The sequence below is a fragment of the Streptomyces sp. NPDC049597 genome, assembly GCF_040675505.1.
Classification (GTDB): Bacteria; Actinomycetota; Actinomycetes; order Streptomycetales; family Streptomycetaceae; genus Streptomyces.
In genome coordinates this window covers 56,023-111,670 of record NZ_JBFAOY010000014.1, presented here as the reverse complement: position 1 = coordinate 111,670, position 55,648 = coordinate 56,023, and the positions used below count along the sequence as shown (strand labels likewise).

Below are 55,648 nucleotides of genomic sequence, written 5' to 3'. Positions count from 1 at the left end.
GACGTCGTACGAGAGGTCTCGACGACGCTCCCGCCGCGCAGCAGCGCGCTGAACCCGGTGTCGTGCTCGTCGACGAAGGCCAGGTAGCGGTCCAGGACCCGGCCCAGCCGGGCGGTCGGCGGCCCGGCGGCCGGCTCGGCGAAGCAGTCCTCCAGCCGGTCGGCGGCCGAGCGCAGCGCCGCCTCGTACAGCTGTTGCTTGCCGCCCGGGAAGTAGCGGTAGACGAGGGGCCGGGAGACACCCGCGGCCTCCGCCACGTCGTCGAGCGAGATCTCGTCCGGCGGCTGGTGCGCGAAGAGGGAGAGGGCCGCCGCGAGCAGCTGCGCGCGGCGCTCCTCGACGCTGAGCCGTCGGTATGCGCGGGCCGCGGGAGCAGGACTGGTCATGCTTCGCAGCGTAACCGCAGCCCCTGTCGCGTTACGCGAGAAGGCCGGAGCTCCTCCACAGCCTGCGGCCCGCTCCGCGCAGCACGCCGATGTCGTCCAGGAAGTCGGTGAGCCGCCGGGCCCCCGACTGCATCACCTCGCGCCGGTGACCGCTCGCCCGGACCTGGGCGACGGCCTCGCGCCGGTCGAGCCCCACGTTCTCGTACACCTTCGGGTTGATGAAGCAGACGCTGAAGACGCGGGCGGCCTCGCCGCAGCTGAGGCGTGTGAGCTCCTGCTCCCAGCGCGGCGCCGTCACCATCTGACGGCGCAACTCCTCGCGGGCGTAGCGGACATGGCGGGCCTCCTCCACCACGTGGATACGGGTCACTCCGCGCACGAGGGTCTGCACCCGCTCGTCGGGGAAGGTGAGGCGCTGCATCCAGTCGAGGATCTCCTCGCCGAGCAGCGTCGCCGCGAAGGACCCGGGCGTGGTCGAGACGGTCTTCAGCACGCGCGCCAGGTTGTGGTAGATCCGCGGCACCGGATAGGCGGGCGCCCCGCCCTTGTCGATCATCCTGGCGAACATCATCGAGTGCCGGCACTCGTCCGCGATCTCCGTGAGGGCGTAGCGGACGTGGTTGCTGGTCAGGGGCTTGTCGTAGATGTGGCGGACGAGCAGCTGCATCAGGATGATCTCGAACCAGATCCCGAGCGAGGCGAGCGACGCCGCCTCGTGCCGGGCCAGGTCCATCCGCTGCTCCTCGGACATCCGGCGCCACAGCGGGGTGTCGTAGAGCGACACCAGCTCGGGCGGCCAGAACCACTTGCCGTCCTCGATCGGCGCCTCCCAGTCGAGCTCCTTGTCGGGGTCGAAGGAGTGCTTGGCGGAGGACTCGAGCAGGCGGGCGGCGACCTGCTCCCGGTCCCGCAGGGGACCGAGGGCGTCGCGGAGCACCTGCACCTCGCGTTCGCTCACGGTTGTCATGGCTGAGGACACCTCGCGCGTGGGTTACCGGTCGTCACCCGCTATGAGACTGCCCGTCAGCAAGCTCGTCAATCCCTCGCGCACGACTTGTTGACTGTCCGTCTACCACCGTGTGAGCCTGCCAACTGCCCTTGCACATCGGTGAGTACGAAACGGGATACGAGGCGAAGGAGCCGCCAGTGTCGACGTACGAGCACTACACGCACGCCCCCGAGAACCCGCTCTGGCAGGTCCCCGCCTCCGGCTCGGCACGCTTCAGCTGGGAGTACGACCACGGCCGCGACCGGCTGCTGGCCCTGTACCAGAAGGGCAAGGACAAGCAGTGGGACGGCGCCAAGCGCATCGACTGGGACCTGGAGGTCGACCCGTACGACGCCCTCGGCACCCCCGACGAGGCGCTGACCCTGTACGGCACCCGGCACTGGACGAAGATGACCGACAAGGACAAGGGCGAGCTGCGCAGGCACTACACGGCCTGGCAGTTCAGCCAGTTCCTCCACGGCGAGCAGGGCGCCATGATCTGCGCCGCGCGGATCGTGGAGTCCGTTCCCGACCTCGACGCCAAGTTCTACTCGGCGACCCAGACCATGGACGAGGCCCGGCACGCCGAGATCTACGGGCGATTCCTGCACGAGAAGATCGGCATGCTCTACCCGATCAACGACAACCTGCAGGGCCTGCTCGGCGACACCCTGCGCGACTCCCGCTGGGACATGCCCTACCTCGGCATGCAGGTCCTCATCGAGGGCCTGGCGCTCGCCGCCTTCGGCCTGATCCGTGACACGACGACCAAGCCGCTGCCCAAGCAGATCCTCGCGTACGTGATGCAGGACGAGGCCCGCCACGTGGCCTTCGGGCGGATGGCCCTGCGCGACTACTACCGGCAGCTCACCGACGCCGAACTGCGCGAACGCGAGGAGTTCGTGATCGAGGGCTGCTACCTCATGCGCGACCGCCTGCGCGGTGTCGAGGTCCTGGAGAACCTCGGCATCTCGCGCAAGGAGGCGGAGGAGTACTCCGAGCAGTCCGAGTTCCTCCACCTGTTCCGCAAACTGCTGTTCAGCCGCATCGTGCCGTGCGTCAAAGACATCGGGCTGTGGGGCGAACGGCTCCAGAAGGCCTACTTGGACATGGGGGTCTTCGAGATGGGCGACGCCAGCCTCGACCTGCTGATGAGCCAGGACGAGGAACTGGCCGAACAGCTCGACCGGGAGCGGTTCGCCGCCGAGGAGCAGGAGCGTGTGTCCGAGGTGAGGGAGGCGATCGCGGAGGGCGCCGAGCTCTCGGGCAGCTGACGCTCCCCGGCGAAGCCGGCCGCCGCTGCGGGGGCACGTCGTCCCTGCCGTCGATGTCGTCTTCGCCGAGTGCGTCCGGCGTGACCGCCGTCAACCGGCGGCGGTGAGTCCCACCGGCGGCGGGAACGCCGTCCGCAGAGTGAACGCGTACTCCGTCGGCCCGTGCTCGCGCACATGGCGCAGGCGATCCTCCGCCTCCCGGACCGTCGGGCGGTGGCCCGCCGGGACCCACCACATCGTGGTCATGACCTCCTTGACGCGCTCGAAGAACTCGTAGCGGCGCGCCAGCAGTTCGCGGTGCATCCCCTGGTACATGAACGCCGTCAGCGCGTTCGTGTCCCGCCACACCGACATGTTCACCATCAACGCGTCGTCGCCGAACACCCGCATGTCCGTCGCGTTGCCCGACTCGTTCTGCAGGCGCCACACGAACCCGTCGGCCGCGTCGGCGACCGCGTTCACGGGGTCCAGGTTGTCGACGAAGTCCTTCAACTCCGCGGAGTCCAGCGGGTGTTTGAGCCGGGCGATGTTCACCTGCGCGAGTTCGTATGCGGTCATGGCCGCACAGTAATCAGATGCCTTTGCGCCGCAACCGAAATTTCGAGCAGTGAGACGTCCGCCCCGCGCGGCGCCACCAGTTGGAGTCCGACCGGGCAGCCGTCGCTCGTGAAGCCCGCCGGAAGGCTGGCCGCCGGATGGCCGCTCAGATTGAACACCCACGTCAGCGCGGTGGAGTAGACGTCCGGGCCGGGGCCGTCGTGGCCGTGCGGGCGGTTGGGCGTGGTCGGGGTGATCAGGAGGTCCGCCCCGGCGAACAGCGCGTCGAGCCGCCGGTCGTTCTCCTCCCGCACCGCCGCGCCCTCCGCGGCCCGCCCGGCCCGCACCGCCGTCCACGCCTCCGCCGGGTCCAGCAAGGACGCGCCCCGGGCGCTCGGGCGTACGACGCCCGCCGACACGAGCCGCTCCACAGCCGCCCGCGCGACGGCCAGCACCTCCTGGTCCACGTCCGCGAACCCGAGGTCCGGCGACCACACCGCCCGCAACGGCAGATCCGGGGCGGACTCCGCCTCCCCGGCCCCCACACAGCGCAGGTACGCCCGCGCGTCCGCCGCCGTCCGCGTCAGCACACCGGCCGACGCGAGCCCGGTGCGGTCCGGCGACGGCAGCAGCCCGTTCGTCGTCTTCAGGCCGAACACCCCGCACCACGCCGCCGGGATGCGCAGCGAGCCCGCTCCGTCGCTGCCGGTCGCCAGCGCCGCCATCCCCGCCGCCACCGCCACCGCCGAACCGGCCGACGAGCCGCCCGGCGTGCGGTCCGCGCGCCAGGGATTGCGGGTGGGGCCGTGCGCGCCGAGGCCCCAGGTCTGCCAGTACGTGCCGGGGCCGGGCACCGAGGTCGACCCGACCGGGACCGCGCCCGCCGCTACCAGCCGGCGGGCCGCGTGGGACCGCAGGCCCGCCCGCCCCTTCACCGCGAACGGCATGCCCGCGAGCGGCAGTCCGCGATCCACCGCGCGCCCCTGCTCCAGCGCCCGCTCGCCCCACACCTCGACGAAGGCGCTCAGCCCGGGATCGAGTCGTCCGATGGTCTCCAGTGCGCGCGCCACGTCCATGCCGTCAGTCTCGCAGTGCCGCCTTCATGACCGCGCGGGCGATCGGTGCCGCGCTGCCCCCGCCGCTGATCTCCTCCCGGTCCGCGGCCGCGTCCTCCACGACCACCGCCACCGCCACCCCGGGCTGCGCCGCGTCCGCTGCCTGCGCCCAGGAGATGAACCAGGCGTACGGGACACCGGCGTTGCCGACGCCGTGCTGGGCCGTGCCGGTCTTGCCGCCCACGACCGCACCCTTGATCGCCGCGTTGCTCCCGGTGCCCTCCTCGACGGCCCGCACCATCAGCCGGCGCAGCCGCAGCGCCGTCGCCGGGCTCATCGCCTGCCGGTAGGAGCGGGGGCCGTACTGCGCCACCGGGTCGCCGTCCGCCCGGGTCACCCTCTCCACGAGGTACGGGTACCGGACCGGGCCGCCGCCGGCGACGGCCGCCGAGACCATCGCCATCTGCAGGGGTGTGGCGGTCGTGTTGAACTGCCCGATGGAGGAGAGCGCGAGCTGGTCGGCGGACATGTCGGTGTCGAAGTTCGACCGCGAGACCGCCGCCGGGATGCGCAGCCCCTCGTCGTTGAAGCCGAATCCGACTGCGGCCTCCACCATCCCGGAGAGTCCGACCCGCGCGCCGAGTCCTGCCATCACGGAGTTGCACGACCACTGGATCGCGTACGCGAGCGAGGCGTTCTCACAGCCCTCGGTGGCGTTGGGCAGCCTGGTGCCGGTACCGGGCAGGACGTACGGGTCCGGTGTGCGGGTCGGCGCGTCCACGTCGTCGACGACACCCGAGTCCAGCGCCGCCGCAGCCGTCACGATCTTGAAAGCGGACCCGGGCGGATACGTCTGCCGGATCGCCCGGTTGAGCATCGGCCGGGCGTGCGCGCCGTTCAGCCGCGTCCACGCGTCCGCCGTGTCCTGGCCCGAGCCGGCCAGCTCGCCCGGGTCGTAGGAGGGGCTGCTGACCAGGGCCAGGATGCGGCCCGTCGCGGGCTCGACCGCGGCGACGGCGCCGCGCCGCCCGTTCAGCCCCTCGTACGCGGCGCGCTGCACCGCCTCCCGGATGGTGGTGAGGATCCTGCCACCGGGCGGGCGGCCGCGGCTGAGGTCGTTCCAGAACGGCAGCGGGGACAGCAGCGGGTCGGTGCCCGAGAGGATGCCGTCCTCGATGTTCTCCAGCAGGGAGGTGCCGTACGTCTGCGAGGCGTAGCCCGTGACCGGAGCGAACAGCGGTCCATGGCGGTAGGTCCGTTCGTACCGCAGCCGTCTCCCTGTGTCCCGGGAGCCGGTGACCGGCCTGCCGTCGACGAGGATGTCGCCGCGCGGCTGGGCGTAACGGGCGATGGCGGTGCGGTGGTTGGCCGGGTTGTCGACCAGGGAGGGCGCCTCGACGACGTGCACCCGTGCGGCGTTGACGAGCAGCGCGGCCAGCAGGAGCACGCAGAAGGCGGCCGCGTGCCGCATGCAGCGGGTCACCGGCCGGCCGCCGGCAGCGGGGCGAGCGCCTCGGGCGCGGCCGCCTCGGGCCGCGGCGCCCTGGCAGAGTCGCTCAGGCGGACGAGCAGGGCGACGATCACCCAGTTGGTGACGACGGAGGAGCCGCCCTGGGCCAGGAAGGGCATCGCCATGCCGGTGAGCGGGATCAGCCCCGTCACGCCGCCCGCGATGACGAACGCCTGGAGCGCGATGATCGACGACAGGCCGACGGCGAGCAGCCCGCCGAAGGCGTCGGGCAGCGCGAGCGCGGCGCCGTAACCCCGGGCGACGAGCAGCGCGTACAGCAGGAAGAGCGCGGTCAGACCGACGAGGCCGAGCTCCTCGCCCGCGGTGGCGAGGATGAAGTCGGACTTGGCGGCGAAGCCGATGAGCACGGAGTGGCCGAGCCCGAGGCCGGTGCCGAGCATCCCGCCGGTGGCGAAGGCGAACAGCGACTGGGCGAGCTGGTCGGGGCCCTGCCCGGCCTCGATGCTCGCGAACGGGTCGAGCCAGTCCTGGACGCGGCCGTGTACGTGCGGTTCCAGCGAGCCGACCGCGTACGCGCCGGCCGCGGCGAGCAGCAGGCCGACGGCGATCCAGCCGGTCCGTCCGGTCGCCACGTAGAGCATCACCACGAACAGCCCGAAGAACAGCAGCGAGGTGCCGAGGTCCCGTTCGAGGACGAGCACGCCCACGCTCGCGAGCCAGATCGCGAGCACCGGGCCGAGAACGCGCCCCGCGGGCAGCTGGAGTCCGGAGAACCACCGCCCCGAGCGGGCGAGGGCACCGCGGTTGGCCGCGAGATACGCGGCGAAGAACACGGCGAGCAGCACCTTGGCGAACTCGCCCGGCTGGATGGACAGTCCGCCGACGCGGATCCAGATGCGGGCGCCGTTGACGGCGGGGAAGAGGATCGGCGCGCAGAGCAGGGCGAGGGCGGCGACGACGCTGACGTACGCGTAGCGCTGCAGCACCCGGTGGTCGTGCAGGGCGATGACGGAGGCGATGAACAGGGCGACGCCAAGGGCGGACCACACGAGCTGGGCGGGCGCGGCGACGTCGCCGGGGGTCTCCAGGTCGAGCCGGTAGATCAGCACGAGCCCGATGCCGTTGAGCAGGACGGCGATGGGCAGCAGCAGCGGGTCGGCGTAGGGGGCCCGCAGGCGGACGGCGAGATGGGCGACGAGGGAGAGGAGCCCCAGTCCGGCGCCGTAGCGCATGGTGTCGGGGGGCACGGCACCCTGCCGGGCGAGGCCGACGGCGACGTAGCCGTAGACGGAGACGAGGACGGCGCAGACGAGGAGCGACAGTTCCACGCCCCGCCGCTTGGCGGGGCGCGGCGCGGGCGGGGGCGACACCGCCGTCGTTGCGGTCATGCCACGCAACGTAGCAAGCCACAAGAGCATTTACCCCTTTATGTCAGGGAGCGTCTTGGGCGGGGACGTCCGGCGGACCGTCGTCCGTGAACCGTACGCAAGCGGCGGGGGCAGCCGCGCGACGGCGCACCCGGTCCACGCGGCTCGCCCTCGGGGCCGGCCGCGCTCATATCGGGGGTACGGGGCCGGGCTCGCACGTCTCCCGCCGGCCCGGCCCGAAGGCCGGCCGGGAGGCTGCGCCGGGGCGGTCACCGGCCCGTCGGCCTCATTCGCCCGGGCGCACCGTCTGTCCACCGGACGGGGCGGCGGCCTGGACCTGCAGCTGCTCGGCCTGCGGGGCCGTCAGCCGCTGCTCCGCGCCGCAGAACGTGCACTGCGTCGCGTACTTCGTCGAGATGGGGAACAGCGGCACGAAGAACAGCGTGAACTTCGTGACCCGCTTGCGGAGCGTGTGCGCCGACGGGTTGCCGCAGTGGCCGCAGACCAGCGTCAGTACGGCCAGCTGGTACAGGTAGCCCTTGGTGCCAAAAATGATCATGTTCTGTTTCCCTCCGTCATGGCCCAGGATCGCGCATGCGCCGCGACGGGCGCGGCCCGGGCCCGTGACGCGGGCGGGCGGCCGGGGGCCGGACGGTCACGGCCCGCCCGTGACCGCCTGCCGGCACAGGCTCAGCAGCCTCTCGTCCCGGAAGATGTCATGGCCGCCGCCCGCGTCGATCGCGTTGTGCCGCCGTACGGACAGCAGTTCGCGGTCGACCAGCCGGTCCGCGCCCTCGGCGCCCTGCGTCGTCATCTCCGCGAGAGCCGCCGCGACCGGCACCCGGGCCTGCGGCATCTCCCCCCAGGCCCGGCGCAGCACCGGCCATGCCCGGCCCGGGTCCCCGGTCACCCGCCACAGCGCCGCGGCCGACTCGACCCGCGTCCACGGCTCCGCCGACCACAGCAGCGCGCCGAGCAGATGGGCGGCCGGCGCCCCGGCCGGGCCCAGCCTGCCGAGCACGGCCGCGGCCGTACGCCGGGCCCTCAGGTCGGGCCCGTTCAGCACCGCGCACAGCACCGGCAGCACCGCGTCCGCGTCGCCCTCGACCGCCCACAGCGCACCGGCGGCCCTCGCGGTCAGCGCCGCGGGCAGTCCCGCGTCACCGGACCGTCCCCGGTGCGGTCCGGCCACCAGCCGGCGCAGCTCCGGCACGGCCTCGCGCGCGGCGGGTCCGAAGGCGGTCAGCGCCCGCAGCGCCGACTCGGCCACCCCCTCCCGCCGGTGCGCGGGAGCCTCCCGCAGCACCCGCAGCACGGCGGGGACCGCCTCGGGCAGCGTGTCCGCCGCCCGCAGGACGGACAGCCCGTGCAGCAGCGGCCCGGCGTGTTCGTGGAGCGTGTCGTCGAGCGCCAGGCGCGCGAGGCGGTCGCACAGCGCCGGTCCGAGCGGCGCCGCCGCCGTCCCGAGCCGGTCCAGCGACTGCCCGAGGTCTCCCGGCGCCTCCCCCCGCTCCAGGATCCGTGCCAGGACGGGCACGATGCGCGCGTCGCCCGCCCGCACCAGCGCCATGACCGCCGAGCCGAGCGTCGGCGGCCCGGCGTCCCACGCGCGCACCCAGCCGTGCGGCTCGGCCGCGACCCGCTCCAGCAGCGCGTCCGCCGCGGGCTCCGCCAGCTGGAACAGGTCCTTGAGCACGCAGGCCGCCGCGTCCCCGAGCCGGGGCTCGGGGTCGGCGAGCTGCTCGCCGATCAGGCCCACCAGCTCGCCGTAGGCGCCGCGCAGGGTCCGCAGCAGCGCCTCGCTCATCCGTACGGCGTCGATGCGCTGGCCGCGGTCGGGGCTGCACAACTGGTCCGCCAGCAGCGCGATCCGGTCGTCCACACGGTCGCCCAGACCGGCGTGGAGCGTCCGCAGCAGGTCCGCGGTCCACGGCGCCACCCGTCCCGCCGCGGCCGCGGCCCGTATCTCGCGCGGCTGCTCCAGCACCGAAGGCGCCGTCGTGTCGGCCGCCGCGCCCACCACGACGGGCTCCGCCCGCAGTTCGCGCAGCAGGCCGGTCACCCACGGCACCACGTCGGCCGGCAGCGCCGCCGGGGCGCAGCGGGCGAGCTGCGCGATCGCGCCCAGCCGCAGGCCCGCGCAGTAGGCCGGGCCGCCGATCGTCATCAACCAGGCGACGACGTCGGGCCTCAGGCACTGGTGCCGCATCGCTATCCGGCCCGCCGCGTCGATGCAGGCCAGCCGTACCTCGTTGTCCGTCTCCCGGTCGAACCTCTCGCGCAGCAGGTCCAGCACCCGTACCGGATCGCTGTGCAGCGTCGCCAGCGCGAGCGGCGCCGCGAGCCGCACACCGCGGTCGTGGTCCCCGGCCAGGGCGAGGAACACGTCGGCGCCCGCCGTCACGGCCGACGCCGCCATGGCGTAGTTCGCCGCGCCCTCGAAGTACTCGTCGTCGGGGTCGAGTTCGTCGTCGCCGTCGAGGTCGATGCCGCCGATGCTGGTCAGCAGCTCCAGGATGCCGCCCCGGTCCTCGACCGCGGGGTCGGCCACCAGCTCCATCAGGAACGGGATGCAGGCGAGCGTCGAGTCGTAGACGTCCCCCTGGTGGTGCACGGACCCGTACATCGCGTCGAGCGCGTGCTCACGCTCCTCGGGATCCGCTGAGGCCAGTCCGCGCAGTAACTCCGGCACATCGTCTGCCGGGCCGTAGGCGTGCTCCAGAGAGGCCCAGTCGACCTCCTCGATCCCCGCGAACACCGTTGCCCCCTCCCCCGGAACCCTGCGTCCGTCCTTGTGTCTGGTGGAGAGTGTGCCCCACGACCCCGACCGGGCGACCGGTATCACGCCGCTCGCCGGACGCCGGGATGTTGCCCCCGGCCGCCATGGCTGCTCCCATGGTCAGGGGTGGTGGTGTCATGCGGGGACTGCGGGTGACGCCCGCGCGGGCAGGGGGCCGTAACAGGCTGTACGTGAATCTTCCGGGCGGCCCTGTGGTCGCCTGGTACGACCCCGACAACGGCCGGATCAGTGTGGTTGCCGAGCAGTACAGGGACGCCGCGCTCACGGCCCTCGCCCCTCATGTCACCGGAGACGTCACCGTCGGACCGCCGCCCGTCCCCTCCGCGGCGGACCTCGCCCGGCTCACCCTGCACCCCGACGACGACCTGGCGCCCAACCGCCCCGGAGAGGCCCTGCACGCGGAGCTGGACATGCGGCCCGCGCCGGCCCTGTCCCGGCTGCGCGGGGACCCGCGCCGGGCCGACCTCGCCGCACAGCAACTGCTCGGTGAGGCGCTGGAGCGGCTGGAGCCCGCCGGCTGGCGGACCGTGCACTGCGTACCGCTGCCGGGCGCCGACCGCATCGACCACCTCGCCGTCGGCCCCGGCGGGGTGCTCGCCGTACAGGTCCTCGCCGCGCAGCGCGCACGGGTCCGTGTCCTCGGTCCCGTGGTGCGGGTCGGCCGCCGACCGGGGGACGGGTACGCGGGCGCGGTGCGCCGCCGGGCCGAGCGCGCCGCCCACGCGCTGGCCACGACGGTGCGGCCGGTGCTGGCCGTGGTGGGCGCCGCGCGGCTGGAGACGCGGTCCGTCCCGCAGGACGTCCGTGTCCTCGGGGACGACGAGGTGCCCGCGCTGGCCCGGCTCGGCGGCGTCCTGAAACCGGCCGACATCGAGGCGCTCTACGCGGCGGCACGGGACCGTCGCACCTGGCTGGCCGTGTGACCCGCGCGCCGGGCCACACGGCCCGGTGTCAGGGCAGGTTGCCGTCCCGGTCGACGCGGCACGGCGTCAGCGCAGGTTGTTCAGCGCAGGTTGTCGCCCCAGCCGCCCTGCATCATCGTCTGGAACGCCCACCGGCCCTCCCGCCGGATCAGGACGTCCGCGTATCGCAGCCGCTGCGTGTGACCGTCCATGGTCATGGTCGAGTCCGTGAAGACCACGGCCATGGCGGGGGAGAGGAAGACCGGCGTCCGTACCGACTCGAAGGTGATGTCGTCGCCGCCGTCACCCATCACGTGCGTCATCGTCCGTACGAACTGCTGCCGGTCCCACTGTGCCGAGGCGCCGTTGCCCGCGGAGTCGTCGCTGACCAGGTTGAGCGGGAAGACGGCCATGTCCGCCATCCGTTCGACGTCCCGCTTGGCGCTCGCCTCGTCGTAGGCGGCGAACCACTCCTGGATGCTCGCCAGCTCCTCGGCGGTCGGGGTGTAACCGGTGTCGGGCAGTCGCGTCACTCTGTCTCCTCAACTGTTCAAAGTTGACTACATGATCCGTCCCGAAGGTACTGCCCTTCTCGGTATCTAGTCAAACTTGATTAATCGAGTTCCTCGGGCAGCCGCAGCCGCACCACCGTCGTGACCGTGTGCCGCGTCGTGCGCTGCTCCACCTCCGCGGTCAGCCCCGGCTCCACCGCCCGGTAGCCGACCTCGCCCACCCCCACCCCGACGGCCGTGCCCGTACCGGCGCCCACCCGCCCGGTCAGCGCCACCGCCGCCTGGGACCGCACCGCCGGGGACAGCGGGCTCGACACCACCGGCGTGTCGTCGTCCGGCAGCACCAGCACCAGCGACCCCGGACGCGACGCCCCGCCTGTGAAGCCCACCACGGCCGCGTCCCGGCTGCTCGTGTGCCGCAGCTTCCGCCAGGCACGCGCACCGCTGCGGTACGTCTGGTCGAGCCGTTTGACCACCAGCCCCTCGACGCCGATCGAGGGCAGCGTCCGGAACCAGGTCTCCGCCTCCGTCACGTCCAGCGTCATCGGCACCGGCTGGAGCGGCGGCCCCAGCGGGCCCACCAGCGCGACCAGCCGCTCCCGCCGCTTCGCGTACGAGAGCCGCCGCAGATCCTCGCCGCCCTCGGCCAGCAGGTCGAAGGCGGCGTACGAGGCGGGCAGGCTGCGCGCGAGCCCAGGCGCCCGCCCGGCGGTGGCCGCGGCCCGCTTCTGCACGGCGGCGAAGTCCGTGCGCCCGTCCCGCCACACGACCACCTCGCCGTCGAGCACCGTGCCGTCCGGCAGCCGCGCGGCCGCCTCGGCGAGGTCGGGGAAGGCGGCCGTGACGATCCGTCCCGAACGGGCCTGCAGCAACACCTCCCCGCTCACCCGGAAGACCACCATCCGGTGGCCGTCGAACTTCGGCTCGTACGCCAGGCCCGCCCCGCGCGGCAGAACGGTCACGGACTCCGCCGCCGCGACCTTCAGGGGCGGCCTCGGCACGCTCACGGCAGCTGCCCGGCGCTGTCCGGGTCGGTGAGCGGGCCGAGCAGCTCCCCGTACCGGTCGAGCCGCGCCGCGATGTCCCCGAGCCGGAAGACGAGCCCCTGCCGCGCCTCCACCTCCTCCCACGTCACCGGCGCCGACACCGTCGGCTCGGCGCGGGCGCGCAGCGTGTAGGGGGTGGCGGTCGTCTTGGCGGCGGCGTTCTGGCTGTGGTCGACGAACACCTTCCCGGGCCGCAGCGAGCGGGTCATCCGGTGCAGCACCAGCTTCGGCATCGCCGCCTCGCCCTCCTTCGCCAGGGCCTTGGCGTAGGCGGACACCTTCTCGGACGGCGCCGGCACGAGCGGCACCAGCAGGTGCAGGCCCTTGGAGCCCGAGGTCTTGGCGTACGCGTCGAGTCCGTCCGCCGCCAGCCGCTCGCGCAGCCACAGCGCCACCTCGCAGCACTCGGCGACACCGGCGGGGGCGCCGGGGTCGAGGTCGAACACCATGCGGTCGGCGACGGCCGGCCGCTTCGCCCGCCACTGCGGCGTGTGGAACTCCACGACGAGATTGCCCGCCCACACCAGCGACGCCAGATCGTCCACGACCACCTGCCGGGCGCCGGGGTCGTCCGAGCGGGGGACGGGGGCCGTACGCACCCAGTCGGGCATGCCGGGCGGCGGGTTCTTGGTGAAGAACACCTGGCCGTCGGGGCCGTCCGGATACCGCAGGAAGGAGACGGGACGGTCCTGGAGGTGGGGGAGTATCGCCTCGGCCGTGACGGCGTAGTAGTGCAGGATCTCGCCCTTGGTCGTCCCGGTGGCGGGGTGGATGACCTTCTCCAGATTGGTGAGCGCCAGCCGCCGCCCATCCACCTCCGTGATCGGCGTCATACGATGAGAATCCCATGAATCCCGGATGGAAGGGACAAAACGTGCGATCCATCTGGAACGGCGCGATCTCCTTCGGGTTGGTCAGCATCCCGATCAAGCTCGTCAACGCGACCGAGAACCACTCGGTGTCCTTCCGGCAGATCCACGAGGCCGACGGCGGCCGGATCCGTTACCGCAAGGTGTGCGAGCTGGAGGAGAAGGAGGTGGCGAACGCCGAGATCGGCAAGGCGTACGAGGACGCGGACGGCGCCATGATCCCGATCACGGACGAGGACCTCGCCTCCCTGCCGCTGCCCACGGCGAAGACGATCGAGATCGTCGCCTTCGTGCCGTCCTCCGAGATCGATCCGCTCCAGATGGACGCCGCCTACTACCTCTCGGCCAACGGCGTGCCGGCCGCCAAGCCGTACACGCTGCTGCGTGAGGCGCTCAAGCGCAGCGACAAGGTCGCCATCGCCAAGTTCGCGCTGCGCGGCCGGGAACGGCTCGGCATGCTGCGTGTCGTCGACGACGTCATCACCATGCACGGTCTGCTGTGGCCCGACGAGATCCGCGCCCCCGAGAGCGTGGCGCCGCAGGCGGAGGTGACCGTACGGGAAGCCGAACTCGACCTGGCCGACGCCCTGATGGACACCCTCGGCGAGGTCGACATCGAGTCCCTGCACGACGACTACCGCGAGGCGGTCGAGGCCATGATCGCGGCGAAGGTGGAGGGCGGGGTCACGGCGCCGGAGGCGGAGCCGTCCGCCGAGCGCGCCGGCGGAAAGGTCATCGACCTGATGGCGGCCCTGGAGAGCAGCGTGCGCGCGGCGCAGGAGGCGCGGGGCGGGAAGGGCGAGGTCGCCGAGGTCACGCCGATCAAGGGCAGGCGGGAGCCCAAGCCGTCCGGGACGAGGAAGTCGACGTCGCAGGCCGCGAAGAAGACGGCGGCCAAGAAGACGGCGGCCACGTCGACGGCGAAGACCGCCAGGAAGACGGCGACGGCCGAGTCCACGGCGAAGACCGCCAAGAAGACGGCGTCCAAGAAGACGGCGTCCAAGAAGGAGTCAGAGCCCGCGGCGAAGAAGACGGCGTCCCGCAGGCGCAGTTCGGCCTGAGGGCTCCTGTCAGCGCCTCAGCAGGGTGTCCAGGGCGGACTCCAGGTACGCGTCTTTGTCCGCGTCCCGCGGCAGGGCCTGGGGCACCGCGTGGGCCAGCTGAGTGTGCCCGAGGTAGCTGCTGTACGCCAGCAGGCCGCGCGTGCGTGCCTCCGGGGCGGGGAAGCCGAGCTCCTCGAAGAGCCGCGCCACGTATCCGATGCGGCGCTCCGTCACCCGGCCGAGGACGGCGGCCACTTGGGGGTGGGCGGCGGTGGCGAGCAGCGACACCTCCAGAGGGTCGTCGGCGGCCGATGTCGTCGCCTGGCGGAGCAGGGTGCGCAGCCGCCGCTCCGGGTCGGGCTCGTTCTCGACGGCGGTGATGATCTCCTCGGTGCAGATCTCCTCCCAGCGCTCCAGAGCCGCCTCGATCAGCGCTTCTCGATGGGTGAAGTGCCAGTAGAAGCTGCCCTTGGTGGTGCCGAGCCGCGCGGCGAGGGGCTCGACGGCGACGGCGGCGAGCCCGCGCTCGGCCATCGCGGCGAGCGCCGCGTCGGCCCAGTCCTGTGCGCTGAGCCGTCGGCGTCCCTGCTCCCGCTTGCCCTTCTTCTCTGCTTGCACCATGTCCATACGCTACCGTACGGTTGAACATACGCCACCGTATGGAGGTGCGCCGTGCGCGCGGAACGCAATGTCCACGAGCGTGTCGTCGAAGCCCCCGCCGACGTGGTCGGCGCCCTGCTCGACCGCTTGTCGTCGCCGGACGACCCGATCAGCCCGAGCCCCGTCTGGCCGCCCATCCGCTTCGACCGTCCGCTCGGCGTCGGCGCCGACGGCGGTCACGGCTTCGTGAGGTACCGGGTCACCGCGTACGAACCGGGCCGCGTCATCCGCTTCGACTTCCCGCCGCCGCACAGCGGCCACCACACCCTCACCGTGGAGCCCCTGGACGCCGACCGCTGCCGCGTGACCCATGTCCTCGAAGAGAGGCAGGGCCTCCGTGAGGCACTGATCTGGTCGCTCGCCATCCGCCCGATGCACGACGTGATGATCGAGGAACTCCTCGACAACGTCGTCCGCGCCGCCACCCCTGAGGCGCCCCTGCGGCCCGCGCACTGGAGCCGCTGGACCCGCCTGATGCGGCGGGCCGTCTGGTACCGGCCGAAGGCGGTGGCGTTCCCGGCGGCGGCCGCCCTCGCCCGACGGGCCTTCGACGAGCCGGACTTCACCGATTCCTGGCAGCTCCCGCTCGACCCCGGCATGCCCAAGGCCCCCGCCGCCTGGCGCGACGTCCTCCCGTTCGAGGTCAGGGCGAGCGCCCCAGACGAACTGCTGCTCGGCGAGGACGCGAGCCATCTCGACTTCCGCGCCTCGGTGCTGATCGCGGACGACACGGTCACGCTGACCACCGTCGTACGGATCCACAACCTGCGCGGCAGGCTCTACTGGGCCGTCGTGCGCCGCTTCCACCCCTTCGTGACCCGCCTGGCGCTCCGCCGCACCCACCGCCGCCTGGCCTACGCGGCGCCGCCGGCGCCGGTGCGCCTGACGCGGGACGCGCGGGCCGGGGCCGCGGGTGACGCTGATGCGGCAGCCACGGCCCGAACCTAGACTGGCGAGCGCCCGATACATCCCGAAAGAGGGAGATGCGCACCATGTCCAAGCGAGGCAACAAGCGACGTGCCCGCAAGAAGAAGGGCGCGAACCACGGCAAGCGCCCCAACGCCTGACGGCGAGCGTCTCAACGCCCAACGCCCAACGCCTGACCGCGAGCGGCCCAACGCCTGACGACAAGCACCCCAACGCCTGACGCCTGAGCCGTTCGACGTCCTGCCATACTCCTCCGCCATGGGGGAGACCATGGCGGACCCGGCAGTCCGGCGCCGCCGAACGACCGTCCGGGCCCTGGTGGGAGCCGCCACCGCCTGCGCGGCGGCGGTGCCCGTCGGCCACTGGGCCGCCCGCCCGGGTGGCCTGCTCGCGCTCGCGCGGACCTTCGACCACCCGCTGCTCTTCGGCTGGCTGTTCCTCGCCGCCCTGACCGCGGCGCTGATCGTGGGCTTCCGGCACGTGGCCGTACGCGTCGTCGTCTCGGTACTGGCCGCGGCCGCCGTCCTCCTCGGCGGCCCCGTCTCGCTCCTGCTCGCGCAGTCCGCCTTCACGGCGACGCTCCAGGACGCCCCGGCCCCCGGCCGCCCCGACCGCCACCTGGTGGTGGAGGAGGGGGCGGACCTGATCGACCCGTTCTGGCAGGTCTACGTGGACGAGGGCACGGGTCTGACCACACGCCGCTGGCAGGTCGCCCACTTCAACGGCGACGACCCGGCCAACGCGCTGGCGGAGGCCGCATGGGCCGGCCCCGACCGCATCCGCCTGGTGACGGACGACGGCGCCGGCGAACGGCACACGTACGTCATCGACCTGTCCCCGGCGACGGGTGAGCCGTCGCGGACGCTGTCCCGCGGCTGAGCCCTGACGCCGGCCGGTTCAGGACAACGGGGTCAGATACATGCCCGAGGACCCGGTCCCGGCTGTGTTGCGGCAGCTGAAGTCGCCCGTCGGCTTCGCGTAGACCAGGGACAGGCAGCGCCCCTGGGCCAGTTGCCCGTAGTAGTTGGGGTGCGCGGACTCCTGCACCGGCCCCTGCGTGCCGTCGCTGTCGATCCAGCGTGCCCACTCGCTGGCCGAGGCCGACGGCGGCTGCGTCGCGCTCACCAGACGGCTGGCCTTCGCACAGACCTCGCGGCCCTGGAGCATGTCCCGCAGGTCCAGGAACTGCGTGCCCTTCGCCGCCGCCAGCGCCTTCAACCGGTCGGCGAGCTGCGGCACGAGCGAGTCGCGCGCCCAGTCGGCGTCCAGGTTCCAGAAGGGGCACCCGCCGGTGTGCACCCGCGACCAGCCGCTCTCCGCATACCGGTTCTCGCCGCCCCGGGGGATCGGCGACGGGTACGACTGGAGCACGATCCGGTACGAGGAGGCCGCGTACCCGGCCCCGGACATCACCGCGCGGATCTCGTCGACGGCCTTGCCGACGTTCGCCATCACGGTGTCGATCTTGGCGTCCACGACGTCCTGCTGATCGTCGTGGCAGTAGGAGTAGTAGAGGATGTAGTCCTTCGCGCAGGTCGTGATGATGTCGGCGAACCCGAGGTCGTTGCCGCCGATCGACAGGGCGATCACCTTGACGTCGTACGTCGCCGCCACGGCGGCCAGTTGGTCCGCCTGCGGCGCCTCGCCCTTGAACCACGTGCCCCCGCTGGACGCCCGGAAGACGTTCTGCGTCGTCGCCCCGGAACAGGCGAGGTTCACCAGCGCCTGGGTCGTCCCGGTGGCGCTGCGCACCTCCGCGGAGTCCGACCGGTGGCACCCGTTCACGGCGGTCGTCCCGTACACCCGCGCCGGGTCGTACGCCGTCCCGGTCCAGGCCCGGTCGGTGCCGTCCCTGCTGCCGGTGTTGGTGAGGCTGTTGCCCTGCCACCGCCCGGCCTCGCCGGAGATGTAACTGTCCCCGAGCGCCACGATCGCGGTCGCCCCACTGCCCGGCCCGGCCTGCGCGGTCCCGGCTCCGGCGGCCACGAGCCCACAGAACGCGAGAGGCGCGGCGACGGCGGCCCGCAGCCACCGCTGCCTGCGGGCAGTCGGAGGCGACACTCTGAACAGACGGAATCCAGACACGGCGAACTCCTGCTACTGGCCACGGAAGAGAGCGATTTCCGGTCGTTCTCGACGAGGGTGTGGCGTACGGGTGGGGGAGCCGCCGACCGGTGGCATGCGGAATCTGGCACGCAGGATCTTGTTACCGCTAGGTAGGTGCAGGTCTCTTTTCCGTCACGTGGTGACCCGGGGCAGGTCTGTTTTCCGACACTTGCCTCGGAGCTGCCTGTAACCCGAGGTAGCACCGACGGCTGTGGCGTGGATCACAGAATCGGGCCCCGTTCCGCGCCGAGCTGCCCGAATGGGCCCGTCTCGGTACGGTCGTTGCATGGAACGGGTCGGTGCGGTCCTGATCGATATCGACGGGGTGCTCACCGTGTCCTGGAAGCCCTTGCCCGGTGCGGTTGAGGCGATGCGACACCTGCGTGAGCGCCGCGTACCGCTCGCGCTGCTCACCAACACCACGTCGCGCACCCGCGATTCCATCGCGACGGCCCTGGCGGAGGCCGGCTTCCCCGTCACTGCCGAAGACGTCCTCACCGCGCCGGCTGCCACGGCTGCGTACCTCACCGAGCACTTTCCCGGGGCGCGCTGTCTGCTGCTCACCAGCGGCGACATCGCCGACGACCTCGCGGGCGTCACCCTCATCGACCTGGAGGACCCCACCCCCGCTGACGTGGTGATCGTCGGCGGCGCGGGCCCGGAGTTCGACTACGCGACCCTCAACCGCGCGTTCGCCCACCTCCAGCAGGGCGCCCGCCTGGTGGCCATGCACCGCAACCTCTACTGGCGCACGGAGTCGGGCCTCACGCTCGACACGGGCGCGTTCTTGCTGGGCCTGGAGCGAGCGGCGGACGTCGAGGCGGAGGTCATCGGCAAACCCGCCGCCGCGTTCTTCGCTACGGCCTTGTCCCACGTGGGCGCCGCCGCCTCCGAGACGCTGATGGTGGGCGACGACATCGAGTCGGACGTCCTCGCGGCCCAGCGCAACGGGCTGACGGGTGTGCTGGTCAGGACGGGCAAGTACCGCCGCGAAACACACGAGGCCGCGTCGGGGACGCCGGACCACGTGCTGGATTCGTTCGCGGACGTACCGGGCCTGCTGAACGACCTGACCGGCCCGTGAGCAAGCGACTCCTGTTCACTCGCCTTCACTCGCCCAGACGCGCTTTTCCTGCACATTGGGCGCCTCATGCCCAGGATTGACCGCGATGTGTTGTGTCTACTCACAGGGGTGAAGGATCATGCCCACGTTTGTTGCGCTGCTGAACTGGACCGACCAGGGGATCCGCGGCTACAAGGACACCCCGCAACGCGCCGAGGCCTTCGCCGCAGCGGCACAGAAGCTCGGGGTGAAGGTCCTGAACCTCTACTGGACCGTCGGTCCGTACGACATCGTGGCGGTCGTCGAGGCTCCCGACGACGAGACCGCCACCGCAGCGCTCCTCCAGGTCGGAGGATTGGGCAACGTCCGCAGCACAACCCTGCGGGCCTTCGGCCGGGAAGAGATGGACCGCATCATCGCCAAAGCAACTGGCTGAGGGACGCCCCCGTCGAGGACCTGCGGCTCCTGACGTCGCCCGCTCCGAGCGGCAGGCGCCTGCATATACGCGAAGACCCCGTTCTCAGCGATTCCGCTGGTGACGGGGTCTTCGGGCACCTCCGCAGGGTGCCCCCGGCAGGATTCGAACCTGCGCACACGGCTCCGGAGGGGGCTTGCGTCAGGAACATACATGCTGGTCAGGGGCTCGGAACGCGACGATAGGGAAGTCGCCGTCCACAGATAGGCCACGGGCTCACGCCGGTGCCCGGTTACTTGCCGCCGTCGGCGGCCAAGCACTTAGAAGGCGCTGCGTACATCAGGCGTTGGCCCGCTGCTGACCTGCCTGTTTCTAGATGCCGCGTTGCAAGATCTGGCCACTTCGACACGCACTCGACAGAACCTGCAACTGGCATGCGTGCAGTGTGCCAAAATCAGCAGCCAGGGAGGGTAGTTGCTGACGCAGGGGGTGTCAGCGCTGAGACAGTCGGCACAGGCTCTTGGATCGCATGCGGCCTCACGGCGTGTCAGCCGCTAGTCACACGGGTGACGTTCCCATCCGCAGCTCCCGACCGCGGCTTTAGTAAGAGTTGAGCACTTCCAGGGGGAACAGCATGATCGAGATCATTGCAGCGACCGTCGGTGGAGTCTTTGCGATCGGAGCTGCCGTCATCACCGTGCGGTGGACGCGGTCACGCTCAGCTGGTGACCCTATGGCGAATCAGGGAGCCCTCACGGACGCTACGGCGGCAACGGGCAGCCCCATTCCTAATGCACCGCAGACGCCCGAGAACCCCCAGCGGGACGTCTCGATCAATGCTGAGCAGTATATTCAGACGAATAACGGCACTGTCTCGCAGACGAACTATCGAGATGGTAAGCGGTGAAACTGCCAACAGGCATACCATCGGGACTCTTTGACTTAGTCGAAGCGGTACTCCGTTTTGTGTTGTCGGTCTTGCTGATTCTATTTGGCGTTGCACTCATCCAGCGAATATTCCCTAACGCGGCTCCTGAGGCTCTGAGGTTCGCAAATTACGTAGTGCGACTCTCGACCGATGAGTACGTTGTTGGGTTCGTACAGGATCGACTTTTCGTCTTCGTTCTCGTTGGCGTTGCCTTTGTCTTGTGGGTCACGCACAAGTGGCCCACGCTGATCAAGACGGTCGGGCAGGCTCTCAATCCATTTGCGAGAGTCGGCGTGGCCACCATTTCAGCCGCAGCAGCCGTTCTTGTGGCGCTCATTCTTGCGGGCCCCCTCGGCCAGTCTCGTTCTGGAGGGGAATGCGAATCTTCCTTTAGCCTGAGTCTGGATGGGGCGCCGTCGCTGATGAGTAACTCGAAATGCGGAGGGGGTGGCGATGGCAGGGATTCCGGCAATTGATCAGTATATTCAAACAAACAATGGAAGCGTCTACCAAACGATCATCAATAACTCGGGAGTTGATGAGGAGACTAAGCGGCAAGTGCGGCGGCTCGCGGTGGCTTCGCCGGATATGGTAGCTAAGCTGGATGCCATGCTAAAGGATTCCGGCGATGTGAAGGCGGCGGCAGCTCTCGTTAGAGAAGCTGGCGATATATTGTCGAGTACGGCTAGCGGATCGGCGAGGTTTACCGACGAGGGCGACGATCCGATGTTTCCCGGAAAAGGGGAGCGGGAACTCCGCAAGGCAATCGCTGGGCCATTCTTGCTAATTCTGATCATCGCTGCACTTATCCTCTGGCTGTGATTCTACTCTGTAAGCCTGGTGGTGATCTCTGAGGCATCGGCCTAGCTCATGGCACCTGTAGACCACCAGGGGCGTGGTCGGCCTAATGGCTCCGCCATTGCCTCGGACTGACCGCCAGGTGCCGATCGCTTTGGCTCAACAGTGCACGCGCAGCGCCCGGACCGCTGCGGTCACCAGTCACGCCAACGGTCGGTCAGTTGATACCGTCCCAAGCCGTGACGCACGGTCAGCGCTACAACATCACCCCGTGCTCGGTCAAAGCCTCGTCGATGTAAGCGCACAGCTCCTCGCGCTCGTCACTTTCGAATGCTGCGCAGCCGTGGGCCTCATTCACAGCATTCAGCGCCAGGACCACGCGCTCAACAACAGAAAAGACGCGTTCGTCCCCATCCTCGGAGATTCTCGGCAAGGCCTCCTCGAACACATCCAGGACCTCATCGGTCGCCACCAAGAGCTCTTCGGGGAAGAGCGCAGCCATGCAGGCGCACTCAGGGTCCAGTGTGCCGGCGGCGAGCTCCCGCTCTTCCTCAGCAATACCGTTACGCCAGCTTATTGTCGGTCTCTCAGCCATGACGCGGACCGTACAGGGGGTGACTGATAGCCTCACCCAATCTTCAAGCTCCGCTGCTGCAGGTGGACTGCCTGCGCCGACACGTGCCTTGTAAGTTCGCCCGATAGCGGCTGAGCACCCTGGCGGCCCCGGCGACGGCTGCTGCCCACAGCCCTCAGAGACTGCCTCTGTGCGCCGACGTTGATGTCAGCAATGGATGTCAGATCACGGGTTCGGCATCTGCTCGTCAGCCGCCCTGCGTGGTCGTGCAATCGCTTCCGCGGCACGCCTGTCAGCTGCATGCTTTCGCTCGATGGAGGCCCGCAGCTCCGCAGGGGTCGGCCATGGTGCACGCCGATGGATCATTCGATGGCAGTTGGCACATATGAGGGCGAGATCGCTGAGCTTGGTCCGCCCTTCGCCTGCTTCGTGCAACGGCACGACGTGATGGCACTCGATGTACCCAGCACCGCGGTCACCGTAGACGTCCTCGAAGTCGAACCCGCACGCCTCGCACGCCAGCCGCCCACCGCGCTGAATCACAGACGCAATCTTCTTCTTCCGCAACCTCTTGTTCCGCTCGCGAGCCTGATGCCGTCGCATCAGCAACCGCCCCTCAGGGGCGCTGTAGTCGTCGAACTCCTCGTCCTCGGTCGGCGCAAGGCTCTGCAGCTCGCCGGCCGCGATGCCCCTCCGGATGAGCCGAGCGACCTCTGTCATCTCGTCAGGCCGGGCAAGGAACTCCACGAGCACCGCAACGTCGAGGGCGCCGCCGTTGGTGGGCTTGCCCTGGTACTCCGGATGTCGCGTGGCGATGTCGAACGTCTTGCGCGCCACTCCGTTCGGGTTGCGGAACTTCTCGTTGCGCTCCGCCTCGGCGTGGATGGGAAGCAGCTGGAGCAGGCCTGACAGCTCGACCACCCTGGCGTCCTGAGCGTCCAGCCCCTTCCATCTGTTCTCCATCACGAGCTGACAGGCAAGGATGATCTCGTCCCGGGCCCAATCAGGGTTCTTGACAGCCTTGACCTGGAATCCTTCACGCTTCAGCCACGCCGCGGCGTGCTCCTTGCCTCCGCTGAACTCATCAGGCCTGAGGGCCCGCCCTTGGTCCCACTGGTGCGCCACGCCGGCTATGGCTTTGGAGTCGTACTCCCGCCCGTTGTGCACAACGACGTACGAACGAGCCTCGCCGAAGCCGTACTTCTCCAGAAACTCATCTCGTCCCAACTCGTCATACTCCGCGAGGGCCTTGAGCACGGACCCCTGTGTGATCGCTCCTCTGCGCATGGCGGCAGCGTACGGCCCACCACTGACGGCCAACCCGCCCGACGCAACCAATGCCGAGCACCGTGCGCCTGGCCATGCGCCGGATGCCCTCTTGCGCGGCTCGCACCCAGCCTGCACCGTTTCGTTGAATGCTGCTCGGCACTCAGGTGCCACAAGGGGGAAGGGCGGTAGCTCATGGCAACCGTGACAGGGTGGGCCGCGAAGACCTTCGGGGACGCCGCCGGCCCGTTGGCCGACCTGATCCGCGCCAGCTTGGTTCGAGCTCATACCCGAGCCCGTAACGGCCACGAGGGAGTGCAGACCCAGACCCTGGAGGCATACGGACACGGCCTGTACGCCGCGCAGTACGAGGAACTGGAAGTGGGTCTCGCATCACTCCCCGCGACCACCCCTATGCGCTTACAGGGACGCACACTCATGATCCTTGGCGAACATGTGATCTATCCCTTCCGATACGCGAAGAAGGACGTCCCTGTCACGGCAGCACGACTGCGAAGCGCCACGGGCTTCCGAGCCGAACTGATACGACGACATGGCCCCGAGCCCATGCAACAGGCCCTTGACCTAGGCCTCGACGAGTTGGACGAGCAAGAACCCCGTCCCGACCTCTCCCTGTTGTCAGAGGACGTCAAGCTCGTGCTCGTGGCCTACGCCTGTTCGATGACTCAGGGCGTCATGCGCATCGAATGGGGCTCCGCCGAACTGCGCCGCGAGGACCGCTACCTCATCTGGCACCACCACGAGCCACTCCACCCACCGTCGCCGTGAAAAATACCCCATCTGGCATGACGGCTCCAAGTGAAGTCACGTGCTGGACTCTACTTACGAAAGCTGGCAGAGTATTCTTCTTTTGCCTTCCCGATCTGAGCTTCAGATAGGCGATTGAAGTACTGAATCGCATCAGGTGACCACTTGACGAGGTTGGCATCCTTGTCACGCCAGCAGTACCTAGGCTCCTCACGCATTTCGTGTATAAAGGTCACGGCCTGCCACTCGTAACGGGTGGTAGGACGCTTCAGCTTCGGCAAGACATCCTTCTGCCGGTACGGATGCGAAACGTTCGGGTCAACCTTCCTAGAAACCACGACAGAATCGGCAAGATCCTCAGAGGTGACGCCCACAACAATGTCGGCTCGGTCGATCTTCTTCACGGATTGGAGTGACACATCAAACACAGTGAGGAGACGTTCAGTGTCGATTCCATCCGACTCCAGAGCGTCCGTCCTCTCCTTCAGATACGCCAAGAAGTCCTGCACCGCACGGCTCTTCGGCGACGATCCGGGTGAACCTTTCATGAACTCGACCGGGTCTATTGGGTTTTCAATACCCAGAGGCATGATACGCCAGGTGATTTCGTCAGCAATGTCCTTCCCGAAGACATGCGAAGCAAGGTCCCGATAGTTCAATATAGCCGTCTGAGCGAGGGAATAGATAAGCGCCGAGAACGCCTTTTCGTTGTAGAAATGCACGGCACTATTGCGATAGGTACTCAAAAGTTCGATGTTCGCATCAACCGCTTGGGAAGGTATGGACTTCGGCCATAGCGAGCTGTTCGCCGCTACCCTAAAGGCGTCCTGACAGGTGAGGGTCCGGTAAGGCTCACCCCGCTTCTTGGTGTAGTAAATGCGCGAACCCGACTTCGACACGATCGCTTTCAGGAGAAGCTCCCACGCATTCATCAGGAGAATGACAAAGACTTCGTCCCTGTACTCGAAGCGCGGCTTGTTGTATATCTCGATAGCGCCAACTATCGCGGCCTTGCTGTTGCCGAACAGCCGACGCGAAGACCCCTGATAATTCAACCAGCCCACCGCCCATCAACCTGCCCCCGCCCTGAGGCGGCTCCTTACGTGCAGAGTACGCCTGCGGGGAGACGGTGTTAAGCGTATTGTCTCAGTCGACTTCCAGGTCATGCTGAGAATTGGCGTGACCATATGGCTGCGCATAGGCGAGTGGCTTCGCCGCGACGGCCCCTGGCTCCACTACGACGATGCCGGCAGACGCCCACGGCCCCCTCCATCCCGGAGCCTGAGCGCCCCCGCCGGAGGCATCGTCCTGGTCGGCACTTCACGCACTCGCTCCAGCCACGTCATAATTCTTCTGCTCATCAACCCAAGCTGTCAGGCGTGCGGACGGCGGCCGGGCCGGAGCGGGGCGGAGACAGGAGCGGCGGTCCGGACGACGGGCCGCACGCGCCGCGCCGGGCGCGGCGGGTGCCTTGATCGAGCTCGGACGCTCCACGGTCTACAACCACATCCGCCCTCGCCGCTTGACCTCCATCACCATCGGACGAGCACGACGCGTACCGGCCGACGCCGTACGGGACTTCATCACCCGCGAGATCGAGGAGGCTGCCTGATGGCCTCCCAGCGAAAGCGCAACCCCAACGGCGCAGGCACCATCACCAAGCGCAAGGACGGCCGCTACCAGGCCGCCCGTCTACGTCCTCCAGCCGGACGGCACCCGCGCCCGCAAGTTCGCCTACGGCAAGACCTGGGCCGAGTGCGACGCCAAGCGGCGCGAACTCCTCGACAAGGTCGACCAGGGCGTACCCGTGCCCACCAAGTCGGCCAAGCTTTCCGAGTGGCTGCCGTACTGGCTGGACAACATCATCAAGCCGCGCAGGAAACGAACGACGTACGCCAAGTACGAAGTACACGTGCGGCTCTACCTGGTCCCGATGCTCGGCTCCAAGCGGCTCGAATCGCTGAGCGTCGCCGACGTCCGGCGCTTCCTCGTCCAGCTGGAGAAGAAGACCACCGCCGCGACCGCCAAGGAGTCGCACCGCGTGCTGCGGACCGCCCTCACAGCTGCCTGCCGCGAGGAACTGGTCACGAGGAACGTGGTGTCAATCCCCTTGCGCTTCTTGCGCCCAGTGCCACTCAGCCGCCATCTCCGCTAGGTTACGCCCTCCATTAACTTGCCACCTGGTTGGGCCCTGTACTGCACTCGGCGCTGCGGTCCAACCAGCAAGTTCCCAAATATGGACGATGAGGCCACTGGGCGAATAAGCCCGGCCATCATAGGACCATATAAGGGGTCGCGTACGATGGTTATGCCAGCGAGCTTGCGACCTCCGGTCATCTACAGCAAGCCATTCCCTAGTGGCCAGCTCCTCTGGGGGATTGCCGGGGGCGTAAGTCAGCGGAGTTCCATCCTTGATCGCGCTGGCACTGACAAGGGTTGCAACTACAGGGGGCCTCCGACGCCGTACCGGATGGCCCGGCTTCGTATGCATGGGGACAGTAGCGGGCGCAGGCGCCCCACTGCGCACGTCTTCGATCACCATTTGGGCTAGCTCCTTGCATCGCACCTCATTGATGAAAGTGCCCATCAAGAACGATGTCTTCCCGTAAGTCCCGTCGATCCGATACACCAGTCGAGGCAAGACCGCCTCCACCAAGTCAGGAATGGACGCCAGTGCGGCTTCAATAGGGAAGGACAGGTCATCGATATCCGCAAGATCGAGCAACTGGAAGACTAGGTGGGTAATGAATACTTCGCCGTGATGCACAGCAGAATTCACGCGCCCCACAAAATGGTCGCGTAGCCCACCTACAACCCTCCCCACCTCCCGCTGAATCTGTACACATCGCCAAATCCTCAAGGCGCTGGGGGATGCTCCGAATAGCTTCTGATATGCCCCCCGATCACCCATATCCCACAGAAGTTCTGTATTCCGCTTTGCCTGCACAGCTAGCTCAGGCGTTTTGTAAGCACACGCGAGCGCCACGGCCGCTTGCACCACGGAGCATCCATATTCAGGCGGGGGTTCAGCTTCGCCACGCTTATATACGTAAACTTTACCGAGAGTCAGGTCGAAGTCCTCACGGATAAGCGCCTGCCGTTCGTCGAGAGAGATGAAATCTCGACGATAGATGTCATTCTGCGTGTTCGTAGCTTCAGCGATTCGATTCGCATACAAGGCGTAGTCGTCGCCGAGAGCGATCACGCGCACAGCAACATCAGCATCTCCAACAGCGTGCATCGAATCCTGCATCGCCCTATGAATAGACGTGATGGTTTGCGCTCCATTCACGACAGTGGCATGACGCAGCCTGAGTTCCACAGGGTGATCGGGATGTCGACGTCCAGGGTAGTAGGGATCGACCTGATCACACAGTATTGTGATCCCATTATTGAAGTACCAGAAGTTTTCGGGCTCTTCCCTGAGGGTGGCTGCAATGCCACTATTGATGCGAGTTAGCCCCAGAGAATGGCGAACATTCTTCGAAAACAGACGGGCACCGTGGGCCTCGTACATTTCAGCCACGTCTCGGGCCCATAGACTGCCCTGGTACGAAGGGAATGGGAGGTCCCTCCTGAGCCATTTCAGCATCCGGACCGTCACGTCTACCGGATGAGGCTTTCGATCCTCGCGTAGCTGCTGAAGCAGCTCGGGGGTTTGCATAAGGCGATAGGTCAACATTGGCCCATGACCGTAATGATCATCCCTCGCCCGATTCATAATCTCGATCGTATGCGAACTGAGTGGATCGTGACCTACGAGCGCAATGACCATATTGATTCTGAGGTTGGGATCACCCAATGCCGAGTCAAGCTGCGCTGTGAAGGGTCGCAGCTTTTCGTTGAACGAGTCGAATTGCCTATCTTCCAGCAATCGCAACCCATCAATAAAAGCTCGAGCGGCATTTGTGTGGAAGCCTGCGTTTCCTTTTTCGTGCCACTTGGCTTGAACCAACCAAACTTGAGATCCGTCTGCAACTGCGACGGCATCAATACCGTTGTCATTGCTTCCGTCGATGACAGCGTCGGCGCAACGCTGCAAATCCCACCCAGTGACTCTGCGGATGGCTGTGGCCGCTACTGCCCGCGAAAGGAAGGCGCGCTCTCGTTCCAGCTCGGAGTTTCGCTGCAGGTCACTTTCATCGATGAGCCCTTGGAATGCTTGAGTTAGAGCTGACTGCATCTGGTGCAGTTCGAGAGACGTAGTCTTCACAGGTGGTCCCCACCCCGTCCAGGTCGATGTGCCGGCCTGCACCCGAGCGTAGTGGGGTGGCGTCTCATCTGATGTGCTGATCGGGACATCCTGAGGTCCGCTCGGGAGCGCCGCGTGCGGAACGATGAAGGACTGTCAGCGGTCGCCGCGGCAGGTGTGGCGCCCTAATGCGCTCCCGAGGGTGCGTGCGGCACAAGGTCGGTGGAGCGGCTTTGGGCGGGAGCTGCCATGGGGCGAGAGATCATGGCCCCGTAAGCTTCTGGCGAGTCGGGCAGTCTGTGGACCTGCCCGGTAAAGCACGACGTTGGGGCCATGATCTTCGAGGCTCGCCCCATGGTGGCTGCCTAAAGCCGTGGAGCCGACCGGCCCCAGCCACAGCGGCTACCGTCCACTGCATCAGGTGTGCTCGCTCCAGCCGCGCGGCCGGCGGAGCCCGGGGCCCGGAGCGGGGCGGAGACAGGAGCGTCGGGGCCCGGCGCTGGAGCCGGGGCCGCGCGCGGCGAGCGGAGCGAGCCGCCTTGAACCCGTAGAGAAGGTTTCTACTCACTCCGCCTGGGCGGCTCAGGGACGATTCGACTCGTGAATCCCTGGGCTCGCAAGCGCTCGTAGGCATCCCGAACGTCCTGGGGGACCTCTTGGCTGATCATGAAGCCCTGGGCGGGGTAGATCAGCAGCCGCTGCAGCGCTCCGACCAGCATGTCAACGACAAGGCGGTCGTTGCCGATCGACTCGGCGTAGTTGGCCATCGTCATGGGCGCCGACGCACTGACGAACTCGACATCCGGCCAGAGCTTGCGCGCCGTGGCGTAGGCCCGACGCTCCTCGTACGGCTTGCTCACCAGCAGCACGGACGACACTCGGACGCCTTGCTCCTCCAGCAGCGCACGTGAGAAGCGGATGTTCTCCCCTGTGTTCCGCGCCTGCGGTTCCACGAGGATGGCGTCTCTGGGAACGCCCAGCTCGATGGCGCGCTCACGGTAGTGCTCCGCCTCCCCACGTGGCATCCGGTCGCGGGTCGTCCGGCTCGTGGCTCCGGTGAAGACGATCAGGGGTGCCATCCCCTGCCGGTATAGCTCGGCGGTCACGTCGGCCACGCCCAGGTCGTGACTGCCCAGGCCGATGGCGACGGAGCACGGCCGCGGGCTGTGCCCCATGAGTTGGTAGTCCCAAAGGAGTTGAGCGTCCTTCATGACAGCATCCGTCATAGTCATGCGCCGTCCTCCGCCTGTGCCGAGTCAGGGACCTTGAAGTCGTACTCCCACGCGAAGCGGGAAGCGGCGTGGACGCCGACGGCAAACTCGACGACCGTGCCGTCCGCCGTGTACGTCGTCCGATGAAGCTCCATGACCGGTTCACCTGCCGGAAGTTGGAGGAGCTTCGCTTCCTCAGCCGTGGGGACGCGCGCGAAGAGGGCTTCCTTCATGTGGTCGATCTCGTACCCCGCGTCGTACAGCACCCTGTAACCGCCGCCCCTGCCGGCGGGGCCGGGAGTCGGGTCCACGAGTCGTGTCCCCTCTACGTGCTCCGGGCGGTAGTAGCTGGTCAGCGTGTGGGTCGGCTGCTCGCCTTCCTTCACCAGGCGGGCCCGCGCATAGACCTCGGCACCGGCCGGAACGCCCAGCATCTCGGCGACCTTGGGCGGTGCCGGGACGCGGCTGACCGTCTGGGTCTGCTCGTTGCGACGGTAGGCGCGTCCTGACGCCACCCGGTCGGCGATGAAAGCGACTTCGTCGCCGTCGCGCCACTTCGCCTTGTCGTAGCGCGCGATGCCCAGACGCTTCAACGGGGTCTGCTCACGCACCACCGTGCCGTGTCCGCGTGAGGAAGTGACGAGACCTTCCGCTTCCAGTGCTTTGTAGGCAGCGTGCACCGTGGACTTCGAGCCCTCGCCCCGTTCGACCAAGTCGCGGATGTGCGGAAGCTGCTGGCCAGGGCGGAGTTCGCCGCTCCTGATCTGCTCTGCCAGCCGGTCCGCCAGCTCTCTCCACTTCGGTGCCACAGGGCCTCCTTCGCTACAAGGCCCAGTGAAGCACAGTCCTAGGACATTGACAGTCCTGGGACTGTGCCCCCATTCTTGGGTATGTGCTCGCAGTCCTAGGACAGCGAAGGTGGGCGTCTGCCCTCGTGCGCGTTCTCTCTGACTCAAGGAGTGGCCATGTCATCCTTCAAGATCGACACCTCGACCGCTGTCGTGTTCGTCGCCGTGGAGCCCAAGGCGAAGGTCATCAACAAGCAGACCAATGAGGTCGCCGTGGACCGTGAGACCGGCGCGAAGATGATGACGGTCGGGCTGACCATCGCGGACGAGGGTGAGGCGAACCTCTACACCGTGTCGATCCCGGAGACCGGTGTCCCGGAGGGCATCACGCTGGGTATGCCGGTCAAGGTCGTCGGGCTGAAGGCGCGGGACTGGGAGAACACCTTCAACGGTGAGAAGCGGTTCGGCATCGCCTTCCGTGCGGTCGCGCTCGTCGCTCCGTCTGCCAAGGGCTGAGCGGCATGTCGACGAACACGCTCCTCGTCTTAGCGCTGGTGGTGGTCGCTGCGGCTCTGGTGCTGCGGCAGCTACGCCCGGCCTGGTACTGGCTGAGCATCGGCGTCACGCTGGCCACGCTGCGGGTGGTTGTCCGGTACGCCTCGGTCATGGACGCGTGCGGGCTGACGGTTCCGCCGTCGCGGCTGCGGCTCACCTTCGCCCGGCTGGCGAATCGGCCGGCGCCCGAGTCCCGGCCGCCGCGAATTTTGCGGATTCGGCCGACCCGTACCGGGCTGGTGCTGCGGGTGAAGCTTCGGCCGGGTCAGGACGCTTTCGACTTCGCGGCCTCCACTGACCGGCTGCGGCACTCGTTCTCCATGCACGGCATCACGTCCCGTGAGATCAAGTCGGGTGTGGTCGAGCTGCGTATGACGGGCTACGACGTACTCGCTCGGGTGCAGATGCCCGCCAAGGTCGGGCGGGAGGGGCTTCGCATCCCGGTCGCTCTGCGGGAGGACGGAGAGGTCCACTATCGCGACTACCGGGAGGTGCCGCACTCGCTGAACCTCGGCGCGACCCTGTCGGGTAAGTCGGTCTACCAGCGGAACCTGGTCAAGGAACTCGCCTCCCGGCACGTCGCGCTGGTCGGCATCGACTGCAAGCAGGGCGTGGAACTCGCCCCGCTGGCCCGCCGGTTCTCCGCCCTCGCCGACAACCCCGACGACGCGGCCGATCTGCTCGAAGCGCTCGTGCAGCGGATGGCAGACACCTACCAGGTGATCCGGCGCGAGCAGCGCATCAGCGCGGACACCCCGGATGCGGAGATCACCGCAGACATCTGGGGGCTGCCCGATCACCTGCGGCCGGTGCCCGTCGTCCTCCTCGTCGACGAAGTCGCCGAGCTGGCACTGTTCTCCAACACCGCCGAGAAGAAGCGCCGCGAGCGGATCATCACCTCCCTGGTCCGCCTGGTCCAGCTCGGCCGCGCGGCCGGCATCTACGTCGAGATCTGCGGTCAGCGCTTCGGAGCCGAACTCGGCGACGGGATCACCATGCTCCGTGCCCAGCTCACCGGTCGCATCTCGCACCGGGTCAACGATGAAGCCTCGGCCAAGATGGCGTTCGGCGACATCTCCCCGGATGCAGTGCTGGCCACGACACAAATCCCGGTCGAGCGGCCGGGAACGGCGGTGGCCGGTGACTCCTCGGGCGGCTGGGTCCGCATCCGTACGCCGTTCACGACGATGCGCCAGGCCGTGAACGCCTGCACCACCAACGCTCACCGCACCCCCATCCTCGACGGCCTGGAGTCCTTCCGGCCGGTACTGCCCACCCTGGCCCCGGTCGAGGTCCCGGCCCCGGCGGCACATCCCGCCACTGTCTGACCGCACCTCCCCACCCCGGTCGGCGCGACCGCTTCGCGCCTGTCCCTACCCCTGCCATGCCTGAAACCGGCTGCCCGGGGCTCGGCGACCACTCTGGCTCGCCTTGCCCCGGCCCCCACCGAAGGGAGATGTCCATGTCTGAGCCGCTGGTCGGCCTGGACGGTCTTGCCCCGGACGAGTTCCTGGGACGGCTCTCCGCCCTGCGGGCCGAGCGTGATCGCTATGACCGTGAGATTCGGGCCTACCTCGCTTACGCCCGTGAGTTCACCCGCCCGCGGCCCTACACCCTGGCTTCCCTGGCGGAAGCCGCAGGCATGTCCGTCTCCGGTGTCCGCACTGCCTACACCGCCGCAGACCTCGACACGGTCGCCCGTGCGGTCGGCCATGCTCCCCGGAGCCAGCGGTGACGACCTCCATCCCGCGCCCTGATGCGGTCCTCGTGCAAGCCGTGATCGCCGGTGCGCTGTCCTTCGCCCACCTGCACGACCTCGCCGCCGCTGCCGGACAGGACGGCTGGAAGGCCTGGGCCTACCCCGTCTCCGTCGACCTGCTTCTCGTCGCAGCCTGGCGACGCCTCCGCATCCTGCGCGCCCATGGTGAACCGGCCCGCGCCGCCTGGACCTGGTTCGCCGTCGCCCTGGCTGCCTCACTCGGCGCGAACGTCGCCACTGCGGGCCTGCTCGACCTCAACGACGTGCCCGACTGGCTGCGCATCCTCGTTGCCGGTTGGCCTGCCCTGGCCTTCCTCGGCGGCACGCTCCTCGTCCACTCGCCGACCAGTGAAGCCGCAGACGTTGCCGAGCCGGAGCCGCTGCCCGTGGTCGAACCGATAACCGTGCCGGCCGAACCCGTCCCCGTCGCGGATGCGGTCGAGCCTGCCGAACCCGTCCCGGCCCTGCCCGCCGCCCCGCCGCCCGCGGACGTGCCGCCCGCCCTCGTCGACCACGCCCGCAAGCTCGCCGACGCCCACCGCGCGTCCACCGGCTCACCCATCGACGCCTCGACGCTGCGCGACCGACTCGGCCTGCCCGGCCCGATCGCCGACCAACTCGCCGCCCACCTCGCCTGAAAGGACCGACACCACATGCCCGGACACGAAACGACACGAGACGAGTACCTGCAAGCGGCCCGCGAGATGGCCGACGCCGGTCGCCACACCCTCGCCCGGCTGCTCGCCGAGGAAGCCGCCGAACGCACCGCCGACCCGGCCGCCGCCGCCCGCATCCTCGCATCCTTCCCGGGCCTGAGCCTGCGATCGGAGGACTGATCCCATGCCCGCCCGTTACTTCTTCCACTCCGTGATGCGGATCGGCCCCGTGCAGATCGGCACCCACCGCGACCGCAACGGACGCACCAAGCATGCCGCCGTCTGCTCCCGCGACAACTGCGGCTGGTCCGCCGACTTCTCCACTCAGCCCGCCGCCCAGCTCGCCGCCCGCACCCACCGCTGCCGCGCCAACTAACCCACAGGAGAGCCGCCGTGAACGTCGAACTTCCCCTGATCATCCTGGTCGCCATCTTCGGCTACTTCGGCATCAAGCTCATGCGCCCGCCGACCTGGCTCATCGTCGTGCTCCTCCTCGGCGGCTTCCTCCTCGCCGACACCTTCCTCGCACCGGCCATCGAGTCCACCACCCGCACCGGCGTCGACGCCGTCAACGGGACCACCAAGTAACCCGTCCAGATCCGCCAGAAGGGAGAGCCACCATGTTCCGCCCGCGCATCCCGACCATGCCCACCCCGACCGGCATCGTCACCCCGCTCGCCCACCCGACCCCGCTCGTCGAGCACCAGCCCGCCGCCGCGTGCGCCTGCCAGCACACCGCCCCGGCCCCCGCTGCGGCCCCGACCGTCGTCCCGGCCCCGGCTGCTCCGGCGGCGTCCGCGGTCCGGCTCACCCCGACCGGCCTCCTCGCCGTCGTCGGCGGCGGTGCCGCGGTCGTCCTGATCGTCGGTGCGGTCCTCGTCTCGCTGCTGCTCGCCGTTGCGATCACGGCCGCCTCGGTCGCCGTCTGCGCCGTCGTCCTGCGCTCCATGCTCAACGGCCAGCGCCATCGCTGACCGGCCCTCCGGGCGGCCCTGAAACCGCCAAGTCTCCGCCGCCCGGACGGCCAGCCCCTACCCGACTTCATCAACCGGAAGGACCTTCATCATGCCCCAGCACCGCCACACCCCGGCCCGCGTCTGCCCCTCCTGCGACGGCTTCGCCTCCGCCGTCATCACCCTCGGCGGCCGCGACCGCACCGGTCAGCGCCGGACCATCACCGCCCACTGCCGTACCTGCCATGGCACCGGCACCGTCCCGCCCCTGCGCCAACTCCTCGACGCTGCCGCCGACGCCGCGTTCACCCGCTGACCGCCGTGGCCGACCTCGCGCCCACCACCGACCAGCCCGGCGTGCACGTCGCCAAACCCGCCCGGGACTTCCCCGCCACCGGTACCTACGCCTGCTGCTGCGGCGCAACCGGCCGGGCCACGGGTGACGACAACGTCCGCGACCTGGTCGCCAAGTGGATCGACCACCGCAACACCTGCCCCCACCGCTGATCACCCGCCGGGGCACCGCCTCTGCCGGCCGGTGTCCCGGCCCCCTTTCCGACCTCTGGAAGGAGGACTCTGCCTTGACCACGACCGCACCGCCTCCCGTGCGTGACCTCGCGTTCCTCGCCTCGCTCGGCACCATGCCCGGCCTCATGCGCCAGCTGCGGGGCCTGGGCGGCTGCACCACCCCGATCCGCCTCGACGGCCACCGCACCGACGTCCACATCGGCACCGGCGAGATCCTGCACCACCTCACCGCCAGCGACCTCCCGGCCGGGAACCTCCTCGTGCGCTGCAACAACCGCCGCACCACCCGCTGCCCCGCCTGCGCCGTGACCTACCGCCGCGACACCTACCAGCTCATCACCGCAGGCCTGCACGGCGGCAAAGGCACCCCCGAAAGCGTGGCCACCCACCCCAGGGTGTTCGCCACCTTCACCGCCCCCAGCTTCGGCCCCGTCCACAACCGCCCCGCCAAGGGCCGCTGCCGCTGCGGCATCTCCCACGCCGCCGACGCATCCGAATTGGGTACGCCGCTCGACCCCGAGACGTACGACTACGAAGCGGCCGTGCTGTGGAACGCGCATGCCTCGAAGATCTGGGCCCGGTTCTCCATCTACCTGCGCCGTGAGGTCGCCAAGCGTGCCGGGCTCTCGCAGCGCGCCTTCAAGGAGCACGCTCGCGTCTCGTTCGCCAAGGTCGCCGAGTACCAGCGCCGCGGGGCCATTCACTTCCATGCCGTGATCCGGCTCGACGGCCCTGACGGCGGCGACAGCCCGCCCCCGGCATGGGCCACCGTCGAACTCCTCGCCGATGCCATTCGCGCCGCCGCCGCTGCTGACGTGCCCGGCCCCGTCGTCGACGGCCGCGCTCACACCTTCGCCTTCGGCATCCAGCTCGACATCCGCCCCATTCGTGCCGCCGACTTCGACGGCGGCACCGAACTGACCGAACGCGCCGTCGCCGCCTACATCGCCAAGTACGCAACGAAGGGCGCCGAAACCGCGACCGGCACCCTCGACCGCCCCATCAAGTTCCTCGCCGAACTCGGCCGCAAGTCCATCCCAGAACACGCCCGCCGCCTGATCCGCACGGCCTGGACCCTCGGCGCCCGCAAAGACCTGGAAGACCTCCGACTCCGTGCCTGGGCCCACATGCTCGGCTTCCGCGGCCACTTCTCCACCAAGACCCGCCGCTACTCCACCACCCTCGGCGCACTCCGCCAGGCTCGCGCCGAATGGCAACGCCTCCAAGCAGCCATCGCCCGCGGCGACCAGGCCGTGCCGGCCGACCAGAACTACGACGACACCACCCTCGTCCTCGCGCACTGGGCCTTCGCCGGAACCGGACTCACCCGCGGCGAAGAATGGCTCGCCGCCTCATTCGCCAACGCCCGCGGGACGGAAGGAGAACCGACATGAACCGTCCTCACGACGAATTGATGACCGTGCGCCAGGTCCTTGACGAGCTAGGCGGCGTTTCCCGTCGGACCTTCTACCGCTGGCGTGAGCTGGGTCATGGGCCCGCGGCATTCAAGCTACCCAATGGCGAACTGCGCGTCTGGCGGAACGATTTCAGCGCATGGCTCCGCGATCTGGAGGGCGCTGCCGCGTGAACTCGCTCGACGTCAAGATCTGGGGTGTTCGAAAGCGGAACACCAAGAAGCCGTCGTACGACGTGCGCTGGTCAGTAGCCGGCCGCGTCTTCTCGGAGTCCTTCAGGACCAAGGGGCTGGCCGACAACTACCGCTCCAAGCTGATGCGGGCAGCGCGCGACGGCGAGGAATTCGACACTGACTCCGGCCTCCCCGGCTCCATGGCGGAGAAGAAATCGGCTCTGACCTGGTACGCCTTCGCCTTGCAGTACCTCGCCATGAAATGGCCGCATGCTGCGCCGAATACACGCGACGGCATCAACGAATCCCTTGCGTCCGTCACGATGGCTCTCCTCGACGACCGGCCTGGGCGCCCGTCCGATGGACTGCTGCGCAAGGCTCTGCGGAACTGGGCCTTTGTCCTTCCCAGCCCCGATGAGCGCGTGCTTCCGACAGAGATCGGCAACGTTCTGCACTGGGTCGCCAAGGCTTCCCGGCCTCTTTCCGATCTGGCCGACCCGGTGATTGGGCGGGCCGTTCTCGATTCGCTCAAACTCAAGTTGGACGGCACTGCGGCGGCTGCGGAGACTGTGCGGAGGAAGCGTCGCACCCTCGTCAATGCCGTGCACTATGCCGTAGACCTGGGTGAGTTCCCGGAGAATCCCCTGACGTCGATCCGGTGGCAGAAGCCCAAGGTGTCGAGCGAGGTGGACCCGCGGGTCGTGGCCAACCCTGAGCAAGCCCGGTCTCTCCTCCACGCCGTCTCGTACGTCGGCGGCTACCGGCGAGCCCGTGGCCGGCGCCTCGTGGGCCTCTTCGCGGGGATGTACTTCGGTGGCTTCCGTCCCGCTGAGGTGGTGGGCCTAGCCGAGTCGGATCTGACGCTGCCGGCTTCCGGCTGGGGTTCCGCGCTCCTGCACCGGACGCGGCCGAGTGTGGGCAAACAGTGGACCGACTCCGGCGAGAGTCATGACGACCGAGGCTTGAAGAACCGCCCGAACGAGGACGTCCGCAGGGTGCCGATTCCTCCCCAGCTCGTGAGGATCTTCCGCGAGCACATCGACACCTTCGGGACTGCTGACGACGGCCGCCTGTTCTTCAGCGAAAACGGGGGAGTGGTCTCCTCCTCGACCTACTACCGAGCCTGGCAGGAAGCCCGGGCGTTGGCGCTCCCGCCAGCCGCGGTCGCCTCACCGCTCGCCCGGCGACCCTACGACCTCCGACACTCCGCGCTCTCCACGTGGCTCAACGCCGGAGTGGACGCCACCGAGGTGGCCGAGCGCGCCGGCAACAGTGTCGAGGTTCTGCTCAGCCGGTACGCCAAGTGCCTCGACGGCAGGCAGGAGGTGGCGAACCGGCGTATCGAAGATCTCCTGCGCGAGTACGAGTGAGACGCGCTGTCGCGCGCTACGCTCCAAGGCCCCTGGACCTGTCCGGGGGCCTTCGCCGTTCCCAGGACTGACCTGCGCCGATGACTCAAGACCTGTCCACGAATAGTCCACGGACCCCGACATACGCCCGCTCCGAGCGGCATACGGCTGCACACGCAAGAAGACCCCGTTCTCAGCGTTTCCGCTGGTGACGGGGTCTTTGGGCACCTCATAAAGGGTGCCCCCGGCAGGATTCGAACCTGCGCACACGGCTCCGGAGGCCGTTGCTCTATCCCCTGAGCTACGGGGGCGTGCGCCCCGCTGCTGCGTGGCGACGGGTAGAACCCTACCAGCTCCGGAAGGGTCGCTGTGAACAGGTATTTCCAGCCGGTGACGCCCCTTCGTACGCGCCCCCTGCGCCCCCTCGTGCCCCCGTCTCCCCCGCACGTGTCGGAAGTGGGGAAAACCCGGACGCGGCCGTGCCCGCGGACCTACTCTCGAGTTGTGTCCGGCGACGCGTCCGGCCGAGTGCTCGTTGTCGATGACAACCGGGTGATTCGGCAGCTGATCAGGGTCAACCTCGAGCTGGAGGGCTTCGAGGTCGTGACCGCGGCCGATGGTGCCGAGTGTCTGGACGTCGTCCACCGGGTGCGGCCGGACGTGATCACCCTCGACGTGGTCATGCCCCGGCTCGACGGCCTGCACACCGCCGCCCGCCTGCGTGCCGATCCCGCCACCCGGCACGTCCCGCTCGCGATCATCAGCGCCTGCACGCAGCACGAGGTCGAGTCCGGCATCACCGCGGGCGTGGACGCCTTTCTCGCCAAGCCCTTCGAGCCCGCCGACCTCGTCCGGATCGTGCGGCAGCTGATGTACCGCGAGCGCCGGGAGGGTCCGCCGTCCGTAGACGGCAGGCATCAGGCAGGGCGGGCCGGCAGCGCCCGCGGCTGACCGGGCCGTCGGGAGCGGCGGGCAGACGGCGGCTGGACGACCCGGAAGCGGCCGATCACCGCCCCGGAACGAGGCGCGGTGTCTGACTCACCGCCCCGGGACGAGGACGCGGTGTCCGATCACCGCCCCCCGACCAGGGCTCGGCGCATCCGCACCCCGTCACCCACTCCGGCCGGACCGCAGCGCCCCGCTGACCGCATGGCGAAACCGGTTCGCAAAGCCACCCCCTCCCTCCCATACGCTTGTCCCGTGACACCCGCCGAGCTCTCCCGTACCGTCCTGCACGCCGTGTGCCGTGCGGTGGAGGACGGTGTGCTGCGGGCGCCCGTGCCCGAGAGCGTGCGCATCGAGCGGCCCCGGCCCGGCGGGCGCGGGGACTACGCCACCAACGTCGCCCTCCGGCTCGCGGGGCCCGCCGGGCGGCCCGCCGGTGACGTCGCCGCGCTCCTCAAGGAGCGGATCGGCCGCACCGGCGGCATCGAGCGCGTCGAGGTCACCGGGCCCGGATTCCTCAACTTCACCCTCGCCGGCAGCGCCCAGCAGCGACTCTTGGAGACCGTGCGCGAGCAGGGCGACCGGTACGGCATGCCCGACGGGCCCCGCGCCACCGCCTTCGCCCACGCCGACGAGCCGCGCGCACGCGTCTGGGCCGAGACCCTGATCAGGCTCGGGGCGCGGCCCCTCGACGGCGAGACCGTGACAGTCGTCCCCGTCCCCCGCGGGGGCCTCGCCGAGTCCCTCGGCGGCGACGCCGCCCGCTGGGCGCTCCTCGCCGCCGCCGCGCACGACCGGCCGCGCATCGAGGGGCTCCTCGTGCAGCACGAGCGCAATCCGCTGTACCGGGTGCGCTACGCCCACGCCCGCGCCAGGGCCCTCAGCAGGGGCGCCGCCGCGCTCGGCTTCGGCGCCGCTCCCGACGCGTACGTCGACGCCCCCGCCCTCACCACCGCCGTCGCCGACCATCCCCGGGTCGTCGCCGACGCGGCCCGGCTGCGCGCGCCCGACCGGCTCGCGCGGCACCTGGACGTCACCGCCGACGCGCTCCTCGCCTTCCAGCACACGGTGCTGCCCGTCGGGGACGAGAAACCCTCGGCCGCCCACCGCTCCCGGCTCGCCCTCGCCGAGGCCGCCGGGACGGTGCTCGCAGGTGGCCTGTCCCTGCTCGGCATCAGCGCACCCGAACACCTGTGAGATGTGAGAGACAGATGAGCCGATCCGCCCACCCCGCCGGGCCCCGTCACGCCGACGTCCTTCCCGAGGGCCACTACACCGCTCCGCCCACCGACCTCAACGCCCTCGACGCCAAGGTCTGGTCCACCACCGTCACCCGGAACACGGACGGTGTGGTGACCGTCGGCGGGCTCGAGGTCACCCGGCTCGCCGAGGAGTTCGGCACGCCCGCGTACTTCCTCGACGAGACCGACTTCCGCGCCCGGTGCCGTGCCTGGGCCGAGGCGTTCGGCAAGGACGCCGACGTGTTCTACGCGGGGAAGGCGTTCCTCTCGCGCGCCGTCGTCCGGTGGCTGACGGAGGAAGGGCTCAATCTGGACGTGTGCTCCGGCGGCGAGCTCGCGACCGCCCTCGACGCCGGTATGCCCGCCGAACGCATCGCCTTCCACGGCAACAACAAGTCGGAGGCCGAGATCGAGCGCGCGGTGCGCGCGGGCGTGGGGCGCATCGTGCTCGACTCCTTCCAGGAGATCGTCCGCGTCTCGCACATCGCGCAGGGCCTCGGCAAGCGGCAGCGGGTCCAGATCCGGGTGACCGTCGGCGTCGAGGCCCACACGCACGAGTTCATCGCCACGGCTCACGAGGACCAGAAGTTCGGCATCGCGCTCGCGGGCGGGCAGGCCGCCGAGGCCGTACGCCGCGCGCTGAAGCTCGACGGTCTCGAGCTCATCGGCATCCACTCCCACATCGGGTCGCAGATCTTCGACATGGCCGGCTTCGAGGTCTCGGCCCGCCGCGTCGTGCAGCTGCTGGCCGAGGTGCGGGACGAGCACGGCGTGGAGCTGCCCGAGATCGACCTCGGCGGCGGTCTGGGCATCGCGTACACGCCCGAGGACGACCCGCGCGAGCCGCACGAGATCGCGAAGGCCCTCGGCGAGATCGTCACCCGCGAGTGCGAGGCCGCCGGGCTGCGCACCCCCCGCATCTCCGTCGAGCCGGGCCGCGCCATCGTCGGGCCGACGGCCTTCACGCTGTACGAGGTCGGTACGGTCAAGCCGCTGGAGGGCCTGCGGACGTACGTCAGTGTCGACGGCGGCATGTCGGACAACATCCGCACCGCGCTGTACGACGCCGAGTACAGCGTCGCGCTCGTGTCGCGGACGTCGGACGCGGCGCCGATGCTGAGCCGTGTCGTCGGCAAGCACTGTGAGAGTGGCGACATCGTGGTCAGGGACGCGTTCCTGCCGGCCGACCTGGCGCCCGGCGACCTGATCGCCGTCCCGGCCACCGGCGCGTACTGCCGCTCCATGGCCAGCAACTACAACCACGCACTTCGCCCGCCCGTCGTCGCCGTCAAGGACGGCGAGGCGCGGGTGATCGTCCGGCGTGAGACGGAGGAAGATCTCCTGCGTCTCGACGTCGGTTAATTGAGATAGGTGTCTCGAATGCCGGACGAGGGATAGAAACTCCGGTCCGGTGGGTGAGACTGGTCCAACCGTAGAAGTAAGAGAAACGAGGTCGGATGATGCGTACGCGTCCGCTGAAGGTGGCGCTGCTGGGCTGTGGTGTGGTCGGCTCAGAGGTGGCGCGCATCATGACGACGCACGCCGACGACCTCGCCGCGCGCATCGGCGCCCCGGTGGAGCTCGCCGGGGTCGCCGTGCGCCGCCCCGGGAAGGTGCGCGCCGGGATCCCCGACGAGCTGGTCACCACCGACGCCACCGCGCTGGTCAAACGCGGCGACATCGACGTGGTCGTCGAGGTCATCGGCGGCATCGAGCCGGCGCGCGCCCTGATCACCACCGCGTTCGAGCACGGCGCCTCCGTCGTCTCCGCCAACAAGGCGCTCCTCGCCGAGGACGGGGCGACGCTCTACGCCGCCGCCGAGCAGCACGGCCGCGACCTGTACTTCGAAGCGGCCGTCGCGGGCGCGATCCCGCTGATCAGGCCGCTGCGCGAGTCCCTCGCGGGCGACAAGGTCAACCGCGTCCTCGGCATCGTCAACGGCACGACCAACTTCATCCTGGACAAGATGGACACGTCCGGGGCCGGCTACTCGGAGGCGCTGGACGAGGCGACCGCCCTGGGGTACGCCGAAGCGGATCCCACCGCCGACGTCGAAGGGTTCGACGCGGCCGCCAAGGCCGCCATCCTGGCCGGGATCGCCTTCCACACCCGCGTACGGCTCGACGACGTCTACCGCGAGGGCATGACCGAGGTCACCGCCGCCGACTTCGCCTCCGCCAAGCGCATGGGCTGCACCATCAAGCTGCTCGCCATCTGCGAGCGCGCCGCCGACGGCCAGTCCGTCACCGCGCGCGTGCACCCCGCGATGATCCCGCTCAGCCACCCGCTGGCGTCGGTCCGCGAGGCGTACAACGCGGTGTTCGTCGAGGCCGAGGCCGCCGGCCGGCTCATGTTCTACGGCCCCGGCGCGGGCGGCTCGCCGACCGCCTCCGCGGTCCTCGGCGACCTCGTCGCCGTCTGCCGCAACAAGCTCGCCGAGGCAACGGGGCCCGGCGAATCCGTGTACACCCAGCTGCCCGTGAGCCCCATGGGCGACGTGGTGACGCGGTACCACATCAGCCTCGACGTGGCCGACAAGCCGGGCGTCCTCGCCCAGGTCGCGACGGTCTTCGCCGAGCACGGCGTATCCATCGATACGGTGCGCCAGCAGGGCAAGGACGGCGAGGCATCGCTCGTCGTCGTCACCCACCGCGCGCCCGACGCCGCCCTGTCCGGGACCGTCGAGGCGCTGCGCAAGCTCGACACCGTGCGCGGTGTCGCCAGCATCATGCGTGTTGAAGGGGAGTAAGGGACCCATGACCACCAACGGCACCCACCAGTGGCGCGGCATCATCGAGGAGTACCGGGACCGCCTTCCGGTCACGGACACGACGCCCGTCGTCACGCTCCGTGAGGGTGGCACGCCGCTCGTCCCGGCGCAGGTCCTCTCCGAGCGCACGGGCTGCGAGGTGCACCTCAAGGTCGAGGGCGCCAACCCCACCGGGTCCTTCAAGGACCGCGGTATGACGATGGCCATCACCCGGGCCAAGGAGGAGGGCGCGCAGGCCGTCATCTGCGCCTCCACCGGCAACACCTCCGCGTCCGCCGCCGCCTATGCGGTGCGCGCCGGGATGGTCTGCGCCGTGCTCGTCCCGCAGGGGAAGATCGCGCTCGGCAAGATGGGCCAGGCGCTGGTCTACGGCTCGAAGATCCTCCAGGTCGACGGCAACTTCGACGACTGCCTGAACCTGGCCCGCCGCCTGTCCGAGAACTATCCGGTGGCGCTGGTCAATTCGGTCAACCCGTACCGCATCGAGGGCCAGAAGACCGCCTCCTTCGAGATCGTCGACGCGCTCGGCGACGCCCCCGACATCCATGTGCTCCCCGTGGGCAACGCCGGCAACATCACGGCGTACTGGAAGGGGTACACCGAGTACGCCGGCGACAAGATGGCCTCCCGGACGCCCCGCATGTGGGGCTTCCAGGCATCCGGATCCGCGCCGATCGTGCGCGGCGAGGTCGTCAAGGACCCCTCCACGATCGCCACCGCGATCCGGATCGGCAACCCTGCCTCCTGGAAGCAGGCGCTCGCCGCGCGCGACGAGTCGGGCGGCTTCATCGACGAGGTGACGGACCGTGAGATCCTGCGTGCCTACCGCCTGTTGGCCTCGCAGGAGGGCGTCTTCGTCGAGCCGGCGTCGGCCGCGTCCGTCGCCGGTCTGCTGAAGGCCGCGGAGCAGGGCAAGGTCGACCCGGGCCAGAAGATCGTGTGCACGGTCACCGGCAACGGCCTGAAGGACCCCGACTGGGCCGTCGCCGGAGCACCCCAGCCGGTCACCGTCCCGGTGGACGCCGCGGCAGCGGCCGAGCGTCTCGGCCTGGCCTAGAGCCTTCGGCCCTGTCCGGCCCCGACCGGCCGGGCAGGTGCCCTCGGGCCGGGTCCCGCCGAGCGGGATCCGGCTCAAAGCCCCCTGGTGGCCGCCCGGTTGCCCTACTGGACAGTACGGCAACCGGGACAACGGCCCACGCAGGGGCACAGGGGGGCCGCGACACGCATCGTGCGCCTCCTGTGCGCCCTATGTCGCGGGTGAACCTTCCTTCGATAGGCTGTACCCGAACCCGCCCCGCCGCATATGCCGCGGTGTTGTTGCCATTGAGGCCATCGGGTGTTCGTCCTCTCGAACAAATCTCGTACATCTCACAGTTCAGAACCAAGGAGAGTCGTCGAGCGATGGCCGGTCCAGCGTTCCGTGCCGCCGCCGTCCGGGTGCGCGTCCCCGCCACCAGCGCCAACCTCGGTCCGGGCTTCGACGCCCTCGGGCTGTCGCTCGGCCTGTACGACGACGTCGTCGTCCGGGTCGCGGATTCCGGTCTGCACATCGACATCGCGGGCGAGGGCGCCGAGACGCTGCCCCGCGACGAGAGCCACCTGCTCGTGCGCTCCCTGCGCACCGCCTTCGACCTGCTCGGCGGGCAGCCGCGCGGCCTCGAGGTCGTCTGCGCCAACCGCATCCCGCACGGCCGCGGCCTCGGTTCGTCCTCGGCCGCCATCTGCGCCGGCATCGTCGCCGCGCGCGCCGTGACCATAGGCGGCGACGCGAAGCTCGACGACGCGGCGCTGCTGGAGCTCGCCACCGAGATCGAGGGGCACCCCGACAACGTGGCCGCCTGTCTGCTCGGCGGCTTCACCCTGGCCTGGACCGAGGCCGGAGCGGCCCGCGCGATCAGGATGGACCCCACCGATTCCGTCGTTCCGGTGGTTTTCGTCCCCGCGAAGCCGGTGCTGACCGAGACGGCCCGCGGACTGCTGCCGCGCACCGTCCCGCACGTCGACGCCGCGGCGAACGCGGGCCGCGCGGCGCTGCTGGTCGAGGCCCTGACCAGGCGCCCCGAGCTGCTGCTGCCCGCCACCGAGGACCGGCTGCACCAGGAGTACCGCGCCCCCGCCATGCCGGAGAGCGTCGAGCTGGTCAACCGACTGCGCGCCGACGGCGTCCCTGCAGTCATCTCCGGTGCGGGCCCCACGGTGCTCGCGCTGGCCGAGGGCGGTGTGGCCGACAAGGTCGCACAGCTGGCGGGCGAGGGATGGGCGGCCAACCGGCTCGCCTTCGACGCCGCGGGCGCGAGCGTTCTGCCGCTGGCGCCCCAGTGACACGCGATTGCCGGTGAGTGAGAGGGGGAATGTTTGTTGGAGCCGGTAGTGTTAACCTCAAGTCTGCAACCGTCGTCATCGCGACGCGGTGCTGCGTGTCCCTCATCGGGACCACCATTCTTCCGAGAGCCTCCCACACTGCCTGAGCAGCCTGCCTGAGCAGTTCGAGCACGCTCCGGAACCGGCACGACACCCCTCGCTTTTCCCAGGAGTGGGCCGAGCAGGGGGACCTCGGGCCGGGCTTGCACGTATGCATGTATATCTCCGCCGTTGATCTGCACCGGCGGGACCACCGCTCCGACACGGTCCGCAACGACGGGCCGATGCCGGACAGCACAACCGGTCGCCGAGCCAGAAGGCCGACGTCCGCTCCAGGGAAGGACCCTTCGTGAGCGACACCACCGATCTGATGGGCGTGACTGCCGACAACAACGTCGACACCGCCGCGCCCGCCGCAGGTGCTGCCTCCGGCACCACCGCACGGCGCCGCCGCTCCGGCACCGGCCTCGAGGGCATGGTCCTGGCCGAGCTGCAGCAGGTCGCGTCCGGCCTCGGCATCAGGGGCACTGCGCGCATGCGCAAGAGCCAGCTGATCGAGGTCATCAAGGAGGCGCAGGCCGGCACCGGGGCCTCTCCGGCGAAGAGCGAAGCCGCCGGCGAGGCGCCGGCGAAGCCGAAGCGCCGCACCACCTCCAAGGCGCGTACGGGCGAGGACTCCGCCGCCCCGGCCGAGGAGAAGGCCGACAAGGCCGACAAGGCCGTCGCCCAGCAGCAGATCGAGATCCCGGGCCAGCCGGCTGGGGGCATCTCCCAGGCCGCGGGCTCTGGGGGAGACGAGCAGCCGGCCGGTGAGCGCCGTCGTCGTCGTGCCACCGCCCAGGCGGGCAGCCCCGACACCCGTACCGAGGCGCGCACCGACACGGCCGTCGACGTCAAGACCGACGTCAGGACGGACCTCAGGACCGAGCAGCAGGGCGAGGCCAAGGCCGAGACCGCTGTCGGCGCCCAGGACGGCGAGGGCCGCCGGGACCGCCAGGAGCGCGGTCAGCGCGGCGAGCGCCGCGATCGCGGTGAGCGCGGTGAGCGTCAGCGCGGCCGCGGCAAGGGCGACGACCAGCAGGGCGGCCAGCGCCAGCAGCGCCAGGGCGGCCAGCAGGGCCAGCAGGGCGGCGGCGCGCAGGACGACTTCGACGAGGACGGCGGCGGCCGGCGCGGACGCCGCGGCCGCTACCGCGACCGCCGCGGCCGCCGCGGCCGTGACGACTTCGCGACCGGCGAGCCGCAGGTCTCCGAGGACGACGTCCTGATCCCCGTCGCGGGCATCCTGGACATCCTCGACAACTACGCGTTCATCCGGACCTCCGGCTACCTGCCCGGCCCGAACGACGTGTACGTCTCCCTCGCCCAGGTCCGCAAGAACGGCCTGCGCAAGGGCGACCACGTCACCGGTGCCGTGCGCCAGCCCAAGGAGGGCGAGCGCCGCGAGAAGTTCAACGCGCTGGTCCGCCTCGACTCGGTCAACGGCATGGCGCCGGAATCGGGCCGCGGCCGCCCCGAGTTCAACAAGCTGACCCCGCTGTACCCGCAGGACCGCCTCCGCCTGGAGACCGACCCGGGTGTGCTGACCACGCGGATCATCGACCTCGTGTCGCCGATCGGCAAGGGCCAGCGCGGCCTGATCGTGGCCCCGCCGAAGACCGGCAAGACCATGATCATGCAGGCGATCGCCAACGCGATCACCCACAACAACCCCGAGTGCCACCTGATGGTCGTCCTCGTCGACGAGCGTCCGGAAGAGGTCACCGACATGCAGCGGTCGGTCAAGGGCGAGGTCATCTCCTCGACCTTCGACCGCCCCGCGGAGGACCACACCACCGTCGCCGAGCTGGCCATCGAGCGCGCCAAGCGTCTCGTCGAGCTGGGTCACGACGTGGTCGTCCTGCTCGACTCGATCACCCGCCTGGGCCGTGCGTACAACCTGGCGGCCCCGGCCTCCGGGCGCATCCTGTCCGGTGGTGTCGACTCGACCGCGCTGTACCCGCCGAAGCGCTTCTTCGGTGCCGCGCGCAACATCGAGGACGGCGGCTCGCTGACCATCCTGGCCACCGCGCTGGTCGACACCGGATCGCGCATGGACGAGGTGATCTTCGAGGAGTTCAAGGGCACCGGCAACGCCGAACTCAAGCTCGACCGGAAGCTCGCCGACAAGCGCATCTTCCCCGCGGTGGACGTCGACGCGTCCGGCACCCGCAAGGAGGAGATCCTGCTCGGCAGCGACGAGCTCTCCATCACCTGGAAGCTGCGCCGCGTGCTGCACGCGCTGGACCAGCAGCAGGCGATCGAGCTGCTGCTGGACAAGATGAAGCAGACGAAGTCGAACGCCGAGTTCCTGCTCCAGATCCAGAAGACCACTCCCGGCGTCGCCAACGGCAACGACTGAGAGATCTTCGCCTCGGCAGCCGGGACCGACCACGGGCCCGGCGCCGGCCGGCCCGTGTGCCCACCGTGCGACGCGCGGTGGGCACACGCCGTTCTCAGGGACTTCTCAGACGGCCGTGCAACCCTTTCGGGCGCTTCACCGTCTGTCACCCCGGGGGCAGCGGTTCGACGGAGTCGAGGAGACCATGACCGAGAGCGGCGGCGGCCGGATACGCCCAGGGGGCGTGGGGGGATCCTCGAGCGGCACGGCCCGCGGGAAGCCCTCGGCGGGCCGCAGGCTGTGGAGCGCCGCGGCATGGTCGGCGGCCGTGCTCGTCCTGATCGGCGGCTCCGGCCTGGGGTACGTGTACGTCAAGGTCGACGGGAACCTCGAGGGCGTCGACATCAACCAGGCCCTCGGCACCGACCGCCCGAAGAACATCGACAACGGCTCCATGGACATCCTGGTCCTGGGCTCCGACTCCCGAGCCGGCGCGAACGGCGCGTACGGCACCGACGAAGGCGCCGCCCGCTCCGACACCGCGATGGTCGTGCACGTCTACCAGGGCCACGAGAAGGCAAGCGTGGTCTCCATACCGCGCGACACGCTCGTCGAGCGGCCCGAGTGCACCGACGCCGAGGGCGCCGTCCGCGCCGGAGCGCACCGCGCGATGTTCAACACGGCGTACGAGGTCGGCGGCCCGGCCTGCGCCGTCAAGACCGTCGAGGCCATGTCCGGCATCCGCATGGACCACTACATCGAGGTCGACTTCACCGGCTTCACGAAGCTGATCGACGAACTCGGCGGCGTGGAGATCACCACGACGCGCCCCATCGACGATCCCAAGAGCCACCTCAGCCTGACGCCCGGCACCCACACGCTCGACGGCGAACAGTCCCTGGGCCTCGTCCGCACCCGCAAGAGCGTCGGCGACGGCAGCGACCTGGGGCGCATCCAGCTCCAGCAGGCGTTCATGAAGGCGTTCATCGACCAGGTGAAGAACGTCGGCGTCTTCAGCAACCCGAAGAAGCTGCTGGACCTCGCGGACACCGGAAGCAAGGCGATCACCCCGGACTCCGAGCTCGACTCCGTCAACGAGCTCGTCGGCTTCGCCCGCGGGCTGAGCGCCCTCGGCGCCGAGGACGTCCACATGGTCACGATGCCGGTCCGCTACGACCCGCTCGACCCGAACCGCGTCGTCCCCGTCGAGAGCGGAGCCACACAGGTGTGGCGGGCGCTCAAGCAGGACAAGCCGATCCCCGCCGCCGCGCTGCGGGACTCCGCCGGCGACAAGGGCGAGGCCGCCGAGGTGGTCAGCGGCGGGTGACGGCCCCGCGCACGACGGCTCCGCGGACGACGGCCCGGCGGGCGACGGCTGGGCGCACGACGGCTCTGCGGACGACGGCCACCGCGGCACGGTCAGGCGGCCGCGAAAGCCGTCCGTACCCGCCGAAGAGGCCCGGAATACATCGGGCCGCACCCCGGTTTTGGGAGATACGGCCGGTCCTGGCAGACTGGTACGTCGGCCCCGGTTCACGTACGAGCAATCCGCGCGTACGACCCGGTGCCCTCCCGAATCTAGGAGACACCTTGAAGCGCGACATCCACCCCGAGTACGTCGAGACCCAGGTCAGCTGCACCTGCGGTGCGTCGTTCACCACCCGTAGCACGATCGAGAGCGGCAACATCCGCGCCGAGGTCTGCTCCGAGTGCCACCCGTTCTACACGGGCAAGCAGAAGATCCTCGACACCGGTGGCCGTGTGGCCCGCTTCGAGGCCCGCTTCGGCAAGGCTGCCGGCTCCGCCAAGAAGTAGCGAGCCACTGCGCCGGTCGTCGGCCGCCCTCCCGGGGGCGGCCGGGACCGGCGCTTTGTCCGTTCTGAGCAGCAGCCACCCCACGTGTACGGAACCAGGAGCCCGGAGATGTTCGAAGCGGTCGAGGAACTGGTCGGCGAGCACGCCGACCTCGAGAAGAAGCTCGCCGACCCTTCGGTCCACGCGGACCAGGCGAACGCGCGCCGACTCAACAAGCGCTACGCCGAGCTGACGCCCATCGTCGGCACGTACCGCTCCTGGAAGCAGGCCGGTGAGGACATCGAGACGGCTCGTGAGTTCGCGCAGGACGACCCCGACTTCGCCGCCGAGGTGAAGGACCTGGAGAAGCAGCGCGAGGAGCTCACCGAGAAGCTGCGGCTGCTGCTCGTCCCGCGCGACCCCAGCGACGACAAGGACGTCATCCTCGAGGTCAAGGCGGGCGCGGGCGGCGACGAGTCCGCCCTGTTCGCCGGCGACCTGCTGCGCATGTACCTGCGCTACGCCGAGCGCGTCGGCTGGAAGACGGAGATCATCGACGCCACCGAGTCCGAGCTGGGCGGCTACAAGGACGTCCAGGTCGCCGTGAAGACCAAGGGCGGCCAGGGCGCGACCGAGCCCGGGCAGGGCGTGTGGGCGCGGCTGAAGTACGAGGGCGGCGTGCACCGCGTGCAGCGCGTGCCGGCCACCGAGTCCCAGGGCCGCATCCACACCTCCGCGGCCGGTGTGCTCGTCACGCCGGAGGCCGAGGAGATCGACGTCGAGATCCACGCCAACGACCTGCGGATCGACGTCTACCGTTCCTCCGGCCCCGGTGGCCAGTCCGTCAACACGACCGACTCCGCCGTGCGCATCACGCACCTGCCGACCGGCATCGTCGCCTCCTGCCAGAACGAGAAGAGCCAGCTCCAGAACAAGGAGCAGGCGATGCGTATCCTGCGCTCCAGGCTGCTCGCGGCCGCGCAGGAGGAGGCGGAGAAGGAGGCGGCGGACGCCCGTCGCAGCCAGGTCCGCACCGTCGACCGGTCCGAGAAGATCCGGACGTACAACTTCCCGGAAAACCGGATCTCGGACCACCGCGTCGGCTTCAAGGCGTACAACTTGGACCAGGTGCTCGACGGGGATCTCGACGCCGTGATCCAGGCGTGCGTCGACGCGGACTCCGCGGCGAAGCTCGCGGCCGCGCAGTAGCCCGCGATCAGTCCCACGAGCGTCACAGGAAGGGTGGGCGCGTGAACCTGCTGCTTGCCGAGGTGGCCCAGGCCACCCAGCGGCTGGCCGACGCCGGCGTGCCGTCGCCGCGCTTCGACGCGGAGGAGCTGGCCGCTTACGTCCACGGTGTGAAGCGCGGAGAGCTCCACACCGTCAAGGACGCGGACTTCGACGCCCGTTACTGGGAGGCCGTCGCGCGCCGTGAGGCGCGCGAGCCGCTGCAGCACATCACCGGACGGGCCTTCTTCCGCTTCCTGGAGCTCCAGGTCGGACCCGGCGTCTTCGTGCCGCGGCCCGAGACCGAGTCGGTGGTCGGCTGGGCCATAGAGGCCGTACGCGCCATGGACGTCGTCGAGCCGCTCATCGTCGACCTGTGCACGGGATCGGGCGCGATCGCGCTGGCCATGGCGCAGGAGGTGCCGCGCTCGCGGGTGCACGCCGTGGAGCTGTCCGAGGACGCCCTCACGTGGACGCGCAAGAACGCCGAGGGGTCCAGGGTCACCGTCCACCAGGGCGACGCCCTGAGCGCTCTGCCCGAGCTCGACGGCCAGGTCGACCTGGTGATCTCCAACCCGCCGTACATCCCGCTCACCGAGTGGGAGTACGTCGCCCCCGAAGCCCGTGACCACGACCCGCAAATGGCGTTGTTCTCCGGCGAGGACGGCCTCGACACCATCCGTGGCATCGAGCGCACCGCGCACCGGCTGCTGCGGCCCGGCGGCCTCGTCGTCGTCGAGCACGCCGACACCCAGGGCGGCCAGGTGCCGTGGATCTTCAACGAGGAATCCGGCTGGGCCGACGCCGCCGACCATCCGGATCTGAACAACCGGCCGCGGTTCGCGACCGCGCGCAAGGCGATGCCATGACGGCGTCGGCCCCGGGGGCGCCGAAGACGCCCGCAGTAAGTGAGCCGAAGGGGTTCGGCGCCGCCGAAAGCGAGTGGGGGCACCCCCGGACGGGGTCTGGGGGAGACCGGGCACGGTCGGCCGTCGGCGGGGTCGTCGGCGCCCCGGAGAAGAACCGAGTGACCAGGAAAAGGGAGGCCCGCTGATGGCTCGCCGATACGACTGCAACGACGCGACGGACCGCACCACCGGGCTGCGCGAAGCCGCCTCCGCGGTCCGCCGCGGCGAGCTCGTCGTGCTGCCCACCGACACCGTGTACGGGATCGGGGCCGACGCCTTCACCTCCGAGGCCGTGGCCGACCTGCTGGCGGCCAAGGGGCGCGGCCGCAACATGCCCACACCCGTCCTCATCGGCTCCCCGAACACCCTGCACGGGCTCGTCACGGACTTCTCCGAGCAGGCGTGGGAGCTCGTCGACGCCTTCTGGCCGGGCGCGCTGACCCTTGTCGCCAAGCACCAGCCCTCGCTGCAGTGGGACCTCGGCGACACCCGGGGGACCGTCGCGATCCGTATGCCGTTGCACCCGGTCGCCATCGAACTGCTCACCGAGGTGGGCCCGATGGCGGTCTCCAGCGCCAATCTCACGGGACACCCCTCGCCCGAGGACTGCGACGCCGCGCAGGAGATGCTCGGCGACTCCGTCTCCGTCTACCTCGACGGCGGCCCGACCCCGGGCATCGTGCCGTCCTCCATCGTCGACGTCACCGGCAAGGTCCCGGTCCTGCTGCGCGAGGGAGCGCTCTCGGCGGACGAGCTGCGCAAGGTCGTACCCGACCTCGAGGTGGCTCCGTGAGGCGAGCGAGCAACCGGGGGCGGGCCCAGTGACCGCCCCTGAGGGGCGTGGCATAGCGGAGACCGGCAGAACGGAGTCGACCTTCCGCATCCTCCACGTCAGCACCGGCAACGTCTGCCGCTCGCCCATCACCGAGCGGCTGACCCGCCATGCCCTGAGCGACCGCCTCGGCGACCCCCTCACGGGCGGCCTCATCGTGGAGAGCGCCGGCACCTGGGGCCACGAGGGCGCCCCCATGGAGGCCAACGCGGAGATCGTCCTCGCGGACTTCGGCGCCGACGCCAGCGGCTTCGTCGGCCGCGAACTGCTCGACGAGCACGTCATCCGCGCGGACCTGGTCCTCACCGCGACCCGCGACCACCGGGCCCAGGTGATCTCGATGGGGCACTCGGCGGGCCTGCGGACCTTCACGCTCAAGGAGTTCACCCGGCTCGTGCGGGCCATCGACCCGGCCACGCTGCCCCACCCGCGGGAGGACGGCATGGTCGAGCGCGCGCGTGCGCTGGTGCGCGCGGCCGCGGCTCTACGCGGGTGGCTGCTGGCTCCGAGCCCGGACGCGGATGAGGTGTTCGACCCGTACGGCGCCCCGATCACGTTCTTCCGTTCGATCGGCGACGAGATCCACCAGGCGCTGGACCCCGTGGTCACCGCGCTCACGGGTGTGGAGTCGCGGCGCTGACGTCCGGCGCGCCGCACCGGGTGGTGCCCCGCGGCGGCCGGCCGAACCGGCCCGGCCGTACACCGCGCGCACACCCCGCCCCGGTCCTACATTGGAGGTGCCGCAGCGCCCCGACGACGACCGGAGCCGTCATGTCCGTGACCCCTGAAGTGCGTTCCGTACCGGCCGTCTACGACAGCCCGTCCTTCGAGGCGCTGCGCCGCCAGGATCCGCAGGCCGCCGACATCCTCCTCGGCGAGGCGCAGCGACAGGCCGCCTCGCTGCAGCTCATCGCGGCGGAGAACTTCACCTCGCCCGCGGTCCTCGCGGCCCTCGGCTCGCCCCTCGCGAACAAGTACGCCGAGGGTTATCCGGGGGCCCGCCACCACGGCGGCTGCGAGCTGGTGGACGCCGCCGAACGGCTCGCCGTCGAACGGGCGATGACCCTGTTCGGTGCCGAACACGCCAATGTGCAGCCGCACTCGGGGTCCTCGGCGGTGCTGGCGGCGTACGCGGCGCTGCTGAGGCCCGGCGACACCGTCCTCGCGATGGGGCTGCCGTACGGCGGGCACCTCACGCACGGCTCGCGGGCGAACTTCTCGGGGCGCTGGTTCGACTTCGTCGCGTACGGCGTCGACGCCGAGACCGGCCTCATCGACTACGACCAGGTGCGCCACCTGGCGCGCCAGCACCGGCCGAAGGCGATCGTCTGCGGTTCGATCTCCTACCCGCGCCACCCCGACTACGCGGCCTTCCGCGAGATCGCCGACGAGGTGGGCGCGTATCTGATCGCCGACGCGGCGCACCCCATCGGTCTGGTGGCGGGCGGCGCGGCACCCAGCCCCGTCCCGTACGCCGACGTGGTCTGCGCCACCACGCACAAGGTGCTGCGCGGCCCGCGCGGCGGCATGATCCTGTGCGGGGCCGAGCTGGCGGACCGCATCGACCGCGCGGTGTTCCCGTTCACGCAGGGCGGCGCGCAGATGCACACGATCGCGGCCAAGGCCGTCGCCTTCGGCGAGGCGGCGACGCCCGCGTACCGCGCGTACGCCCATCAGGTGGTCGCCAACGCCAGGGCGCTCGCCGAGGCCCTCGCGGCCGAGGGCTTCGCGGTCCTGACGGGCGGCACGGACACGCACATCATCGGCGCGGACCCGGCCGGTCTCGGCGTCGACGGCCGCACCGCGCGGGGCCGGCTGGCCGCCGCCGGCATGGTGCTCGACACATGTGCCCTCCCCTACGGGGACGGCCGCGGCATCCGGCTCGGGACGGCCGCGGTCACCACGCAGGGCATGGGCCGGCCGGAGATGGCGCGGATCGCGACGCTGTTCGGGGCGGCGGTTCGCGAGGACGGGCGGGTACTCGACCGGGTACGGGAGCTGACCGGGAGCTTCCCGCCGTATCCCCGCTGACGTCGAGCGGAGGCTGTGGAGGCCGTGCAACTGTCGGCCCTTCCCAGTCGTCCCATGTCTTAAGGTGTGGAGCGGCGCGTCGTCCAACCCATGGGGAATCAGTGCGCGAGTACCTGCTGACGCTCTGTGTCACGGTCGCAGTGACTTATCTGCTGACCGGACCGGTGCGGAAGTTCGCCATCGCCGCCGGCGCGATGCCGGAGATCCGTGCGCGTGACGTGCACCGGGAACCGACACCGCGGCTCGGCGGTATCGCCATGTTCGGCGGCCTGTGCGCCGGTCTGCTCTTCGCGGACCACCTGGCGAACCTCAACGACGTCTTCGAGCTGTCGAACGAACCGCGTGCCCTGCTGTCGGGCGCGGCTCTGATCTGGCTGATCGGCGTCCTCGACGACAAGTTCGAGATCGACGCGCTGATCAAGCTCGGCGGGCAGATGATCGCCGCCGGGGTCATGGTCGTGCAGGGCCTGACCATCCTGTGGATCCCGGTGCCCGGTGTCGGCACCGTCTCACTGACCGCCTGGCAGGGCAATCTCCTGACGGTCGCGCTGGTGGTCCTCACCATCAACGCGGTCAACTTCGTCGACGGCCTCGACGGGCTCGCGGCCGGGATGGTGTGCATCACCTCCGGCGCGTTCTTCATGTACGCCTACCGCCTCTGGTACGGCTACGGGATCGAGTCCGCCGCCCCCGCGACGCTGTTCGCCGCGATCCTGATGGGCATGTGCCTGGGCTTTCTGCCGCACAACATGCACCCGGCGCGGATCTTCATGGGCGACTCGGGGTCCATGCTGATCGGTCTGGTGCTGGCGGCCGGCGCCATCTCCATCACGGGCCAGGTCGACCCCGACCGGCTGGGCATCTTCGTGGGCGGCGAGCGTGAGGCGACGCACGCGATGCTCCCGGTCTTCATCCCGCTGCTGCTGCCGCTGACGATCACGGCGCTGCCGGTCGCGGACCTCCTGCTGGCGATCGTGCGCCGCACGTGGCGCGGCCAGTCGCCGTTCGCGGCGGACCGCGGCCACCTCCACCACCGCCTGCTGGAGATCGGCCACTCCCACAGCCGCGCGGTGCTGATCATGTACTTCTGGTCGGCGCTGATCGCGTTCGGCACGGTCGCGTACTCGGTGCACTCGGCGTCGATGTGGATCGTGCTGGTGATCGTGGCGCTGAGCGCGGTGGGCCTGGTGCTGCTGCTCCTGCCGCGCTTCACGCCGAGGGCGCCGCGGTGGGCGGAGTCCTTCGTCCCGCCGCGCTACCGCCGCCGCGGGCCGGCGAGGGGGGCGCTCACGCCGCCGCCGGGCACGTCGTCCCCGTCGTACGAGGACGAGGAGCGGGTCCCGGTGGGCGTGGGGGTCAGCGGCGTGAACGGAGCGACGGCGATCGGCGGCCGTTCCCGCTTCCGCGAACGGGACAACGCGGGCTCGGCGCGCTGAGCCCCGGGCCCGGTGCGTCGTTATCCGGCCTGCTGCCTGAGGGATCCGGGCATTCGCGACACCCTCGTTCCGGTGAAAGCCGCCGACGTGCCGCACGGGCGTGCCCTAATAGCAGGTAATGCGGCGTTTTGTCGTGCACACACGCGCAGCCTCACTCTCATGTGTGAGAGTTGGCACACCCCTGGGTAAAGACCTCATCAAATAGTTTGTGATACCGTTCACGAGACCCGGAGACAGCGCCGAAGGACCGTAGTGCGACGGTCCGTTGGCCCCCGAGGCCCATCTCGGGACCGGGCCTACGCTCGTCCATGACGACACCACTGCCCCCACCAGCAAGCGGAGCTGCCGCCATGCCGTCCAACGACGCACGCTCACTTCTTCCCACCGT

At 69.8% G+C, this 55,648-nt stretch carries 59 protein-coding genes, 1 tRNA gene and 1 pseudogene (2 of these 61 running past the window's edge); 41 read left to right on the top strand and 20 right to left on the bottom strand.

Annotated features, from left to right (window positions below; translation table 11 throughout):
- Positions 1-386, bottom strand: partial view of a TetR/AcrR family transcriptional regulator gene (locus AB0K02_RS18230; RefSeq protein WP_365993458.1) — the 5' portion only. 343 nt of this gene lie to the left of the window's left edge; only the first 386 of its 729 coding nucleotides appear in the window; the start codon lies at positions 384-386; its stop codon lies off the left edge, out of view.
- Positions 387-417: 31 nt separating this feature from the next.
- A complete protein-coding gene (locus tag AB0K02_RS18225; protein ID WP_365993457.1) occupies positions 418-1,353 on the bottom strand; it encodes a diiron oxygenase in 936 nt (311 codons plus the stop codon).
- A gap of 179 nt (positions 1,354-1,532) precedes the next feature.
- On the opposite strand from AB0K02_RS18225, the gene AB0K02_RS18220 reads away from it, so the two are divergent.
- Entirely contained in the window at positions 1,533-2,648 is a 1,116-nt protein-coding gene (locus AB0K02_RS18220) for a ferritin-like domain-containing protein (protein WP_365993456.1), read from the top strand.
- Between the two features lie 90 nt (positions 2,649-2,738).
- On the opposite strand, the gene AB0K02_RS18215 is transcribed toward AB0K02_RS18220, so the two are convergent.
- The 6 genes from AB0K02_RS18215 to AB0K02_RS18190 all read right to left on the bottom strand — a co-directional run bounded on the left by AB0K02_RS18215 (position 2,739) and on the right by AB0K02_RS18190 (position 9,836).
- Positions 2,739-3,206, bottom strand: a complete 468-nt coding sequence (locus AB0K02_RS18215; protein WP_365993455.1) for a DUF3291 domain-containing protein — start codon at positions 3,204-3,206, stop codon at positions 2,739-2,741.
- A complete protein-coding gene (locus AB0K02_RS18210; protein WP_365993454.1) occupies positions 3,203-4,261 on the bottom strand; it encodes an amidase in 1,059 nt (352 codons plus the stop codon). Before AB0K02_RS18210 ends, AB0K02_RS18215 begins: the two co-directional genes overlap by 4 nt.
- 4 nt (positions 4,262-4,265) lie before the next feature.
- Positions 4,266-5,723, bottom strand: a complete 1,458-nt coding sequence (locus AB0K02_RS18205) for a penicillin-binding transpeptidase domain-containing protein (protein WP_365993453.1) — start codon at positions 5,721-5,723, stop codon at positions 4,266-4,268.
- On the bottom strand, positions 5,720-7,099 hold the full coding sequence (locus AB0K02_RS18200) for an FtsW/RodA/SpoVE family cell cycle protein (protein WP_365993452.1): 1,380 nt from the start codon (positions 7,097-7,099) through the stop codon (positions 5,720-5,722). Before AB0K02_RS18200 ends, AB0K02_RS18205 begins: the two co-directional genes overlap by 4 nt.
- Positions 7,100-7,364: 265 nt before the next feature.
- Positions 7,365-7,637 (bottom strand): zinc-ribbon domain-containing protein, encoded by a 273-nt coding sequence (locus AB0K02_RS18195; protein WP_365993451.1) that lies wholly within the window; start codon positions 7,635-7,637, stop codon positions 7,365-7,367.
- 96 nt (positions 7,638-7,733) lie between these two features.
- Complete coding sequence (locus tag AB0K02_RS18190) at positions 7,734-9,836, bottom strand: PBS lyase (RefSeq protein ID WP_365993450.1); 2,103 nt, start codon at positions 9,834-9,836, stop codon at positions 7,734-7,736.
- Positions 9,837-9,994: 158 nt separating this feature from the next.
- Here AB0K02_RS18190 and AB0K02_RS18185 point away from each other — a divergent pair, with 158 nt between their 5' ends.
- On the top strand, positions 9,995-10,801 hold the full coding sequence (locus tag AB0K02_RS18185; protein WP_365993449.1) for a nuclease-related domain-containing protein: 807 nt from the start codon (positions 9,995-9,997) through the stop codon (positions 10,799-10,801).
- 80 nt (positions 10,802-10,881) lie between these two features.
- Here AB0K02_RS18185 and AB0K02_RS18180 read toward each other — a convergent pair whose 3' ends face one another.
- The 3 genes from AB0K02_RS18180 to ligD form a co-directional block, all read right to left on the bottom strand.
- A complete protein-coding gene (locus AB0K02_RS18180; RefSeq protein ID WP_365993448.1) occupies positions 10,882-11,313 on the bottom strand; it encodes a DUF4440 domain-containing protein in 432 nt (143 codons plus the stop codon).
- Positions 11,314-11,393: 80 nt separating this feature from the next.
- Positions 11,394-12,299: an ATP-dependent DNA ligase gene (locus AB0K02_RS18175; protein ID WP_365993447.1), complete on the bottom strand. Its 906-nt coding sequence runs from the start codon at positions 12,297-12,299 to the stop codon at positions 11,394-11,396.
- Entirely contained in the window at positions 12,296-13,171 is an 876-nt protein-coding gene (ligD, locus tag AB0K02_RS18170; RefSeq protein ID WP_365993446.1) for a non-homologous end-joining DNA ligase, read from the bottom strand. The genes AB0K02_RS18175 and ligD overlap by 4 nt, the downstream gene beginning before the upstream one ends.
- Positions 13,172-13,212: 41 nt before the next feature.
- Between ligD and AB0K02_RS18165 the strand changes: the two genes are divergently transcribed.
- On the top strand, positions 13,213-14,268 hold the full coding sequence (locus AB0K02_RS18165; protein ID WP_365993445.1) for a Ku protein: 1,056 nt from the start codon (positions 13,213-13,215) through the stop codon (positions 14,266-14,268).
- 9 nt (positions 14,269-14,277) lie between these two features.
- Here the strand turns inward: AB0K02_RS18165 and AB0K02_RS18160 are convergent, their stop codons facing one another.
- On the bottom strand, positions 14,278-14,871 hold the full coding sequence (locus tag AB0K02_RS18160; RefSeq protein ID WP_365993444.1) for a TetR/AcrR family transcriptional regulator: 594 nt from the start codon (positions 14,869-14,871) through the stop codon (positions 14,278-14,280).
- A 51-nt stretch (positions 14,872-14,922) separates the two neighbouring features.
- On the opposite strand from AB0K02_RS18160, the gene AB0K02_RS18155 reads away from it, so the two are divergent.
- Both AB0K02_RS18155 and AB0K02_RS18150 read left to right on the top strand, forming a co-directional pair.
- Positions 14,923-15,858, top strand: a complete 936-nt coding sequence (locus AB0K02_RS18155) for a DUF2867 domain-containing protein (RefSeq protein ID WP_365993443.1) — start codon at positions 14,923-14,925, stop codon at positions 15,856-15,858.
- Positions 15,859-16,095: 237 nt separating this feature from the next.
- Complete coding sequence (locus AB0K02_RS18150) at positions 16,096-16,716, top strand: hypothetical protein (protein WP_365993442.1); 621 nt, start codon at positions 16,096-16,098, stop codon at positions 16,714-16,716.
- Between the two features lie 18 nt (positions 16,717-16,734).
- Here AB0K02_RS18150 and AB0K02_RS18145 read toward each other — a convergent pair whose 3' ends face one another.
- On the bottom strand, positions 16,735-17,823 hold the full coding sequence (locus AB0K02_RS18145) for a GDSL-type esterase/lipase family protein (protein ID WP_365993524.1): 1,089 nt from the start codon (positions 17,821-17,823) through the stop codon (positions 16,735-16,737).
- 406 nt (positions 17,824-18,229) lie between these two features.
- On the opposite strand from AB0K02_RS18145, the gene AB0K02_RS18140 reads away from it, so the two are divergent.
- From AB0K02_RS18140 to AB0K02_RS18125, 4 genes are all read left to right on the top strand, one after another.
- Positions 18,230-19,027, top strand: a complete 798-nt coding sequence (locus AB0K02_RS18140) for a TIGR01458 family HAD-type hydrolase (protein ID WP_365993441.1) — start codon at positions 18,230-18,232, stop codon at positions 19,025-19,027.
- Positions 19,028-19,145: 118 nt separating this feature from the next.
- A complete protein-coding gene (locus AB0K02_RS18135) occupies positions 19,146-19,442 on the top strand; it encodes a GYD domain-containing protein (RefSeq protein ID WP_365993440.1) in 297 nt (98 codons plus the stop codon).
- A 613-nt stretch (positions 19,443-20,055) separates the two neighbouring features.
- The gene (locus AB0K02_RS18130) at positions 20,056-20,328 is read left to right on the top strand and encodes a hypothetical protein (RefSeq protein ID WP_365993439.1); all 273 of its coding nucleotides are present in this window, start codon (positions 20,056-20,058) and stop codon (positions 20,326-20,328) included.
- Between the two features lie 474 nt (positions 20,329-20,802).
- Positions 20,803-21,171, top strand: coding sequence for a hypothetical protein (locus tag AB0K02_RS18125; protein WP_365993438.1), 369 nt, complete (start codon positions 20,803-20,805; stop codon positions 21,169-21,171).
- Between the two features lie 232 nt (positions 21,172-21,403).
- Here AB0K02_RS18125 and AB0K02_RS18120 read toward each other — a convergent pair whose 3' ends face one another.
- Both AB0K02_RS18120 and AB0K02_RS18115 read right to left on the bottom strand, forming a co-directional pair.
- Entirely contained in the window at positions 21,404-21,742 is a 339-nt protein-coding gene (locus AB0K02_RS18120) for a hypothetical protein (RefSeq protein ID WP_365993437.1), read from the bottom strand.
- A 204-nt stretch (positions 21,743-21,946) separates the two neighbouring features.
- Positions 21,947-23,008 (bottom strand): HNH endonuclease, encoded by a 1,062-nt coding sequence (locus tag AB0K02_RS18115; protein WP_365993436.1) that lies wholly within the window; start codon positions 23,006-23,008, stop codon positions 21,947-21,949.
- Positions 23,009-23,182: 174 nt separating this feature from the next.
- Here AB0K02_RS18115 and AB0K02_RS18110 point away from each other — a divergent pair, with 174 nt between their 5' ends.
- Positions 23,183-23,776: a hypothetical protein gene (locus AB0K02_RS18110; protein ID WP_365993435.1), complete on the top strand. Its 594-nt coding sequence runs from the start codon at positions 23,183-23,185 to the stop codon at positions 23,774-23,776.
- Positions 23,777-23,826: 50 nt separating this feature from the next.
- On the opposite strand, the gene AB0K02_RS18105 is transcribed toward AB0K02_RS18110, so the two are convergent.
- The gene (locus AB0K02_RS18105; RefSeq protein WP_365993434.1) at positions 23,827-24,819 is read right to left on the bottom strand and encodes a DUF3644 domain-containing protein; all 993 of its coding nucleotides are present in this window, start codon (positions 24,817-24,819) and stop codon (positions 23,827-23,829) included.
- Between the two features lie 407 nt (positions 24,820-25,226).
- Here AB0K02_RS18105 and AB0K02_RS18100 point away from each other — a divergent pair, with 407 nt between their 5' ends.
- Positions 25,227-25,367: an excisionase gene (locus tag AB0K02_RS18100; protein WP_365993433.1), complete on the top strand. Its 141-nt coding sequence runs from the start codon at positions 25,227-25,229 to the stop codon at positions 25,365-25,367.
- Positions 25,367-25,853, top strand: a pseudogene (locus AB0K02_RS18095) (site-specific integrase); the annotation flags it as partial. The gene AB0K02_RS18100 and the pseudogene AB0K02_RS18095, both read left to right, overlap by 1 nt.
- A 3-nt stretch (positions 25,854-25,856) precedes the next feature.
- On the opposite strand, the gene AB0K02_RS18090 reads toward AB0K02_RS18095, so the two are convergent.
- The 3 genes from AB0K02_RS18090 to AB0K02_RS18080 all read right to left on the bottom strand — a co-directional run bounded on the left by AB0K02_RS18090 (position 25,857) and on the right by AB0K02_RS18080 (position 29,967).
- The gene (locus AB0K02_RS18090) at positions 25,857-27,968 is read right to left on the bottom strand and encodes an AIPR family protein (protein ID WP_365993432.1); all 2,112 of its coding nucleotides are present in this window, start codon (positions 27,966-27,968) and stop codon (positions 25,857-25,859) included.
- Between the two features lie 539 nt (positions 27,969-28,507).
- A complete protein-coding gene (locus AB0K02_RS18085) occupies positions 28,508-29,173 on the bottom strand; it encodes a YdcF family protein (RefSeq protein ID WP_365993523.1) in 666 nt (221 codons plus the stop codon).
- Positions 29,174-29,175: 2 nt separating this feature from the next.
- Positions 29,176-29,967 (bottom strand): GntR family transcriptional regulator, encoded by a 792-nt coding sequence (locus AB0K02_RS18080; protein ID WP_365993431.1) that lies wholly within the window; start codon positions 29,965-29,967, stop codon positions 29,176-29,178.
- A gap of 156 nt (positions 29,968-30,123) precedes the next feature.
- Between AB0K02_RS18080 and AB0K02_RS18075 the strand changes: the two genes are divergently transcribed.
- From AB0K02_RS18075 to AB0K02_RS18015, 13 genes are all read left to right on the top strand, one after another.
- Positions 30,124-30,462, top strand: coding sequence for a hypothetical protein (locus tag AB0K02_RS18075; protein WP_365993430.1), 339 nt, complete (start codon positions 30,124-30,126; stop codon positions 30,460-30,462).
- A 5-nt stretch (positions 30,463-30,467) separates the two neighbouring features.
- Complete coding sequence (locus AB0K02_RS18070) at positions 30,468-31,829, top strand: FtsK/SpoIIIE domain-containing protein (RefSeq protein WP_365993429.1); 1,362 nt, start codon at positions 30,468-30,470, stop codon at positions 31,827-31,829.
- Positions 31,830-31,963: 134 nt separating this feature from the next.
- Positions 31,964-32,236, top strand: coding sequence for a hypothetical protein (locus AB0K02_RS18065; RefSeq protein ID WP_365993428.1), 273 nt, complete (start codon positions 31,964-31,966; stop codon positions 32,234-32,236).
- Positions 32,233-32,898: a DUF2637 domain-containing protein gene (locus AB0K02_RS18060; protein WP_365993427.1), complete on the top strand. Its 666-nt coding sequence runs from the start codon at positions 32,233-32,235 to the stop codon at positions 32,896-32,898. Before AB0K02_RS18065 ends, AB0K02_RS18060 begins: the two co-directional genes overlap by 4 nt.
- A gap of 15 nt (positions 32,899-32,913) precedes the next feature.
- On the top strand, positions 32,914-33,096 hold the full coding sequence (locus AB0K02_RS18055; protein WP_365993426.1) for a hypothetical protein: 183 nt from the start codon (positions 32,914-32,916) through the stop codon (positions 33,094-33,096).
- Positions 33,097-33,100: 4 nt separating this feature from the next.
- Entirely contained in the window at positions 33,101-33,292 is a 192-nt protein-coding gene (locus tag AB0K02_RS18050) for a mobile element transfer protein (protein ID WP_365993425.1), read from the top strand.
- Positions 33,293-33,309: 17 nt separating this feature from the next.
- Entirely contained in the window at positions 33,310-33,504 is a 195-nt protein-coding gene (locus AB0K02_RS18045) for a hypothetical protein (protein ID WP_365993424.1), read from the top strand.
- 32 nt (positions 33,505-33,536) lie between these two features.
- Entirely contained in the window at positions 33,537-33,890 is a 354-nt protein-coding gene (locus tag AB0K02_RS18040) for a SpdD-like protein (protein WP_365993423.1), read from the top strand.
- A gap of 91 nt (positions 33,891-33,981) precedes the next feature.
- On the top strand, positions 33,982-34,185 hold the full coding sequence (locus AB0K02_RS18035; RefSeq protein ID WP_365993422.1) for a hypothetical protein: 204 nt from the start codon (positions 33,982-33,984) through the stop codon (positions 34,183-34,185).
- Between the two features lie 5 nt (positions 34,186-34,190).
- Positions 34,191-34,376, top strand: coding sequence for a hypothetical protein (locus AB0K02_RS18030; protein WP_365993421.1), 186 nt, complete (start codon positions 34,191-34,193; stop codon positions 34,374-34,376).
- A 134-nt stretch (positions 34,377-34,510) separates the two neighbouring features.
- Positions 34,511-35,791 carry a replication initiator gene (locus tag AB0K02_RS18025; RefSeq protein ID WP_365993522.1) on the top strand — a complete coding sequence of 427 codons (1,281 nt, stop codon included), beginning with the start codon at positions 34,511-34,513 and terminating at the stop codon, positions 35,789-35,791.
- Positions 35,788-35,985, top strand: a complete 198-nt coding sequence (locus AB0K02_RS18020) for a helix-turn-helix domain-containing protein (RefSeq protein ID WP_365993420.1) — start codon at positions 35,788-35,790, stop codon at positions 35,983-35,985. Before AB0K02_RS18025 ends, AB0K02_RS18020 begins: the two co-directional genes overlap by 4 nt.
- Positions 35,982-37,355 (top strand): site-specific integrase, encoded by a 1,374-nt coding sequence (locus AB0K02_RS18015; RefSeq protein WP_365993419.1) that lies wholly within the window; start codon positions 35,982-35,984, stop codon positions 37,353-37,355. Before AB0K02_RS18020 ends, AB0K02_RS18015 begins: the two co-directional genes overlap by 4 nt.
- A gap of 218 nt (positions 37,356-37,573) precedes the next feature.
- Here AB0K02_RS18015 and AB0K02_RS18010 read toward each other — a convergent pair.
- Positions 37,574-37,645 (bottom strand) — tRNA-Arg (locus AB0K02_RS18010).
- Positions 37,646-37,838: 193 nt separating this feature from the next.
- Here AB0K02_RS18010 and AB0K02_RS18005 point away from each other — a divergent pair.
- From AB0K02_RS18005 to AB0K02_RS17930, 16 genes are all read left to right on the top strand, one after another.
- Positions 37,839-38,285 (top strand): response regulator, encoded by a 447-nt coding sequence (locus AB0K02_RS18005; RefSeq protein ID WP_365993418.1) that lies wholly within the window; start codon positions 37,839-37,841, stop codon positions 38,283-38,285.
- 249 nt (positions 38,286-38,534) lie between these two features.
- Positions 38,535-39,476, top strand: coding sequence for an ArgS-related anticodon-binding protein NrtL (nrtL, locus tag AB0K02_RS18000; protein WP_365993417.1), 942 nt, complete (start codon positions 38,535-38,537; stop codon positions 39,474-39,476).
- Positions 39,477-39,490: 14 nt separating this feature from the next.
- Entirely contained in the window at positions 39,491-40,882 is a 1,392-nt protein-coding gene (gene lysA, locus AB0K02_RS17995) for a diaminopimelate decarboxylase (RefSeq protein WP_365993416.1), read from the top strand.
- Between the two features lie 95 nt (positions 40,883-40,977).
- Positions 40,978-42,270, top strand: a complete 1,293-nt coding sequence (locus tag AB0K02_RS17990) for a homoserine dehydrogenase (RefSeq protein ID WP_365993415.1) — start codon at positions 40,978-40,980, stop codon at positions 42,268-42,270.
- A gap of 7 nt (positions 42,271-42,277) precedes the next feature.
- Positions 42,278-43,348, top strand: a complete 1,071-nt coding sequence (thrC, locus tag AB0K02_RS17985) for a threonine synthase (protein WP_365993414.1) — start codon at positions 42,278-42,280, stop codon at positions 43,346-43,348.
- 344 nt (positions 43,349-43,692) lie between these two features.
- On the top strand, positions 43,693-44,613 hold the full coding sequence (gene thrB, locus AB0K02_RS17980) for a homoserine kinase (RefSeq protein ID WP_365993413.1): 921 nt from the start codon (positions 43,693-43,695) through the stop codon (positions 44,611-44,613).
- Between the two features lie 388 nt (positions 44,614-45,001).
- Entirely contained in the window at positions 45,002-47,053 is a 2,052-nt protein-coding gene (rho, locus tag AB0K02_RS17975; protein ID WP_365993412.1) for a transcription termination factor Rho, read from the top strand.
- A gap of 184 nt (positions 47,054-47,237) precedes the next feature.
- On the top strand, positions 47,238-48,359 hold the full coding sequence (locus AB0K02_RS17970; RefSeq protein WP_365993411.1) for an LCP family protein: 1,122 nt from the start codon (positions 47,238-47,240) through the stop codon (positions 48,357-48,359).
- A 263-nt stretch (positions 48,360-48,622) separates the two neighbouring features.
- Complete coding sequence (rpmE, locus tag AB0K02_RS17965; protein ID WP_264247201.1) at positions 48,623-48,847, top strand: 50S ribosomal protein L31; 225 nt, start codon at positions 48,623-48,625, stop codon at positions 48,845-48,847.
- A gap of 108 nt (positions 48,848-48,955) precedes the next feature.
- Positions 48,956-50,035 carry a peptide chain release factor 1 gene (gene prfA, locus AB0K02_RS17960; protein ID WP_365993410.1) on the top strand — a complete coding sequence of 360 codons (1,080 nt, stop codon included), beginning with the start codon at positions 48,956-48,958 and terminating at the stop codon, positions 50,033-50,035.
- A gap of 41 nt (positions 50,036-50,076) precedes the next feature.
- Entirely contained in the window at positions 50,077-50,922 is an 846-nt protein-coding gene (gene prmC / locus AB0K02_RS17955) for a peptide chain release factor N(5)-glutamine methyltransferase (RefSeq protein ID WP_365993409.1), read from the top strand.
- A gap of 184 nt (positions 50,923-51,106) precedes the next feature.
- Positions 51,107-51,754: an L-threonylcarbamoyladenylate synthase gene (locus tag AB0K02_RS17950; RefSeq protein WP_177147591.1), complete on the top strand. Its 648-nt coding sequence runs from the start codon at positions 51,107-51,109 to the stop codon at positions 51,752-51,754.
- A 28-nt stretch (positions 51,755-51,782) separates the two neighbouring features.
- On the top strand, positions 51,783-52,433 hold the full coding sequence (locus AB0K02_RS17945; protein ID WP_365993408.1) for a protein-tyrosine-phosphatase: 651 nt from the start codon (positions 51,783-51,785) through the stop codon (positions 52,431-52,433).
- Between the two features lie 131 nt (positions 52,434-52,564).
- On the top strand, positions 52,565-53,824 hold the full coding sequence (gene glyA / locus AB0K02_RS17940) for a serine hydroxymethyltransferase (RefSeq protein ID WP_365993407.1): 1,260 nt from the start codon (positions 52,565-52,567) through the stop codon (positions 53,822-53,824).
- A gap of 101 nt (positions 53,825-53,925) precedes the next feature.
- Positions 53,926-55,260 carry an MraY family glycosyltransferase gene (locus AB0K02_RS17935; protein WP_365993406.1) on the top strand — a complete coding sequence of 445 codons (1,335 nt, stop codon included), beginning with the start codon at positions 53,926-53,928 and terminating at the stop codon, positions 55,258-55,260.
- Positions 55,261-55,610: 350 nt separating this feature from the next.
- Positions 55,611-55,648 carry the start of a hypothetical protein gene (locus tag AB0K02_RS17930; RefSeq protein WP_365993405.1) on the top strand. Its footprint extends 400 nt past the window's final position, so the window shows 38 of its 438 coding nt (coding positions 1-38); the start codon lies at positions 55,611-55,613; its stop codon lies off the right edge, out of view.

Bases quoted from the DNA above. Each gene is read 5' to 3' on its own strand.
- prfA (WP_365993410.1), top strand. From the start codon at position 48,956: ATGTTCGAAGCGGTCGAGGAACTGGTCGGCGAGCACGCCGACCTCGAG.
- AB0K02_RS18125 (WP_365993438.1), top strand. From the start codon at position 20,803: ATGGCAGGGATTCCGGCAATTGATCAGTATATTCAAACAAACAATGGA.
- AB0K02_RS18140 (WP_365993441.1), top strand. From the start codon at position 18,230: ATGGAACGGGTCGGTGCGGTCCTGATCGATATCGACGGGGTGCTCACC.
- AB0K02_RS18075 (WP_365993430.1), top strand. From the start codon at position 30,124: ATGTCATCCTTCAAGATCGACACCTCGACCGCTGTCGTGTTCGTCGCC.
- ligD (WP_365993446.1), bottom strand. From the start codon at position 13,171: ATGACGCCGATCACGGAGGTGGATGGGCGGCGGCTGGCGCTCACCAAT.
- AB0K02_RS18025 (WP_365993522.1), top strand. From the start codon at position 34,511: ATGCCCGGCCTCATGCGCCAGCTGCGGGGCCTGGGCGGCTGCACCACC.
- AB0K02_RS18150 (WP_365993442.1), top strand. From the start codon at position 16,096: ATGGGGGAGACCATGGCGGACCCGGCAGTCCGGCGCCGCCGAACGACC.
- AB0K02_RS18225 (WP_365993457.1), bottom strand. From the start codon at position 1,353: ATGACAACCGTGAGCGAACGCGAGGTGCAGGTGCTCCGCGACGCCCTC.
- AB0K02_RS17950 (WP_177147591.1), top strand. From the start codon at position 51,107: ATGGCTCGCCGATACGACTGCAACGACGCGACGGACCGCACCACCGGG.
- thrB (WP_365993413.1), top strand. From the start codon at position 43,693: ATGGCCGGTCCAGCGTTCCGTGCCGCCGCCGTCCGGGTGCGCGTCCCC.
- AB0K02_RS18210 (WP_365993454.1), bottom strand. From the start codon at position 4,261: ATGGACGTGGCGCGCGCACTGGAGACCATCGGACGACTCGATCCCGGG.
- AB0K02_RS18120 (WP_365993437.1), bottom strand. From the start codon at position 21,742: ATGGCTGAGAGACCGACAATAAGCTGGCGTAACGGTATTGCTGAGGAA.
- AB0K02_RS18085 (WP_365993523.1), bottom strand. From the start codon at position 29,173: ATGACGGATGCTGTCATGAAGGACGCTCAACTCCTTTGGGACTACCAA.
- glyA (WP_365993407.1), top strand. From the start codon at position 52,565: ATGTCCGTGACCCCTGAAGTGCGTTCCGTACCGGCCGTCTACGACAGC.
- AB0K02_RS18215 (WP_365993455.1), bottom strand. From the start codon at position 3,206: ATGACCGCATACGAACTCGCGCAGGTGAACATCGCCCGGCTCAAACAC.
- AB0K02_RS18020 (WP_365993420.1), top strand. From the start codon at position 35,788: ATGAACCGTCCTCACGACGAATTGATGACCGTGCGCCAGGTCCTTGAC.
- AB0K02_RS18200 (WP_365993452.1), bottom strand. From the start codon at position 7,099: ATGACCGCAACGACGGCGGTGTCGCCCCCGCCCGCGCCGCGCCCCGCC.
- thrC (WP_365993414.1), top strand. From the start codon at position 42,278: ATGACCACCAACGGCACCCACCAGTGGCGCGGCATCATCGAGGAGTAC.
- AB0K02_RS17990 (WP_365993415.1), top strand. From the start codon at position 40,978: ATGATGCGTACGCGTCCGCTGAAGGTGGCGCTGCTGGGCTGTGGTGTG.
- AB0K02_RS18130 (WP_365993439.1), top strand. From the start codon at position 20,056: ATGATCGAGATCATTGCAGCGACCGTCGGTGGAGTCTTTGCGATCGGA.
- AB0K02_RS18195 (WP_365993451.1), bottom strand. From the start codon at position 7,637: ATGATCATTTTTGGCACCAAGGGCTACCTGTACCAGCTGGCCGTACTG.
- AB0K02_RS18110 (WP_365993435.1), top strand. From the start codon at position 23,183: ATGGCAACCGTGACAGGGTGGGCCGCGAAGACCTTCGGGGACGCCGCC.
- AB0K02_RS18065 (WP_365993428.1), top strand. From the start codon at position 31,964: ATGTCTGAGCCGCTGGTCGGCCTGGACGGTCTTGCCCCGGACGAGTTC.
- AB0K02_RS18185 (WP_365993449.1), top strand. From the start codon at position 9,995: ATGCGGGGACTGCGGGTGACGCCCGCGCGGGCAGGGGGCCGTAACAGG.
- lysA (WP_365993416.1), top strand. From the start codon at position 39,491: ATGAGCCGATCCGCCCACCCCGCCGGGCCCCGTCACGCCGACGTCCTT.
- AB0K02_RS18055 (WP_365993426.1), top strand. From the start codon at position 32,914: ATGCCCGGACACGAAACGACACGAGACGAGTACCTGCAAGCGGCCCGC.
- AB0K02_RS18160 (WP_365993444.1), bottom strand. From the start codon at position 14,871: ATGGTGCAAGCAGAGAAGAAGGGCAAGCGGGAGCAGGGACGCCGACGG.
- AB0K02_RS18070 (WP_365993429.1), top strand. From the start codon at position 30,468: ATGTCGACGAACACGCTCCTCGTCTTAGCGCTGGTGGTGGTCGCTGCG.
- AB0K02_RS18050 (WP_365993425.1), top strand. From the start codon at position 33,101: ATGCCCGCCCGTTACTTCTTCCACTCCGTGATGCGGATCGGCCCCGTG.
- AB0K02_RS18115 (WP_365993436.1), bottom strand. From the start codon at position 23,008: ATGCGCAGAGGAGCGATCACACAGGGGTCCGTGCTCAAGGCCCTCGCG.
- AB0K02_RS18135 (WP_365993440.1), top strand. From the start codon at position 19,146: ATGCCCACGTTTGTTGCGCTGCTGAACTGGACCGACCAGGGGATCCGC.
- AB0K02_RS18040 (WP_365993423.1), top strand. From the start codon at position 33,537: ATGTTCCGCCCGCGCATCCCGACCATGCCCACCCCGACCGGCATCGTC.
- AB0K02_RS17970 (WP_365993411.1), top strand. From the start codon at position 47,238: ATGACCGAGAGCGGCGGCGGCCGGATACGCCCAGGGGGCGTGGGGGGA.
- AB0K02_RS18035 (WP_365993422.1), top strand. From the start codon at position 33,982: ATGCCCCAGCACCGCCACACCCCGGCCCGCGTCTGCCCCTCCTGCGAC.